The organism is Pseudomonas sp. B2M1-30 (assembly GCF_025447575.1).
In the GTDB taxonomy this organism is placed as follows: Bacteria; Pseudomonadota; Gammaproteobacteria; order Pseudomonadales; family Pseudomonadaceae; genus Aquipseudomonas; species Aquipseudomonas botevensis.
On the sequence record NZ_JAOEJT010000011.1, the window covers coordinates 173015 to 227885 of the forward strand.

The following is a 54871-nucleotide window of genomic DNA, read 5'->3' on the forward strand; positions in this document are numbered from 1 at the left end:
TGTTCCTCTATAGCTCGGTGTACTTCCTGCTGGTGTTCTTCATTTCGCTCTATCCGGGCCGTCTGCTGGACACCGTGGGGCGTTTCCTCGCGCCGCTGAAGATCATTGCCCTGGCGGTACTCGGCATCGCCGCGTTCGCGCTGCCGGCCGGTGATATCGGTGTCGCAACGCCTGAGTACGTCGCTGCGCCGTTCTCCCAGGGCTTCATCAATGGTTACCTGACCATGGATACCCTGGGCGCACTGGTGTTCGGCATCGTCATCGTCAACGCGATCCGCTCCCGTGGCGTCGAGTCACCGGCGCTGATTACCCGCTACGCGATCATTGCCGGTCTGATTGCCGGTGTCGGTCTGGCGCTGGTGTATGTCAGCCTGTTCCGCCTCGGTTCCGGCAGCCATGAAGTCGCGGCCGGCGCCACCAACGGCGCGGCGGTGCTGCATGCTTATGTGCAACACACCTTCGGCTCGTTGGGCAGTGGTTTCCTCGCGGTGCTGATTTCCCTGGCGTGCCTGGTGACGGCGGTCGGTCTGACCTGCGCCTGCGCCGAATACTTCAGCCGCGTGCTGCCGCTGTCCTACAAGACCCTGGTGATCATCCTGGCGGCGTTCTCGCTGCTGGTGTCCAACCTGGGCCTGACCAAGCTGATCGCGTTCTCGATTCCGGTCCTGACCGCGATCTACCCGCCATGCATCGTTCTGGTGGCTCTGAGCTTCTGCAAGGACTTCTGGCATGAACAAGGCCGCATCATCGGCCCGGTGATGCTGGTGTCGTTCCTGTTCGGCACCATCGACGCCCTCAAAGGCGCCGGTCTGGCCGACTGGATGCCGTCGCAACTGGCACACCTGCCACTGAGCGAGCAGGGCCTGGCGTGGCTGGTGCCGTCGGTCATGACCCTGGCGGTCGCCTTCGTGTGCGATCGTCTGCTGGGCAAGCGCAGCGAAGCCCTGGCGTAACGAACGCTGACCGACCTGCCAAAAGCGGGTCTGGAGCGATTAAACAGAAATGCCCCGTATCAATCGATGCGGGGCATTTTTTATGGGCGTGAGGCAGTGTCTTTTTCCCTGAGCTAACGTCGAAGGGGTGCCGAAATCTTCATCACAAGGAATTGCATGTCGTTCATCCAAGCCAACCTGATCCACTTGCTCGCCGCTGTCTGGTTTGTCATCTGCTGGGGCGGTTACACCCGTTATGCCACCTGGAAGGGCCGCGACACGGCTTGCCTGGCCAGTGTGCTGCATTTGTACCGAGAAGACTGGATGCGCCGCATGCTGCTGCGGGACAACCGCATCGCCGACGCCAGCGTGATCGGCAATCTTGAACGTAATGCCTCGTTCTTCGCGTCCAGCACTTTGATCATTCTTGCCGGCATTCTCACCGTCCTCGGCGCATCCGAGCGCGCGGTGTCGTTGCTGGCGGACATTCCGATGGTGCAGCAGGCCTCCCAAGGCATGTCGGAAATCAAGCTGCTGTGCCTGGCGCTGGTGTTCGTCTACGCCTTCTTCACGTTCAGTTGGTGCATGCGCCAGTACAACTTCGCGGCCATTCTGGTCGGTTCGGCGCCGATGATCGGTGAGCGGCAAGTCTCCGAACAGGAGCGCAAGGCGTTCGCTTCGCGGGCCGCAAGGGTGATTTCGATGGCGGCCAATCAGTTCAACTTCGGCCTGCGTTCCTATTACTTCGGCATGAGCATGCTGGCGTGGTTCGTCAGCCCGTGGCTGTTCATGTTGATGAGCGCCGGCGTGGTGCTGGTTTTGTATCGCCGGGAGTTTCATTCCGATGTTCTGGATGTAATGGTCTATACCCCTACAGAGGCGCCGTTGCCCGAAGCGAACAAAGAGGCTGCTTGATGAGTATTCCGTTCTGGTGTGTGTTTATCAGTGCATTGTTGATTTACATCGCGCGTATGCCGGTGGCTCGAGCGATGAAGGAGCAGGGTGGTTACAACAACCATTTGCCGCGTCAGCAGCAGGCGCAATTGACCGGGTTTGGCGCCCGGGCGCTGGCCGCACATCAGAACAGCATCGAAGCGTTCATTCTGTTTGCGGTCGGTGTGCTGATGGCGCACACCACACAGACGGCGGGGTGGTTGATCGATACTCTGGCAATCATCTTTGTGATTGCGCGAATCATCTACTTGTTGTGTTACTGGGCTGATCTGGCCTGGCAGCGCAGCCTGGTCTGGCTGGTCGGGTTAGTGTGCAGCTTGTTACTGATGATTAGTCCGACTTTTAGAACCTTAGTGCTCTAATGGCGTATCACCGAAAATTGACAGGCAAAAGAAAACCCGCACTTGGCGGGTTTTCTTTTATTGCAGCGAGAAGCGACTTATTGCTTCTTGGCGGCTTCTTCTTGCGCGGCAGCGTTCGATTCGGCCTGATCTTTGGCGGCTTCGGCGTTTTCTTTCGCCGCGTCGTTCACTTTATCCTGAGCCTCATTCATTTTCTGCTGAGCTTGTTCAGCATGTTGGTTGGCATCTTGAGCTTTGTCCTCGGATTTTTTATCGCAGGCGGCGAGACCGAGGGAAGCGGTCAACATCAAGGCAATAGCTAAAGTCTTACGCATGGGGTGTTTCTCCTTATGGAAAATAACTACTGGCCTTAAGAGCGCGACGCCAAGGGTTAAGTTCCTCATTTCTCACAGATATATAAGTTTGTTTTGCAATGGAACTTTTGCTGTTCTCTCCACTACCGCAAACAGCGACTAATACGAGTAATCATCAAATGGCCGAAAACCCCATTTTTGAGCGTGCGATACGATTTCTTTCGGCGTTGCGTCATTGTCAGGTGCTGGGTTTGCGCGTCCACAGCGCCAGCAATGACGGGTTGACCGTAGTCCTGCCGTACAGCGCAAAAATCGTTGGCAATCCGCAGACCGGTGTCATCCACGGTGGCGCCCTGACGTCGCTGATGGATACCGCTTGTGGCATGTCGACCCTGTGCGTTCTGCCGGAATTCGAGGTTTGCCCGACCCTCGACCTGCGCATCGACTACATGCACGCCGCCGAGCCGCACAAGGATGTGTTCGGTTTCGCGCAATGCTATCGGGTCACCACCGACGTGATCTTCGCCCGTGGCTTTGCCTACCAGGACGACCCCGAACGCCCGATCGCCCATGCGGTCGGCACGTTCATGCGCATGGGCAAGGGACTCAAGGGCACCAAGGGGTTTGGCGGCGTGATCAAGGGAGATGGCCAATGAGTGACGATCTCAAGCAGCAACTGCAAGCCGCGCACGAGAAGGGTGATTACGCGCCGCTGCTGGCGCTGATCCCCTACGCCGGGCTGATTGGCGTCGAGTGTTCGCGGGTCGGTGATGATTTGCTGTTCAAGCTGCCGGCGAACAAGGACAACATTGGTAACCCGATATTGCCGGCGATCCATGGCGGGGTGATCGCCGGGTTCATGGAACTGGCCGCCGCCCTCCATCTGCTGATCTTCACCGGCGCGCCGGGCGTACCGAAGATCATCGATTTCTCCCTGGATTACCTGCGTGCCGGGCAGTTTCGCGACACCTGGGCCAAGTGCCAAGTGTGCCGTCAGGGGCGGCGGGTGGCGAACGTCGCGATCACGGCCTGGCAGACCACCGAAGGCGAGCCTATTGCCACTGCCCGCGCGCACTTCAAAATCGATGAGCCCTTGAAATCCTGAACACCGCCCCCAACTCAGATGACAACCCGCCGCAGACCATCTGGGTCGCGGCCAATGCCATCTGATTGGAGTTTGATGACCATGAGTGTGGAAACTCAAAAGGAAACCCTGGGCTTCCAGACCGAGGTGAAGCAACTGCTGCACCTCATGATCCATTCGCTGTATTCCAACAAGGAAATCTTCCTTCGCGAATTGATCTCCAACGCCTCTGACGCCGTCGACAAGCTGCGCTTCGAAGCCCTGGCCAAGCCTGAGTTGCTCGAAGGTGGCGCTGAACTGAAAATCCGTGTGAGCTTCGACAAGGACGCCAAGACCGTCACCCTCGAAGACAACGGTATCGGCATGAACCGCGACGATGTGATCACCCACCTGGGGACCATCGCCAAATCCGGCACTGCCGACTTCATGAAAAACCTGTCCGGCGATCAGAAGAAGGATTCGCACCTGATCGGTCAGTTCGGCGTAGGTTTCTACTCCGCGTTCATTGTCGCCGACAAGGTTGACGTCTACAGCCGTCGTGCCGGCGCCGCTGCCAGCGAAGGCGTGCACTGGTCGTCGAAAGGCGAGGGCGAGTTTGAGGTCGCCACCATCGACAAGGCCGAGCGCGGTACGCGCATCGTCCTGCACCTGAAGTCCGGCGAAGACGAATTCGCCGATGGCTGGCGCCTGCGCAATATCGTCAAGAAGTACTCCGACCACATCGCTCTGCCGATCGAGTTGCCGAAAGAAGCCGCCGCAGCCGAGGGCGAAGAGCAACCAGCCGTTGAGTGGGAAACCGTCAACCGCGCCAGCGCCCTGTGGACCCGTCCTCGCACCGACGTGAAGGATGAGGAATACCAGGAGTTCTACAAGCACATCGCCCACGACTTCGAAAACCCGCTGGCCTGGAGCCACAACAAGGTTGAAGGCAAGCTCGAGTACAACTCGTTGCTGTACGTGCCGGCCCGTGCGCCGTTCGATCTGTACCAGCGTGAAGCGCCGAAAGGCCTGAAGCTGTATGTGCAGCGCGTGTTCGTGATGGATCAGGCCGAGTCGTTCCTGCCGCTGTACCTGCGTTTCATCAAGGGTGTGGTCGATTCCAACGACCTGTCGCTGAACGTGTCGCGGGAAATCCTGCAGAAAGACCCGATCATCGACTCGATGAAGTCGGCGCTGACCAAGCGCGTGCTGGACATGCTGGAAAAACTGGCGAAGAACGAGCCTGAGCAATACAAGGGCTTCTGGAAGAACTTCGGTCAGGTCATGAAAGAAGGCCCGGCGGAAGATTTCGCCAACAAGGAAAAGATCGCCGGTCTGCTGCGTTTCGCATCGACCAATGGCACCGACGACGAGCAGATCGTCGGTCTGGCCGACTACCTGGCTCGCGCCAAGGAAGGTCAGGACAAAATTTACTACCTCACCGGCGAAACCTACGCGCAGGTCAAGAACAGTCCGCACCTGGAAGTCTTCCGCAAGAAAGGCATCGAAGTGCTGCTGCTGACCGACCGCATCGACGAGTGGCTGATGAGCTACCTCAGCGAGTTCGACGGCAAGAGCTTCGTCGACGTGGCCCGTGGTGACCTCGATCTGGGCAACCTGGACTCGGAAGAGGACAAGAAGGCCGCAGAAGAAGTCGCCAAGTCCAAGGAAGCGCTGGTCGAGCGTCTGAAAACCGCGCTGGGCGAGTCCGTGGCGGAAGTCCGGGTTTCCCATCGTCTGACCGATTCGCCGGCAATTCTGGCGATCGGCGAGCAGGATCTGGGTCTGCAGATGCGCCAGATTCTCGAGGCGAGCGGGCAGAAGGTGCCGGATTCGAAGCCGATCTTCGAATTCAACCCGAGCCATCCGTTGATCGAGAAGCTCGACAACGAGTCCAGCGAAGAGCGTTTCGGCGAACTGTCGCACATCCTTTTCGACCAGGCGGCCCTGGCGGCCGGCGACAGCTTGAAGGATCCGGCGGCCTATGTGCGCCGCCTGAACAAGCTGCTGGTTGAACTGTCCGCTTGATCACGTTGTAGAAAAACCCGCTTCGGCGGGTTTTTTCATTCTGGTATTGAACAATTCAGGAGTCAGAAATGAGCCAAGTCACTGTACGTTCGGTGGTCTATCAGATTGATGGCCAGCCATATGAAGGCCGTTTGGCGTTCGACGCCGATCACAAAGGTGCTCGACCAGGGCTGCTGATGGCACCGAACTGGATGGGTGTCAGTGCCGGCGCGGAAGATATTGCCAAGTCGGTGGCGGCCAAGGGCTATGTGGTGTTGATTGCCGACATCTATGGTCAAGCGGTACGGCCACAGAATGCCGATCAGGCTGGTGCGGCAATGATGCCGCTGAAGAATGACCGGGCCTTGTTGCGCAAGCGGATGCAGGCTTCGTTCGAGCAGTTGCAGGCGCAAGGAGAAGCGGCGGTCGATATGTCGAAACTGGCGGTATTCGGTTTCTGCTTCGGCGGTTGCTGTGCGCTGGATCTGGCCCGTACCGGTGCGCCGGTGAAAGCGGCGGTGTCGTTCCATGGCACGCTGGATTCACCGAACCCGGCGGATGCGAAGAATATCAAGGGCTCGGTGCTGGTACTGCATGGCGCTTCCGACCCGCTGGTGCCAAAAGAGCAACTGCCGGCATTCGAAGAGGAAATGAATGCGGCGGGCGTGGATTGGCAATTGCTGAGCTACGGCGGCGCGGTGCATTCGTTCACTGATCCGCATGCCAATGTGCCGGGCAAGATGATGTACGACGCGAAGACGGCGGCGCGGGCATTCAAATCGATGCATGACTTGCTGGACGAGGTGTTCAAGGGCTGATGGCCCTGAAGCCAAGGTAAAAGCCCCTCACCCTGACCCTCTCCCGGAGGGAGAGGGGACTGACCATGGGTTGCTCGGGAACTGCGTTGACCTGAGAATCCATTATCGAATGGGTCTTTCAGGTCGATAGATGGCGCAAGACACTTCGGTCGGCTCCCTCTCCCTCCGGGGGGAGGGTAGCGGTTTAACGGGGTAGCTCGATGCGCTCGACTTCCCCCGGCACCGTCGGCCAATCCCCGGCCGCCCATTTTCGCCGCGCCTCATCGATCGCCGCCGGATCGCTCGCGACAAAATTCCAGTTGATCCGCCGTGGCCCGTCCAGTGGCGCGCCGCCGAACAGTACGGCATGCGTATCGCTGTCGGCAAACAGCGTCATCTCTTCCCCGGCAGGCAATACCACCAGTGCATGGGGCTCCACCGTCTCGCCGTTCAGTTGCACGTCGCCGCTCAACACATACAACGCCCGTTCCTCATGTTCGGTGGGGATCAGCAGGGTGGTCGCGGTCTGCATCTTCAATTCTGCGTACAGCGTGGGAGAAAGCACCGGCACCGGCGATTCCAGGCAAAAGCCTGACCCGGCAATCATCCGGATCTGCACGCCGAGGTTATCGCTGACCGGCAAGGTCGCGGCCGGGTGATGGCTGTAATGCCCGGGGCCTTGCTCGTGATCTTTTGGCGAGGCCAGCCAGATCTGCAAGCCATGCATCGTAAAGCTGCGCTCCCACAAGGCTTCGGGTGTGCGCTCGACATGGGCGATGGCGCTGCCGGCGGTCATCCAGCTGACGTCGCCGGCATTGACCACCTGATCCGAACCCAGGCTGTCCTTGTGCTGGATCTGTCCTTCAAACAAATAGGTGAGGGTCGACAGACCTATGTGCGGATGCTGTCGGATGTTCATGCCTTTGCCCGTCGGATAAACCGTTTCGAGCATGTGGTCGAAAAACACGAAAGGCCCGACATTGCGGCATTTGGCTGACGGCAGAGGGCGCAGGATCGGCTGGCCTTCGACGTCTTCGGCGCGCGGGCGGATGATCAGGGGTTGGCTGTCCATGGGGTATTCCAGGCGGGGCGGGTGATGCGCGGAGCATAACCCGCCAGAGGCGTCGTGGTGATTACTGGCTGTCGAAGCCTTGTGGGGCGTGGGTTTCGATGGTGACTTCGCTGGTGGTCATCAGTTTGTGAATCGGGCAACGGTCGGCAACGCGCAGCAACTCCTCGCGCTGGGCGTCGGTGAGCACGCCTTTGAGGGTCAGTGTGACGTGCAGGGCGTATTTGCCTTTCTGTTCCTGGCTGTTGTCGCGTTTGACCTCGACGCCCACGCCGGTCAGCGGGATGTCTTTCTTCTTCGCGTAGATCTTCAGGGTCAGGGCCTTGCAGGCACCGAGCGCGGCGTCGAAGTAATCGTGCGGCTCGGGTGCCGAGCCTTCGCCGCCGGCGGCAAGCGGCGCGTCGGCAAACAATTCGTGGTCATCGATTTGTACGGTGTGACGATAGCCTTCAGCGGAGACGGTATTGACGGTAACGGTCATGGGAACCTCACAAGCAGTAGGAAAAGTCATTCGATCAAAAAAGACCTTGCAGTTATAGAGCATTCCCACAGAGGCGCGTTCCACTTTCCTGCAAGGACGAATCCTGATGGTCAGGTAGGGTCTAGCCTATGCCTGTCTGCCGGAGATTAATTGTGTCGGTGTTTCGTCTGACGTTATCGATCTTGCCGCGATCAGTGCCCAAGTCCGAGAAAACGACGCTGAATCGTTAATGCCGAGGGTTCGAAGTAGTAAGGCCTTTTGATATCACCTTTTGGTCTTACGCATTTTTTCTCAGGGCCGATACCTTCTAAAGCAACCAGCTGCAGGGTTGATGCAGCGCTTTTGGAAGGAACCAGAGCAATGAGCATCCGTAGTCTCAATATTGCCCCTCGTGCCGGCATGGGGTTCGGCCTGCTGGCGCTGATGGTGTTTGCCCTCGGCGCGTTCGCCCTGTTGCAGATGTCCAACATGCGCGCGCAGTCCGATGAGGTCGACAACAACTGGCTGCCCAGCGTGATGGCGGTCGGTGAAATGAGTCAGGACATGCTGCGGCTGCGAGCGCTGACCATGCGTCTGTTGCTCAATCGCGATCAGCAAGCCCTCGATCAGAACGTTGCCAAGCTCAACGAACTGCGTGGTGTGCTGAGCGAGGCGCAGCAGCGCTACGATGTGTTGATCGTGCTGCCCGAGGAGCGTGCGCTGTTTGATCGCTTCAAGGTTGCCGAGCATAAGTATCTGGAGCTTCAGGCGCAGGTCATGGTCTTGTCCGCGCAGGGCAAGGTTGATGAGGCAGCGGCGATTCTCAATGGGCAGATGAACCCGCTGGCCGATGAGATCGCGGTCACCATGCGCGAACTGGTGGAACTGAACAAGCACAACGCCAACCTTGCCACTGAAGCGGCGCGGCTGGTGTTCATCAATTCTCGGGTGTGGGTCGGGGTGATGATCGGCCTTACCGCGCTGATCACCATTGGCCTGGCGCTGCTGCTGACTCGCAGCATCGTGGTGCCGCTGGCGCAATCGCTGGGGGTCGCCGAGGTGGTGGCGGGCGGCGACCTGACCGGCGATATCCGCATCATCGGCACGGATGAGCCGGCGCGACTGCTGCATGCGCTCAAGAGCATGCAACACAGCCTGCGCGACACCATCCGGCGGATCTCCGAATCCTCCAGCCAGTTGGCCTCGGCTTCCGAAGAGCTGAGTTGCGTCACCGAAGACGCTACGCGCGGGCTGCATCAGCAGAGCCTGGAGATCGAGCAGGCGGCCACGGCGGTGAACCAGATGACGGCGGCCGTGGAGGAAGTGGCGAGCAACGCCGTGGCGACCTCCGAGGCGTCGCGCGAGTCGGATCGCATTGCCCAGCATGGTCGCGAGCAGGTGCAGCAGACGGTGTCGTCCATCGAGTTGCTGGCCGACGATGTCACCGCCAATGCGAGCCAGGTCGAGGATCTGGCGCAAAAGGTCTACGGTATCAGCAAAGTGCTGGAGGTGATTCGCTCGATTGCCGAGCAGACCAATCTGCTGGCGTTGAACGCGGCGATCGAGGCTGCCCGTGCCGGTGATGCCGGGCGCGGTTTTGCGGTGGTGGCCGATGAGGTTCGGGCGTTGGCTCATCGCACCCAGCAATCGACCCGGGAAATCGAGCAGATGATCGGCGGCATCCAGCAGGGCACCGATTCGGCGGTCAGCTCGATGCAGCAAAGCAACGTCCGCGCGCGGTCTACTCTGGAGTTGGCGAAAGCCGCCGGGGTGGCGCTGGAGGAAATTGCCTCGGCGTTTACCTTGATCAACGAACGCAACCTGGTGATCGCCAGCGCCTCGGAAGAACAGGCGGCGGTGGCGCGGGAAGTTGACCGCAATCTGATGAATATCCGTGATCTGGCCATGCAGACCTCGGCCGGGGCCAATCAGACCAGTGCAGCGAGCCAGGAGCTGTCGCGGCTGGCGGTGGATTTGAACAGTATGGTGGCGAAGTTTTCGGTGTGAGTCGGGAGCCTGCCTAAACAAAACACGTAGAACCTGCGTCGAACCGCAGACGAAAAAAAGCCCCGCAAATGCGGGGCTTCTCGATATCGCAGCAGATCAACTGCCTTTAACGGTTTTCCCGTTGACCGTGCCGTCCAGGAGCATGATGTTGTACTCCTTGCCGTCGGTTTCGACCTGTTGCAGGCGCACCAGCAGGTAATCCCAATCCTTGGCGAACCACAGGACGGTGATGCGTTTGCTTTGTGTCGGATCGCGCACGCGCTCGACCTTGATCGCTTCGATCTGGCCAGCCTTGGTTTCAACTTTCTCCGAGCCCAGTACACGGAAGTCATAGGTATCGACTTCGCCGCCATCAACGACCTGATAGCTCATGGTCTTCTTGCCGGCCGCCACGTCATGCTGCAGCGCGAGCTGGTAGGTGGACTTGTCGACCATGCCGCGATTCAGCGGGACCTTCACCGCATCGCCACGGTCGGTGCCGGTGACCATTTTGCTGTTCCAGTCGAAATCCAGATCCGCCTTTTTCGCCTTGCCCAGGCCGCCACGTTCGAAGTGGTAGGACTGCGGCAGCAAGGTGTCCTTGTCGAGGGTCAGGGTGCTTTCCTCGGACAGGCTGGCGATCATCATCGAGGCTTTGAAGCTGAGTTTCCAGACGCCGTTGGCTTCCTTGGTCAGGCTGCGCGAGGCGGTGCCGCTCATGGGCAACTGCTTCCAGTCGGCGGTGTAGCTGGCGGAGAACGGTTGAAGATCTGCCGCCTGCGCGAAAGGCAGGGCAAGCAGAGCGCAAGCGAAGAGCAGGGCGCGACGCATAATATCTCCTAGTTTCGAATCAAGTGGCCGCTGGCCGCGAGTAACTGGCCATCCAGTAAAGCACCTTGTTCGCCGAGGATCAGCCGTCCTTCGGCAAACCAGCGTACGGCCAGCGGGTAGATCAGGTGTTCCTGAACGTGAACCCGTTGCGCCAGACTCTGCGGCGAATCGTGCAACTCTACCGGTATTACTGCCTGTACGACCAGTGGTCCGCCATCGAGTTCCTCGGTGACGAAGTGTACGGAGCAGCCGTGCTCGGCGTCGCCGGCCTCCAGCGCGCGCTGATGAGTGTGTAACCCTTTGTATTTGGGCAGCAGCGACGGGTGGATGTTAAGCAGGCGACCCTGGTAGTGGCGAACGAAGTCAGCGCTGAGGATGCGCATGAACCCGGCCAGGACCACGAGTTTGGGATGGAATTCGTCGATCAGTTCGATCAGTGCGGCATCGAAGGCCTCGCGACCTTCGAATGCCTTGTGATCCAGCGAGCGGGTGGCGATACCCGCCTCGCTGGCGCGTTGCAGGCCGTAGGCGTCGGCGCGGTTGGAAATCACCGCAGCGATGCGAACCGGGCTGTCGCCGGTCCGCGTGCTGTCGATCAGGGCCTGCAAGTTACTGCCGGTGCCGGACAGCAGCACCACGACATCACAGGTATTTGGCATCAGTGAGCCTTGAGGTTTTTCAGCTCGACCTGCGCAGCGCCTTCGGCGGCTGCTGCGATCTGGCCGATGACCCAAGGCTGCTCGCCGGCATCACGCAAGGTGTTCAGCGCGGTTTCGACGTGTTCCTGAGCCACGCAGATCACCATGCCCACGCCGCAGTTCAGTACGCGGTGCATCTCGGTTTCGTCGACGTTGCCTTTCTCTTGCAGCCAGTCGAACACGGCCGGACGGTTCCAGCTGGCGACGTCAACCACGGCTTGAGCGCCTTTTGGCAGCACGCGCGGGATGTTGTCCAGCAGACCGCCACCGGTGATGTGGGCCATGGCCTTGACCGCGCCGGTGTCCTTGATCAGCTTGAGCAGCGGCTTCACGTAGATACGGGTCGGGGCCATCAGCAGTTCGGTCAGCGGCTTGCCGTCGAGCTGAACGGTTTCGATGTCGGCGCCGGACACTTCGATGATCTTGCGGATCAGCGAGTAGCCGTTGGAGTGCGGGCCGGAGGATGGCAGGGCGATCAGGGCATCACCGGTGGCAACCTTGGAGCCGTCGATGATTTCCGCTTTTTCCACGACGCCGACGCAGAAGCCGGCCAGGTCGTAGTCTTCGCCTTCGTACATGCCAGGCATTTCAGCGGTTTCGCCGCCGACCAGCGAGCAGCCAGCCAGTTCGCAGCCTGCACCGATGCCGGTGACCACGGTGGCGGCCACGTCGACGTTCAGTTTGCCGGTGGCGTAGTAGTCGAGGAAGAACAGCGGTTCGGCGCCGCACACCACCAGATCGTTGACGCACATGGCGACCAGGTCCTGGCCGATGCTGTCGTGCTTGTTCAGGTTCAGCGCCAGGCGCAGCTTGGTGCCGACGCCGTCAGTGCCGGAAACCAGCACTGGCTGCTTGTAGCCGGCCGGGATTTCGCAGAGGGCGCCGAAACCGCCCAGGCCGCCCATGACTTCCGGGCGCGCAGTGCGCTTGGCGACGCTCTTGATGCGTTCGACCAATGCTTCACCGGCGTCGATGTCTACACCGGCGTCCTTGTAGCTCAGGGAGGGTTGCTTGCTCATGATCCAGGCCTTTAGGGGAGGGGATTCAGGGGTAACGACCGAGTCCAGCGGGGACGCCGGAACCGACGGGGGCGATTGCCTCACGCGAGTTTCGAGGTGCCCGGCTGTTGCCGGTCTGCGAAGGCGCGCGATTTTATCAGGCTTGAGGGGCAGCGGCCATCCTCACGCCGACGGGCAGGGGCATATCGCCGGAATTTTTTTGCAATTGTCGCTGTAGGTGACATCACGGGTGCCTGTATAAGGAAGCCGTCTATCTTTAGGAAGAGCAAAAACTTACCGCCCGCGTGTGAATGTTTTGCAATGGCCTGTGGTCACAGGCTTGCTCAACCGGTTCACGCGGCCTGTTCCAGCCGCTCTTGTCGACGGGAATTCTCCATGCGTTTTTGTAAATTGCTGTTTGTGGGTTGTTTGTCGCTGGCAAGTCTTGCCAGTCACGCGGAAAACCTCAAAGGTCTGTATCAAGTGCGGCAACCGGTCACGGGCCAGGCGCCGGAAGAGCGTGACCGAGCCACGCAAGCGGCGCTGGACACCCTGGTGCTGCGTCTGACCGGCGACCCGAAAGCTCCGCAAAACCCTGGGCTGGCGGCGATTCGCAAGGATCCGCAGCAGATCATCAGCCAGTACGGCTTTGATGCCGGGCCGCCGGAAGTGCTGAAAGTCGATTTCGATCCGGGCACCACCGAGCAGGCCTTGCGCCGCGCCGGACTGGCGTTGTGGGGCGGCAATCGGCCGTCGATCCTGAGCTGGTGGCTGAACGATTCCGCCGAGGGCTCAAGCCTGGTCGGCGACGGCCAGGCCAGCGCGGCAGCGTTGCGCCGAGCTGCCCAGCACCGTGGGTTGCCACTGCACTTGCCGCTGGCAGATCTGAGCGAACAGTTGGTGGCCACTGCGCCGACCCTGGAAGGCACCGATCCGGCGCCGTTGCGGGCGGCTTCCGAGCGCTACAACGCTGACGCCTTGCTGACGGTGCATGCCCGTGAAGAGAGCGGCCAGTGGCAGGCCAAGTGGCATCTGTGGCTGGGGGATCAAAAGGAGGCCGGCAGCGTGCAGGGCGCCGATCAGGCGGCGGTCGCCGATGCGGTGATGCTCGCGGTTGCCGAGCGTCTGGCGCCACGGTTTGTCGCCAAGCCCGGCGCATCGGGGCAGCAGACCCTGGAAGTGCAGGGCATGAATCTGGAGCATTACGCGGCACTGTTGCGCATGCTCGAACCGTTTGGTGTGCGTGTGCAAAGCGTCGATGGCGACCGGATCGTGTATCGGGTCAACGGCAGCGCCGACCAGTTGCGGGCGCAGCTGTCGCTGGCGAAATTGCAGGAGTTGCCGGCCGAGACGCCGGCGCCGGCTGCTGCGCCGGAACCTGTGGCTCCCGGAGCCGCACCGGTGGTTACACCGGCCCCGACACCTGCGGCGCCGGCATTGCGGTTTCGCTGGTAGGTTTTTCTTTCTTATATAGAAGCTATGGAGTGGTAAATGGCCGATACGCGGCGTTGGTTCTGGCTCGGTGGGGTGCTCCTGCTTTGCGCGTTTGTGTGGTTGCTGCACCCGATCCTCATGCCGTTTCTGGTGGCGCTGCTGCTCGCCTATCTGTTCGACCCGCTGGTGGATCGTCTGGAAAGGCTTGGCCTGTCGCGAACCTGGGGCGTGATCACGGTGTTTGCGCTGTTTACGCTGATTGTCACCACGTTGCTGCTGGTGCTGGTGCCGATGCTCGCCAAGCAGCTTTTGCGTCTGTACGAGCTTGCCCCGCAAATGCTCGACTGGCTGCAACACACCGCATTGCCGTGGGCGCAGTCGAAGCTGGGGCTGTCGGATGGTTTCTGGAAGTTCGACAAGGTCAAGGCGGCGATCAGCGAACATATGGGGCAGACCACTGATATCGTCGGCGTGGTGCTGAGCCAGGCGACCGCTTCGAGCCTTGCGCTGATCGGCTGGCTGGCGAATCTGGTGCTGATCCCGGTGGTGAGTTTCTACCTGCTGCGTGACTGGGATCTGATGATGGCCAAGATCCGCAGCCTGTTGCCCCGTGACCGCGAGGAGCGCGTGGTGGCACTGGCCGGTGAGTGTCATGAAGTGCTGGGGGCGTTTGTGCGCGGGCAATTGCTGGTGATGCTGGCGCTTGGGGTGATTTACGCGGCGGGCCTGATGATCGTCGGGCTGGAACTGGGGTTGTTGATCGGCCTGATTGCGGGTTTGGCGGCCATCGTGCCGTACATGGGGTTTGTGATCGGGATCGGGGCGGCGCTGATTGCCGGGTTGTTCCAGTTCGGTGGCGAGTTGTATCCGATGATCGGGATCGTCGCGGTGTTCATGGTCGGCCAGGCGCTGGAAGGCATGGTGCTGACGCCATTGCTGGTCGGCGACCGGATCGGTCTGCATCCGGTGGCGGTGATCTTCGCGATTCTGGCCGGTGGCGAGCTGTTCGGCTTTACCGGTGTGTTGCTGGCGTTGCCGGTGGCGGCGGTGATCATGGTGCTGGTGCGTCATGTCCACGATCTGTACAAGGATTCCGACATCTATAGCGGTGTGGATGAGCCCGAGTTGTAGGTATCGCAGGCGGGCGGTTCGGTTATTCCACCGAATTGGCCCGCCTCGTGCAGGCGGTTCGGGTGTCGTGGTGTCAGAGAAACCGTCATAAAACCAGCAGGTTAACGCAAACCTTTGATTTTGCTTGGAGTCTGTCGCATTGTGCGCTCCGCCTCACGGGTATAAACTTCGCACACTTTACACAGAGGCCACTAACGGTTCCCTGAGAACCGTCCAGTCAGCATGGAACCAATTCAGCTGCCCCTAGGTGTGCGTCTGCGTGACGACGCCACCTTTATCAATTACTACCCAGGCGCCAATGCCGCTGCACTCGGCTATGTCGAGCGTCTCTGCGAAGCCGACGCCGGTTGGACCGAAAGCCTTATTTATCTGTGGGGCAAGCATGGGGTGGGGCGTACGCATCTGTTGCAGGCCGCATGTCTGCGTTTCGAGCAGATGGGTGAGCCGGCGGTATATCTGCCGCTGGCCGAGCTGATGGATCGCGGCATCGAAATTCTCGACAACCTCGAACAGTACGAACTGGTCTGCCTGGACGACCTGCAAGCCGTGGCGGGCAAGGCGGATTGGGAAGAGGCGCTGTTTCACCTGTTCAATCGTCTGCGCGACAGCGGTCGGCGCTTGCTGATTGCCGCGTCTACCTCGCCTCGTGAACTGCCGGTGAAACTCGCTGACTTGAAATCGCGCCTGACCCTGGCGCTGATTTTCCAGATGCGTCCGCTTTCCGATGAGGACAAGCTGCGCGCCCTGCAACTGCGCGCATCCCGTCGCGGCCTGCACCTGACCGACGAGGTCGGGCATTTTATTTTGACCCGTGGCACTCGCAGCATGAGTGCGCTTTTTGACCTGCTGGAACAGCTCGATCAGGCCTCTTTGCAGGCTCAACGCAAGCTGACCATTCCCTTTCTGAAAGAAACCCTGGGCTGGTGAAAGCGCTTTAATACGCGGCTTTCAGCACGATCCGGCATATTTCAGGCGCCAGAAAATGCGCTTTCCCGTGGTTCCCACAGGCTGCGTCTCGATTCAAATAGGCTTAAGCGCTTAGATGTAAACGAGAAACTGGAAAGTCACAAAAAGATCGATTGAATTTGCAAATGAGGCTGATAGCGGGCATAGTCTCGGCTTCTTTACAACTATCAGCCACGGTCGTGCCCATGCTAAAGCGCTTCGCACCCCTCGTGCCTCTCGCACTCGTCACCCTGTTGTTCGGTTGCGCTGCTCATTCACCTGTTAATCAAGAGCAGCAACAACAGTTTAAAAATTCCGCTACCGCCCAGTCCTCCGTTATTTATCAGGAAGAGCTGGACACCGAGAAGGAACTTGCCGAATTCAACGGCAAGAAGCCTTACGAGCTTCCGGTTCTGGCCGACAGCATCCTCGAACGCGGCATGTCTCTGATCGGTACTCGTTACCGTTTCGGCGGTACGTCTGAAGCCGGTTTCGATTGCAGCGGTTTCATCGGCTACCTGTTCCGCGAAGAAGCCGGCATGAACCTGCCGCGCTCGACCCGCGAAATGATCAACGTGGACGCTCCGCTGGTATCGCGCAGCAACCTCGAGCCGGGCGATCTGCTGTTCTTCGCCACCAATGGTCGTCGCGGCCGTGTCAGTCACGCCGGGATCTACCTGGGCGACAACCAGTTCATCCACTCCAGCAGTCGTCGCAGCGGCGGTGTTCGCATCGATAGCCTGGGTGACAGCTACTGGAGCAAGACCTTCATCGAAGCCAAGCGCGCTTTGGCGAACGCTCCGACCGTGGTCACCGCCCGCAAGTAATCCTTCCGCTGTCGCTGCATTCGTGGCGACAAACGGGCTTCGGCGATCAGTAGACACAAACTTTACAAGGTGAAGTTAAAGTCTTACTTGAAGTTTGCCGCGTAGCCGCTAGAATCCAGATCTATATTGATGGCAAACCGCCTGCGTCCCAACGCAGGCGGTTTTGTTTTCTGTCGAATCGGCAGTAAAAGCCGCAGCCAGATCAGGATGTTCTGCATATGACGATGTCGGCCCGCCTCGCCCTGATGTTCTTCGCAGCGCTGCTCAGCGCCTGCGCCAGCCGTACTCCGCCGCCCGCGCCTGTGGTTCGCGCCCCGATCGTGTTCGGCCCCTCCCAAGCCTTTTCGCCTGCTGCCGAAGACGTGCTGTTCCGCGCGCTCGGCCTGGTCGGCACACCTTATCGCTGGGGCGGCAACACGCCTGACTCGGGTTTCGATTGCAGTGGCCTGATCGGTTTTGTCTACCGCGATGCGGCGGGCATCAGCCTGCCACGCTCGACCCGCGAGATGATCGTCATGCAGGCACCGAATGTCGGCAAGGAAGGCTTGCAGACCGGCGACCTGATCTTCTTCGCCACCAATGGCGGTTCGCAGGTCAGCCATGCGGGGATTTACGTCGGGGAAGGGCGCTTCGTTCATGCGCCGGCCACGGGCGGGACGGTGAAGCTGGACAGCCTCTCCAAGGCTTACTGGCAGAAGGCGTATCTGAGCGCCAAGCGAGTCCTGCAGCCGGAGCATCTGGCGCATAACCCTTAATACAAATTTCGAAAACAAATGTGGGAGCAAGGTTGCTCCCACATTTTGTTTGTGTCGGCGTTACTTACTGGCCGACACCCGCCACACCTTGTTCCCCACATCATCCGCCACCAGCAAGCCACCTTGCTGGTCGATCACGACGCCCACCGGGCGGCCCAGGGCGTTTTCGTCCTTGTCGAGGAAACCGGTCAGCACATCCACCGGTTTCCCGTTCGGCTTGCCGCCGGCGAAGGGCACGAAAATCACTTTGTAGCCACTGTGCGGCTTGCGGTTCCACGAGCCGTGCTGGCCAATGAAGGCGCCTTCCTTGAATTGCGCCGGAAGGCGATTGCCCTCGGCGAAGGTCAAGCCCAGAGATGCCGTGTGCGGGCCGACGGCATAGTCTGGGGCGATGGCCTTGGCGACCAGGTCCGGATTCTGAGGCTCCACACGCAAGTCGACGTGTTGTCCGTAGTAACTGAACGGCCAGCCGTAGAAGGCGCCATCCTTGACCGACGTGATGTAGTCCGGCACCAGGTCGCTGCCGATTTCGTCACGCTCGTTGACCGCCGTCCACAGCGCGCCGCTTTGCGGTTCCCAGGCCAGGCCGTTGGGGTTGCGGATGCCCGAGGCGAAGATCCGGTGATTGCCGGTGGCGCGGTCGACTTCCCAGATTGCGGCGCGACCTTCTTCCTGATCCAGGCCGTTTTCGCCGACGTTGCTGTTTGAGCCCACCGTCACATAGAGCTTGCTGCCGTCCTTGCTGGCGATGACGTTTTTCGTCCAGTGATGATTCAGCGTGCCGCCCGGAAGGTCGGTGACCTTGATCGGCTGCGTCTTGATTTCAGTGGCGCCGGATTCGTAGTGGAAGCGCAGCAGGCGGTCGGTATCGGCGACGTACAGATCGTTGCCGACCAGAGTCATGCCGAACGGCGAGTTGAGGTTTTGCAGAAATACCGTGCGGGTCTCGGCGACGCCGTCGTGATCGGCATCGCGCAGCAGGGTGATGCGGTTGGGGCTGGGCACGCCGGCACCCGCGCGTCCCATGACTTTTTTCATCACCCAGCCACGAATGCCCTTGCTGTCATCCGGTTTGGGCGGTGCGTTGGTTTCCGCCACCAGTACATCGCCGTTGGGCAGCACATACAACCAGCGCGGATGATCGAGGTTATCGGCAAACGCAGCCACCTGGGTGCCTGCGGCGGCTGTCGGTTTACCACCCGCCGGCCAGCCGGTCGCCGGGGCGATGTTCACCGTCGGGATCAGGGTCTTGTTCGGTTCGGGCAGTTTGGGTGATGGGCCGGTGCCGTCGGACACTTGCAGGCTGGACGACTCGCCGCACGCGGCAAGTCCGCCGGCGAAGGCGATGATGAAAACGAGCTGGGGCTTGCGCATTACTGATCTTCCCTATGAATGCATTCTTAATCATAGAGAAGGGCGCAAGCCCGATGGTTCAACCGGTCAGCCGCGCGCTTCCTTGAACAGCACGGCGATGCCCGGATGATAATTGCCGGCATCGCTGTGCAATTTGCGGTACGCGTAGGGGAAATACCAGGCGACGGCGCAGGTGTGTTCCTTTTGCAGGTCGTCGACCATGTCTTGCAGCTCTTCGGGGCTGGCGCTGTGTTGGGCCTTTTGCGGCGCGACGAACAGGCAGCCGAGCTTCAGGTCGCTGGCATAGCTGATGCGCTTGGCGTCGCTGGTGATCTCGGCCAAAGCCTGGCTGAGGTTGAGGTTGTTCACTCGCGGCCAGCGCTGCGTCGCCTGAATGAAGGCGCGATCCTCGGCGCCGGCGATGAACAGGTCGGTGCGGGCATTGCGCTCGCCTTCCTCGTTCTGTTTGCGGGTGGCGGTGTCGCGCAGTGTCACCAGCTCAGCCATCCACGCGGCAGCGGACAACAGGCCGAGGTTGGCTTTTTCATCGTGCCAGTACGGCGTGTCGTTGTCGCCGCGCACGGTGTTGTAGCGGTCGATACAGTCAAACCAGCGTTCCAGCACCGGGCGCAGGAATTCCAGGCGCGGGTTGCTGATGATCATGCCTTGCATGGGGCTCACCTTGTTCTTGTCTGATGTGAGGGTGTGGCTCTTTGATATCACTTGTCTCAGTGTGGCACAAGATTGGCGCCAGATAATTGATCGACGGCAGTTATTCGCTCGGCGGCGTCCTCTTCAATTGACGCTCCACCCCCAACCCTCTAACCTTCGCGGCTTGTTTCAGGTGCTCTGTGACCGATGTCGACAGAGTGAAACAGGGAAGCCGGTGAGGGTTGTCTTCAGGCGAAGAACGACTCCGATCCCGGCGCTGCCCCCGCAACGGTAAATGAGTGAAGACTGCGCCTTGTGCCACTGCGTCCGACAGCGATGCGGGAAGGCGCGCAGTCCGGCCGACGCCGCTCATGAGCCCGGAGACCGGCCTGATCCATCCAGCGGCATCACGGTGGGCGATGCCAGGCTTGTTGCCGTCTATTCTTGTGCCTGCCCGCCGTTATCCAGCCTCAACGGAGAGCTCCCCCATGACCGATTCCCCCGAACGTGACGAACGTCATCTGGCGCGCATGCAGCGCAAAAAAGCCGTGATCGACGAGCGCATTGCCAATTCGCCCAACGAATGCGGCCTGCTGCTGGTGCTGACCGGCAACGGCAAGGGCAAGAGCAGCTCGGCGTTCGGCATGCTCGCGCGCGCCATGGGCCACGGCATGCAGTGCGGCGTGGTGCAGTTCATCAAGGGCCGCAACAGCACCGGCGAAGAATTGTTTTTCCGCCGCTTCCCCGAGCAAGTGCGTTTTCATGTGATGGGCGAGGGCTTCACCTGGGAAACCCAGGATCGCCAGCGTGACATCGCCGCCGCCGAAGCGGCCTGGGAAGTGTCCCGGCAGATGCTGCGCGATCCGGCCATTGGCCTGGTGGTGCTCGATGAACTGAACATTGCCCTCAAGCACGGTTACCTCGACCTCGATCAGGTGCTCAGCGATTTGCAGGCCCGACCGCCGATGCAGCACGTTGTCGTGACGGGCCGCGCCGCCAAGCCGGAAATGATTGAGCTGGCCGACACCGTCACCGAGATGGGCATGATCAAGCACGCCTTCCAGGCGGGTATCAAAGCGCAGAAAGGCGTCGAACTTTGAAGTCACCACGTCACTGCCCGGCGGTGTTGATCGCCGCGCCGGCCTCCGGCCAGGGCAAGACCACCGTCACCGCCGCGCTGGCCCGTTTGCACCGCAATCAGGGGTGCAAGGTTCGTGTGTTCAAATGCGGCCCGGACTTTCTCGACCCGATGATCCTTGAGCGCGCCAGCGGTGCGCCGGTCTATCAACTGGACATGTGGATGGTCGGCGAGCAGGAAAGTCGCCGCCTGTTGTGGGAAGCTGCCGGCGAGGCCGATCTGATCCTGATCGAAGGCGTGATGGGACTGTTCGACGGCACGCCGTCGAGCGCCGATCTGGCGCGGCATTTCGGCGTGCCGGTATTGGGCGTGATCGACGGCACTGCCATGGCCCAGACCTTTGGCGCGCTGGCTCTTGGTTTGGCGCGCTACCAGCCGGACTTGCCGTTTGCCGGCGTGCTTGCCAATCGCGTCGGCACCTTGCGCCATGCGCAGTTGCTCGAAGGCAGCCTCACCGAAGGCTTGCGCTGGTACGGCGCGTTGTCCCGGGAAACCGGAATCGAACTGCCGAGCCGCCATCTCGGCCTGGTGCAGGCCAGCGAACTCAATGACCTCGACCTGCGCCTCGACGCGGCGGCCGAAGCACTCGCCAGCAGTTGCGAGGTAGCGCTGCCACCGGCGGTCGAATTCGCTGCACCTGAGATGCAGGTCACCGAACCCTTGCTCGAAGGCGTACGAATCGCTGTTGCGCGGGATGAAGCGTTTGCCTTCACCTACGGCGCGAGCCTTGATCTGCTGCGGGCGATGGGCGCCGAGTTGCGCTTTTTCTCACCGATCCGTGACACGCAATTGCCCGAGGCGGACAGCCTGTACCTGCCCGGCGGTTATCCGGAGTTGCACCACGTCGCGCTGGCGCAGAACACGGCGATGCTCGACGCGATCCGTGCGCATCACGCCGCCGGCAAGCCGTTGCTCGCCGAATGTGGCGGCATGTTGTATCTGCTCGATGCGCTGACCGATGTCGACGGCGTCCGCGCTGAGCTGGTCGGTCTGTTGCGCGGTGAGGCGGTGATGCAGAAACGCCTGGCGGCGCTGGCCCTGCAATCGGTCGAGTTGCCGGAAGGTGAGCTGCGCGGTCACACCTACCACCATTCCCTGACCACCACCGAACTGACCCCGATCGCCCGAGGCCACAGCCCCAACGGCGGGCGCGGAGCCGAAGCGGTTTATCGGGACGGGCGGATGACGGCGTCCTACGTGCATTTCTACTTCCCGTCCAATCCGGTGGCGATTGCCGCGTTGCTGGCGCCTGATCCTGAGGCCGCTCCCGTATTTGAAACCGTGATGGCAGCGGACTCGCTCGCGAAGGGGCTATGACAGACAACGCCTTCTCCGAAGACGAGCGCGAAGCCGTCTACCGCGCCATCGCCGAACGTCGCGACATGCGCCACTTCAGCGGCGGCACGGTCGAACCCGAACTGCTGCGCCGCTTGCTCGAAGCCGCGCACCAGGCGCCGAGTGTCGGCCTCATGCAGCCGTGGCGCTTCATTCGTATCAGTGACCGTGCGCTGCGTGGCCAGATTCAAAGCCTTGTGGAAGAAGAGCGGGTGCGTACCGCCGAGGCCCTTGGCGAGCGCAGTGACGAGTTCATGAGGCTCAAGGTCGAAGGCATCAACGACTGCGCCGAAGTGCTGGTCGCGGCGCTGATGGATGATCGCGAGCGACATATTTTCGGGCGCCGCACGCTGCCGGAAATGGACATGGCCTCGCTGTCCTGCGCGATCCAGAACCTGTGGCTGGCGGCGCGTGCCGAAGGTATGGGGATGGGCTGGGTGTCGCTGTTCGAGCCGCAGGCGCTGGCCGATCTGTTGAAACTGCCAGCCGGGGCCAAGCCGTTGGCGGTGTTGTGCCTGGGACCGGTCAAGGCATTCTATCCGGCGCCGATGCTGGTGCTCGAAGGGTGGGCGCGGGCGCGTCCGCTCAATGAGTTGCTGTATGAAAATTTCTGGGGAGTGAGTCAATGAGTGTGGCGTTGTTGAGTGTCGCCGCAGTCGCGCTGGATGCGTTGCTGGGTGAACCGAAACGCTGGCATCCGCTGGTGGCGTTCGGCAATTTCGCCGGGCGCATCGAACAACGTTTCAACGCCGGTGGGCGTGGCTGGCGTAGCCATGGCGTGACCGCCTGGGTGATTGCGGTGCTGCCGCTGACCTTGCTCGCCACGGCGCTGTCCTGGGCGCCCTATGTCGGCTGGCTGGTCGAGATTCTGGCGCTGTATTGCGCCCTTGGCATGCGCAGTCTCGGCGAGCATGTCGCGACCGTGGCCCAGGCGCTGCGTGGCGATGATCTGGAAGAGGCGCGCAAGCGCGTGGGCTATCTGGTCAGTCGCCAGACCAGCGAACTGGACAGCACTGCCGTCGCCCGCGCGGCCACTGAATCGGTGCTGGAAAACGGCAGCGATGCAGTGTTCGCCGCACTGTTCTGGTTTGTCGTGGCCGGCGCGCCGGGCGTGGTGCTCTATCGCTTGAGCAACACCCTCGACGCGATGTGGGGTTATCGCAACGAACGCTTCGAGCGCTTCGGCTGGGCGGCGGCGAAAATCGACGATGTCCTCAACTACATTCCTGCGCGACTGGTGGCGTTGACCTACGCGTTGCTGGGCAAAACCCGGCTCGCCTTGAAATGCTGGCGCAGCCAGGGACCGAAATGGGACAGCCCGAACGCAGGTCCGGTGATGGCTGCCGGTGCTGGCGCGCTAGGCGTGGAGCTGGGCGGCCCGGCGATTTATCACGGCGAACTGCATGACCGTCCACAACTCGGCGAGGGCGCGCCGGCGGACGCCGATTCCATTGATCGCGGCTGGCAATTGGTGCAGCGCGGCGTATGGTTATGGCTGCTGATTCTCTGCGTGGGGGCTGAATTCTATGCTTGAGCACGGTGGCCGGCTGCGCAAGGCGGCGCTGGAGTACGGCATCGCCGAACAGGACTGGCTCGACCTTTCCAGCGGCCTGGCGCCGTGGCCGTTCCCGGTTCCGGAGATTCCGTTGCGGGCCTGGGCGCGGTTGCCGGAAACCGATGACGGCCTGGAGCAGGCCGCGTGCGATTACTACGGCGCCTCCCAGGTTCTGCCGGTGGCCGGTTCGCAGATGGCTATTCAGTTGTTGCCGCGTTTGCGCCGGGCCGGCAAGGTCGGCGTGCTGTCGCCGTGTTACGCCGAACATGCTGAAGCCTGGCGCCGCAGTGGCTACATCGTGCGCGAGGTCCTGGAGCAGGAAGTCGATTTCTTCATCGACAATCTCGACGTGCTGGTGGTGGTCAATCCGAACAATCCCACCGGCCTGAGCCTGACCCCGGCGCGGCTGCTCGACTGGCATGCGCGGCTGGCCCAGCGCGGCGGCTGGCTGGTGGTCGATGAAGCGTTCATGGACAACACGCCGCATCTGAGCCTGGCCGCCCATGCCCATCAGGTCGGCCTCATCGTATTGCGTTCGTTTGGCAAGTTTTTCGGTCTGGCCGGTGTGCGGCTGGGGTTCGTGCTGGCCGAGCGCAAGTTGCTCAGGCTGCTGGCCGAACAGGTCGGGCCTTGGGCCGTGAGCGGACCGACCCGGGTACTCGGCCAGGTCTGCCTGCAAGACACCGAAGGCCATACCCGACAACGCATCCGCAGCGACGAGGCCAGCGAGCGTCTGGCGCTGCTGCTCGAACGCCATGGCTTCAAGCCGCAGGGCGGCTGTGCGCTGTTTCAATGGCTGATCACCGAACACGCCGCCGCCATGCACGACTTCATGGCACGACGCGGCATTCTCCTGCGCATCTTCGTGCATAACAGCAGCCTGCGTTTCGGCTTGCCGGCCGATGCGGCGCAAGAGGCGCGCCTCGAACTGGCCCTGCAAGCGTTCGCCAAGGATTGCCTGATGGAACATCCAGCATGACCACTCTGATGGTGCAAGGCACCACCTCCGATGCCGGTAAAAGCACGCTGGTGACCGCGCTGTGTCGCTGGGCGACCCGCCAGGGCGTCGCCGTGGTGCCCTTCAAGCCGCAAAACATGGCGCTCAACAGCGCCGTGACCGCTGATGGCGGTGAAATCGGCCGGGCGCAGGCGGTGCAGGCACAAGCTTCGCTTCTCGAACCGCACACTGACATGAACCCGGTGCTGCTCAAGCCCAACAGCGACACTGGCGCCCAGGTCATCATCCACGGTCGTGCCGTCACCAGCATGAACGCGGTGGCCTATCACGACTACAAAGCCATCGCGATGCAGGCGGTATTGGCCTCCCACGAACGACTCCGCGCGGCCTATCCGCTGGTGATGGTCGAGGGCGCGGGCTCGCCGGCAGAAATCAATCTGCGTGCCGGCGACATTGCCAACATGGGCTTCGCCGAAGCGGTGGATTGTCCGGTGCTGCTGATCGCCGACATTAATCGCGGCGGCGTGTTCGCTCATCTGGTCGGCACGCTGGAGCTGCTGTCGCCGAGCGAGCAGGCGCGGGTCAAAGGCTTCATCATCAACCGTTTTCGTGGCGACATCGCTTTGCTGCAGCCGGGGCTCGACTGGCTGGAGCAGCGCACCGGCAAACCGGTGGTCGGCGTGCTGCCGTATGTGATGGACCTGCACCTGGAGGCCGAGGACGGCATCGACCAGCGGCAGACCGACAAGGCCGAACAAGTATTGAAAGTGGTGGTGCCGGTGCTGCCGCGCATCAGCAACCACACCGATTTCGATCCGCTGCGCCTGCATCCGCAGGTGGATCTGCAATTCATCGGCCCCGGCCAGGCGATTCCGCCGGCCGACCTGATCATCCTGCCCGGCTCGAAAAGCGTGCGCAGCGACCTCGCCTACTTGCGCGCCAATGGTTGGGAAACCGCCATCCGCCGCCATTTGCGTTATGGCGGCAAGTTGCTGGGGATTTGCGGTGGCCTGCAAATGCTCGGCGAGCAGGTACACGATCCACTGGGTCTGGAAGGCGCGCCGGGTTCGAGTGCCGGGTTGGGCTTGCTGGCGTTTGCCACGCAGATTGAAGCCGAGAAGCAATTGCGCAACGTGCGCGGGCGGCTGGCGCTGGAAGACGCCGAGGTCAGTGGCTACGAGATTCACGCCGGGGTCACCACCGGGCCGGCCCTGGAGCACGCCGCCGTGCATCTGGACGACGGACGTTGTGATGGCGCGCAGAGTCTCGACGGGCAGATTTTCGGCACCTATCTACATGGCTTGTTCGAATTCCCGGCGGCCAGCGCGGCGTTGTTGCGCTGGGCGGGGTTGAGCGATGTGCAGACGGTGGATTACCACGGATTGCGCGAGCGGGATATCGAGCGGCTGGCGGATCTGGTGGAGAAGCATCTGGATACCGGGTTGTTGCGTCAGCTCTGTGGGATTTGAATTGCGTTTAGCATCTCACTGCCTATTTTTCAGGATGTCCTCATGCTGCAACTGATCCTCGGCGGCGCCCGCTCCGGCAAAAGTCGCCTGGCCGAAAAACTCGCCAGCGACAGCGCGCTGGCCGTGACCTACATCGCCACCAGCCAACCGCTGGACGGTGAAATGAATGAGCGCGTGGCCCATCACCGCGCCCGGCGTCCGGCCGAATGGGCGTTGATCGAAGAGCCCCTCGAACTGGCCCGAGTGCTGCGGCAGAACGCCAGCGCCGAGCGTTGCCTGCTGGTGGATTGCCTGACCCTGTGGCTGACCAATCTGCTGATGCTCGACGATGCCGAGCGCCTTGCCGCCGAGCGTGAAGCTCTGTTGGACTGCCTGGCCGGGTTGCCGGGTGAAATCATTTTTGTCAGCAACGAGACCGGAATGGGTGTCGTGCCGCTGGGCGAATTGACTCGCCGCTACGTCGATGAAGCCGGTTGGCTGCATCAAGCTCTGGCCGAGCGTTTTCAGCGCGTTGTCCTGACCGTCGCCGGCCTGCCCCTGACTCTGAAAGGACCTGCGTTATGACCCAAGCGTGGTGGTTGAACCCCTGCAAACCCGTGAACAGTGACGCCGTTGCAAACGCCGCCGCGCGACAACAGCAATTGACCAAACCGGCCGGCTCTCTCGGGAGACTGGAGACGGTCGCGGTGCAATTGGCCGGGTTGCAGGGCCAGCTCAAGCCGCGGCTGGACCAGCTGTGGATTGCGATTTTCGCTGGCGATCACGGCGTAGTAGCCGAAGGTGTGTCGGCGTTTCCCCAGGAAGTCACCGGGCAGATGCTGCTGAATTTTGTCAGCGGTGGCGCGGCGATCAGCGTGCTGGCCCGGCAACTCGGCGCGCAGCTTGAAGTGGTGGATCTGGGCACCGTGACCCCGACGCTGAGCCTGCCGGGTGTGCGTCACCTGTACATCGGCGCCGGCACGGCGAATTTCGTTCAGGGCTCGGCGATGACCCGGGCGCAGGGTGAACTGGCCTTGCAGGCCGGTCGTGACAGTGTATTGCGGGCGCAAGCGGCCGGCGCGCAATTGTTCATCGGCGGCGAAATGGGCATCGGCAACACCACCGCCGCCAGTGCGCTCGCCTGTGCCTTGCTCGATTGCCCGGTGGCGCATCTGACCGGTCCGGGCACCGGCCTGAATGCCGAAGGCGTCAGCCACAAGGCGCAGGTGATCGAACGCGCGCTGGCCCTGCACGCGGCGCAGCGTGGCGATGCGTTGCAGACCCTGTTCAACCTCGGCGGTTTCGAGATCGCGGCGCTGGTCGGTGCGTATCTGGCCTGCGCCCAGGAAGGCATCGCGGTGTTGGTGGACGGTTTTATCTGTACGGTCGCCGCGCTGGTGGCGGTGCGTCTGAATCCGCAATGTCGCGAGTGGCTGCTGTTCGGGCATCGGGGCGCCGAGCCGGGCCATCGCCATGTGCTGGAAACGCTGAAGGCCGAACCGCTGCTGGAGCTCGGTCTGCGTCTGGGCGAGGGCAGTGGTGCGGCGCTGGCCGTGCCGTTGTTGCGTCTGGCCTGCGACCTGCACGGGCAGATGGCGACATTCGCCGAAGCAGCGGTGGCGGATCGTCCGGCATGACATTGCGCCTGGATTTGCTGCGTCACGGTGAAACCGAACTGGGTGGCGGCTTGCGCGGCAGTCTCGACGACGCGCTGACTGAAAACGGCTGGGCGCAGATGCGCGCGGCGGTACTCGAACAGGGGCCGTGGGATCGTCTGGTCAGTTCGCCGTTGCAACGTTGCGCGCGGTTTGCCGAACAGCTCGGCGCGCAGCTGGGTGTGCCGGTGACTCACGACAAACAACTGCAAGAACTGCATTTTGGCGCCTGGGAAGGGCAAAGCGCAGCGGCGCTGATGAACACCGACGCCGAGGCGCTGGGGTTGTTCTGGGCGGACCCTTACGCGTTCACGCCGCCCCAGGGCGAGCCGGTGGCCGATTTCTCCGCTCGCGTGCTGGACGCGATTGAGCGACTGCATTCGGCCTATGCCGGTGAGCGTGTGCTGTTGATCAGTCACGGCGGGGTCATGCGTTTGTTGCTGGCGCGGGCTCGGGGGTTGCCGCGTGAGCAATTGCTCAACGTCGAGGTCGGCCATGGCGGACTGTTTTCGCTGATCGTCGAAGCCGATGGTTCGCTCAAGGAGATCGGCTGAGATGCTGCCGCTGTGGATCGCCCTGCAATTTCTCAGCAGTCTGCCGATTCGTCTGCCGGGGATGCCCGAGCCTGAGCAACTCGGGCGCTCGCTGCTGTTTTATCCGCTGGTGGGATTGCTGTTCGGCGTGATCCTCTGGGGCGCGAACCTGGCGCTGTCCGGTGCGCCATTGCTGCTGCATGGGGCGCTGTTGCTGACGTTGTGGGTGCTGCTCAGCGGCGCGCTGCACCTGGATGGGCTGGCGGACAGCGCCGATGCCTGGCTCGGCGGTTTTGGCGACCGCGAGCGCACGCTGACGATCATGAAAGATCCGCGCAGCGGGCCGATCGCGGTGGTGACGCTGGGGTTGGTGTTGTTGCTCAAATTCACTGCGTTGCTGGCGTTGATCGAACAGCAACAAGGTCTGACGCTGATTATCGTGCCGCTGATCGGGCGTGCGGCGCTGCTCGGATTGTTCCTGACCACACCTTACGTGCGGGCCGGTGGGTTGGGCCAGGCGCTGGCCGATCATCTGCCGCGCAAGGCCGGCTGGCAGGTGTTGGTGGTCAGTGCGCTGGGGTGTCTGGTGATTGCCGGGTTCAATGGCGCAGTGGCTTTGCTGGTGGCGGTCGGCGGATTTGTCTGGTTGCGGCAGGTGATGTTGCGGCGACTGGGCGGAACGACGGGCGACACGGCGGGGGCATTGCTGGAATTGCTGGAGATGGCGGTGCTGGTTGGCTTGGCGTTGGTCTGAGCGATTACCGGTGAATGATCCGGCGCCTTCGCGGGCACTCAAGATGTCACTGAACAAATTCATCTGTAACTTGATTTAACACAGTCGCGGGTATATACACGCATCATGCTTCCTTCTCAGTGTTTATGCACCAACCTGCGTCGCGCCGCTCGTGGCGTCAGCAGGCATTACGACGGCGCCCTCGATGGCTTCGGGATCAACGTTGCCCAGTATTCTTTGCTGTGCAACCTGCAGCGTCTGGATCAACCGAGCATTTCCGAACTGGCCGAGGCGATGGGCCTGGATCGCAGTACCCTGGGGCGCAACCTGCGGGTGCTGGAGGGAGAAGGGCTGGTGACGCTGGCCGAGGGTGCGGACATGCGCAACCGCATCGTCCGGCTCACCGAAACCGGAACCCAACGCCTGGCGGCTGCCCTGCCGGCCTGGGAAGCGGCGCAGCAGCGGTTGATCGACCGCCTGGGCGCCGAGAAGCGTGAAACCTTGCTGAAACTGTTGGATGAACTGGCTTGACGCCAGTTTTTCCGGATTTAAGCGGGTATATACCCGCGACGGAGAATAACAATGAGTTCGATGTGGCGTACGTGCGGTTGGGTGTTGCTGGGGAGTGCGCTGATTCTGGCGTTGTCGTTGGGCGTGCGGCACGGCTTCGGGCTATTTCTGTCGCCGATGAGCGCGCAGTTCGGCTGGGGGCGTGAGGTTTTCGCCTTCGCCATTGCCTTGCAGAACCTGATCTGGGGCCTGGCGCAGCCGTTCACTGGTGCGTTGGCCGACCGCTTCGGCGCGGCCAGGGTGGTGTTGATCGGTGGTGTGCTGTACGCCCTCGGTCTGGTGTTCATGGGGCTGTCCGATTCGGCACTGACGTTGTCCCTGAGCGCCGGTTTGCTGATCGGCATCGGCCTGTCCGGCACCTCTTTCTCGGTGATCCTCGGCGTGGTCGGTCGCGCCGTACCGCCGGAGAAACGCAGCATGGGCATGGGCATTGCCAGCGCTGCCGGCTCGTTTGGCCAGTTCGCCATGCTGCCCGGCACGCTCGGGTTGATCGGCTGGCTGGGCTGGTCGGCGGCGTTGCTGGTGCTGGGTCTGCTGGTGGCGATGATCGTGCCGCTGGTGAGCATGCTCAAGGACAAACCGCTGCCGGCGCTCGGTCACGAGCAGACCCTGTCCGAAGCCCTGCGTGAGGCCTGCTCGCATTCCGGGTTCTGGCTGCTGGCGTTCGGCTTCTTCGTCTGTGGTTTTCAGGTGGTGTTCATCGGCGTGCATCTGCCGGCGTACCTGGTCGATCAGCACTTGCCCGCCACGGTCGGCACCACCGTGCTGGCGTTGATCGGGCTGTTCAACATCTTCGGCACTTACACCGCCGGATGGCTCGGCGGGCGGATGTCCAAGCCGCGCCTGCTGACCGCGCTGTACCTGCTGCGGGCGGTGGTGATTGCGCTGTTCCTGTGGCTGCCGGTGACCACCACGTCGGCCTACCTGTTCGGCATGGCCATGGGTTTCCTGTGGCTGTCGACGGTGCCGTTGACCAACGGTACGGTGGCGACCTTGTTTGGCGTGCGCAACCTGTCCATGCTCGGCGGTATCGTGTTTCTGTTCCATCAGCTCGGCTCGTTCCTCGGCGGCTGGCTGGGCGGAGTGGTGTATGACCGTACCGGGAGTTATGACTTGATCTGGCAAGTGGCGATTCTGCTGAGCCTGTTGGCGGCCGCGTTGAACTGGCCGGTGCGCGAGCGTCCGGTCGAGCGCCTGCAAACCCGTGCGAGCGCCGCGTGAATCGCCTTTGGCCACAGATCGCCCTCACCGCACTTGGCGCTGCCTTGCTGGCGCTGGTGTGGTGGGGCTGGCATCAGGGCGGGCTTGCGATGATGCAGTTGGGGCTTGGTTCCTGTTAGGGGCCGTTTGCCGGAACGCCGCTTGCTAGATGGTCGGCATGGCGAGTAACGTCAAGGTCTGACGACTTTCAAGGATGCCCGACATGCTGAAGCGCTGGTGTGCTGTTCCCGCGTTGCTGATGGCGTTGACCGGACTGGCCCAGGCCGCCGACTGTCCGGAGCTGCTGCAAGGCTCGTTGCCCAAATTGCGCGCTAAGGAATCCATCGACCTCTGCCAGCGTTACGCTGACAAGCCGCTGGTGGTGATCAACACCGCCAGCTTCTGTGGTTTCGCCCCGCAGTTCGAAGGCCTGGAGGCGCTCAATCAGCGCTACAAGGCGCAAGGGCTGGAAATGCTCGGCGTGCCGTCGAATGACTTCAAGCAAGAGTCCAAGGACAGCGCGGAGACCGCCAAGGTCTGCTACGCCAACTACGGCGTGACGTTCACCATGACCGAGCCGCAGAAAGTCCGTGGCGACGGCGCCACCCACCTGTTCCAGGTGCTGGCCGCCCAGAGCAGCGCGCCGAAGTGGAATTTCTACAAATACGTGGTCGATCGCCAGGGCAAGTTGATCGCCAACTTCTCCAGCCTAACCAAACCCGACGATCCGGAATTTGTGGCGGCGATTGAAAAGGCGATTGCCTCAAACCCCCTGGCTGAATGAGCTGTCTTGCGCACTAAATGGCAGGCATGAAAAAGCCCCGCGTCCACAAGGACAGCGGGGCTTTTTGTGGGCGAGGGATTAGCCTCGCCGTGCAGCATCAGAAGCGGTAGGTCGCGCCGACACCGAAACCGTTCGCCGAGTTTTCATACTTGGCGTCGTAGCTCTGGCCACGATCGTTTTCGTTGCGAATCTTGACCGACTCTTCCTTCAGGTACGAGTAGGCAACATCGATGGTCAGGTCGTCGGTCGGGCTCCAGCCGGCACCGATGCTGAAGATGGTCCGGTCGCCGGTAGGAATGCGTGGCGAACGGTCGACGTTGTTGGTCGGCGACTGGTCAAAGGTCAGACCGGTACGCAGTACCCATTCCTTGTTCAACTGGTACGACGTACCCACGGCGTAGGCCCACGAGTCGTGCCAGTTCTGGTCTTCGGTGATTTCGCCGAACTGACCGGCCAGCAGAGGCTGCACACCAGAGTTCTTGACGGTGATCTTCTCCAGCTGGCTCCAGCGGGTCCAGGTAGTACCGGCGTAGACGTTCCACTGATCGTTGATGGCCTGGGTCACCGAGAAGTCCACGGATTCAGGTGTGGTGATCTTCAGCGACGCGTCGTACTTCTGGCTTGCGCCCAGACCGACGGCAGCGAGTGCGCCGTAGTTGACCTTGGTGTTGCCTTCGAGCTTATAGTCGACTTTCGAGTGATAGGTCAGACCCAGGCGAGTGGTGTCGGTGGCCTGCACCAGCACGCCGATGTTGTAGCCCAGTGCGGTGTCGTCACCCTTGATCTTGACCTTGCCGTCCGGCAGCGCCTGAGTGATCGACAGGTTGGATTCCAGCGAACCGTCGATGCGGTTGATGGTCGGGCCAAAGCCGATCGACACGACGTCGTTGAACTTGTAGCTGACAGTCGGCTGGAAGGTGATGACCTGCACTTCGGATTTGCTGCCGAAGTAACGGCCGGCAAAGCCGTTTTCATAATCGGTAATCAGGCCGAACGGCACGTATACGCCGAGGCCGAATGCCCAATGCTCATCGATCGGTTTGACGTAGAAGCCCATAGGTACGGAGGTGAAGGGCACCATGTCGCCTTTGTTGCTGCCGCCGTTCGGGCTGGAGCTGGCGTCGCTGATATCGGTCTTGGCATCGAGGAATGCAACACCGCCAGTGACCTGTTCGCGGGTGAGGCGCGACATGCCGGCAGGGTTGCCGTAAACAGTGCTTGCGTCGTCGGCAGAAGAAGATCGCCCGGCGTACCCAGTTCCCATCCCGCTGATGCTGTGTTCGTTGATGGCAAAGCCAGCTGCGAAGATCTGGGTGGATGCCATGGTAACGGCGAGGCTAAGGGTGGTTTTGAGCATGACTTTTTTCATTATTAGAACTCCTGGTGATCACCGGGGCGAAAATTACCAACATTTTCGTCCGGGCGCTATAGTCCGTATGGCTTGAGTTAGAGCGGTTTTGTAGGACAATCCGACCAGATTCGCGACCTGTTGGCCGATCTTGCGAAACCGGTGGGTCAGCATGCGACCTGATTCAGCGGTGAAACACAGGTCTGCCAGGCGTAGGTGAAGTCGCGCAGACGACCCTGGGGCTGGAAGGTCTGGCGCCAGATTCGGGCCATCCCCAGCAGATCGTCGGGGTCGGGGAGGGTGGGGTTCTGTTCTTCCACCAGCAACCAGGCAATGGCCGTGGCGTAGCGCAGGTTGACGGTCAGTTCCAGGTGCGGGCCGCTGAGGAATGCATGCTGGCTGGCCAGGCCTCGCACCAGGCTGGCACGCTCCGGGTCCAGCGCCAGGTAGTGATCCCACAAGGCCTGATGGCGATGTTCGGCGATCCGGTACAGGCCGTGGCCACGGCGATCGTGCAGGGCGGAACCCAGGGCTGACTGGCTGGCGGCAATGCCCAGCAGCAGGGATTCGGCGGTTGCGCAGTGACGTCCCAGGTACAGCAGCGTCGGACGGATCACATAGCGGCACAGTTCGCTGGCAGCGATACCCATAAAACCCTCGAAACGCGAAGTGGGCGACGGGCCTGAAGGGGGTGCTTGGCAGCAGTGAATCGACTCAGGCCCGCCGGAAGCGGATCACGCCGCTTGAGTTGAAGTGTAGTGTCATATTCGCGACGTAAAGGCCTGTTTTTAAAATATTTCCGGGCGGCAGTTATAACCGTTATACCGGAAGGTGCTTAAGCGTGACCGGCAAAAAGGGAAATATCGGGCAATAAAAAGCCCCGCGTTTCAAGCGGGGCTCGTACTTTTGCGGCCATTTCAGCTGCTCAGGCGATCAATGCCTGACGGGTGCGATCGATCACGGCCTGCAGCGGTTCGGCGCTGGAGTATTGATCGGGGTACAGACGCTCGCTGTGGCGGGCGATCCCGTGTTCATTGACCACGGTGAAGCTGAAGCAGCCTTTGCGAGCGGCCATGATGAGGCAGTTCATTGGAGCAAAAGCGTTGGTGAGGGTGCGAATGGCATCCTGAGTCTGGATTTGAGTAGACATAGTTATTAGGTGTTCCTACAAATGACACGGTTAAGAACCGTGCAACGTTAAAACGTTCCAGTAACGTCGACCACCGTTGGTCGAACGAAGAACCCGACTGGAACAAAGCAGCCAGTTGAAGCGCTGATAAGTTGGCGCGCTTGGGCTGGCAGGTAGGTACTTAGGAGGACAGGCAGCACATCGAGGGCAGAGGTTCTGGCCCGGGGTGAAGATCCTGATCAATCTGCAGGTTGGTTCGGTCAGAGTAAGTGTTCTTCGCAACACCCTTCGCAATCATTCGAAGGCAGTGTTGACGCAAGATTTACCTGGAAACCATCGAGGGGTCGTTCCCGCTGTTGTCGGTGAGGGCTTCTGTGACAGAAGGCTGACCGTGGGGATGTATGCGACCGGAATTGACTTTCAGCTTGGTACTAACGGCGCGGATACTAACGGAACCTGACAGCGAACGCAAACGGCAATGCAAAAAATCTCGAATCGCTGGATCGACCTCGCTCTGGACGCGGCCGGCGCCCTGTCATGGATCGAGATCCGACCGTTGGTCGTCCGCCCAATCCGCATGGAGACGCAGACCGCGAGCGGTTATCCCCAACCTCAGCGTCAAAAACGACCCGAAAAGGCGCATCGATATAACTGCGTAACAGGTACTTGTGCACATTAGTTGCGCAGACTGTAACGGCGCTGTCATGTCGAACCTGACCCCGGTCGCTGCCTGTATCAAAAGTTTAAGTCAATGAAAAACATCGCTTTTTTTAACTGGTGAAAAAATCGTCAGTTTGACTGCGAGCCCCATTCCATAAGGCTTTGCGCGGGTTGGAAGGCGGTTGTCCACTGAGTTATCCACAGCTTCTGTGGATTGTCCCTAGCGCTTGCTCTAGCACGGGCGTGCCGGGTTTTTTTCGACTTTACCTGAGCGAAAAAAAGAGTAGAGTGGCGCGCCTTCCGATTTGCCCTACAGTGCTTTATGAAGTTTCGCTCAGTATCAGACGCTGTTACCTCGCAACCTCCTGGTGTTACCGCTCCCAAACGATTTTCCGTACGCGTGGCCGAATGGCTACTGGACAGTCCGCGTCTGGGCACCAACCAAAATGCCAAGCATCTGGCCGGCCGCCTGCTCAAGCAACCGGCCCGGGAAGGTGTGGTCGCCGCGCAAAGCCGTCTCGGTCAATTGATGTGTCGAGAATGCGGTAATGCCCGGGATCGTCGCATCGGCCAGGATCTGCTGCGCCAGGCCGCCCGTGCCGGCGATCGTCGCGCGCAACAGGAACTCGGCCTGATCGAAGACTGAGCTGTCCAAGGCCTGACGCCTTGGTTAACCTTCAGGTTTTATCGGATCGGCAGGAATCTCTATGGCGATGGACTTGACCAGCATCTTGCTCGGTCTGGCAGGTGCGGCGCTGCCGTTGCTGGTGCTGGCCTGGCAGTTGCAGCGCCGGGCTGGCAACGCACAGGCTGACGTCGCGCTGCTGGAGGAACGCCTGGCCATGGCACAAATGGCCCAGGACGGTCTCAACGCTCAACTTGAAGCCAGCCGCGATGAAGTCGCCGATCTCGGCCAGGCCAATGCCGCCAAACAGGCTGATCTCGCTGCGTTGCGCCGCGAAGTCGAACTGCTGCAAATCGAGCGCGACGACGCCCGTGATGCCGCCCACGCGTGGAATCTCGAACGCGCCAACAAGGAAGCCGAACTGCGGCGCCTGGACGCCCAAGCGGCCTCGTTGAATGCCGAGCTGCGCGAGCAACAGGAAAGCCACCAGCAACGCCTCAACGACCTGCAAGGCTCCCGTGATGAGTTGCGCGCACAATTCGCTGAGCTGGCGGGGAAGATTTTCGACGAGCGCGAGCAGCGTTTCGCCGAGACCAGCCAGCAGCGCCTCGGCCAGTTGCTCGACCCGTTGAAAGAGCGCATCCAGTCCTTCGAAAAGCGCGTCGAGGAAAGCTATCAGGCCGAAGCCCGCGAGCGTTTCTCCCTGGCCAAAGAGCTGGAGCGGCTGCAGCAATTGAACCTGCGCCTGAGCGACGAAGCCACCAACCTGACCCGCGCCCTCAAGGGCCAGAAGACCCAGGGCAACTGGGGCGAACTGATTCTGGAGCGGGTGCTGGAGCATGCCGGCCTGGAGAAGGGCCGCGAGTATCAGACGCAGGTCAACCTCAAAGGCCCGGACGGCGAGCGTTTCCAGCCGGACGTGATCATTTACCTGCCAGGCGACAAGCAAGTGGTGGTCGATTCCAAGGTCAGCCTCACGGCCTATCAGCAATTCGTTGCCGCCGACGACGATGCGCTGGGCCAGATTGCGATGAAACAACATGTGCTGTCCCTGCGCAGCCACGTCAAAGGCCTGGCCGGCAAGGACTACAAGCGCCTGGAAGGCTTGCACAGCCTGGATTTCGTCTTGCTGTTCGTGCCGATAGAAGCGGCGTTTTCCGCCGCGCTGCAAGCCGAACCGACGCTGTTTCAGGAAGCCTTCGACCGCAACATTGTGATCGTCAGCCCGACCACGCTGCTGGCGACCCTGCGGGTGATCGACAGTCTGTGGAAGCAGGAACGTCAGAGCCAGAATGCCCGGGAAATCGCCGAGCGCGCCGGGTGGCTGTACGACAAGTTCGTGCTGTTCATTCAGGATCTGGACGAGGTCGGCAATCGCCTGCAGCAATTGGACAAAGCCTACAGCTCGGCGCGAAACAAACTGACAGAAGGGCGGGGCAACCTTGTCAGTCGCAGCGAGCAGCTCAAATTGCTGGGCGCACGGGCGAGCAAAAGCCTGCCGGCGGATTTGCTGGAGCGGGCGATGACCGACGCCGACGGATTGGTTGAGTTGCCTGAGTAGCCGCCAGCAACCTCATTCCCACAAGAACACCAGGGTTCAATGTGGGAGCGGGCTTGCGCGCGAAGGCGTCTTTGAATACCGGCACAACTCTCAAAGCTGCAAATATCGGCTCAACAACGCCCGCAACGCCGCCGGTTTCACTGGTTTGCCCAGATAGTCCAGCCCCGCCGCATGCACCTGCGCCACGGTTTCCGGATGACCGTCGGCGCTGATCACCACCCCCGGCACCGGTTCACCCAGACGAGTGCGCAACCACGCCATCAGATCGGTGCCGGTTTCGCCGTGATCGAGGTGGTAATCCACCAGCGCCAGTTGCGGACGCATGCCATCGTCGAGCAGCGCCTCGCATTCCTCGCGATTGCGCGCCGTCCACACCTGACAGCCCCAACGGGTCAGCAGGCTGTTCATGCCGATCAGAATGCTGTCCTCGTTGTCGATGCACAGCACCTGCGCGCCGCCGAGCAACTTGCCATTGACCTCGGTCGCCGCGCTCGGCTGCACAGTCTGCGCGCGGGCCAGCGGCACACTGACACTGAATACGCTGCCGTGTCCCGGCCATGAGCGCACGCGCAGGGTGTGGCCCAATACCCGGCACAAGCCGTCGGCAATCGCCAGACCCAGCCCCAGGCCTTTTTCGGCGTGGGTCTGATGGCTGTCGAGGCGTTTGAATTCCTCGAAAATCACCTTCTGTTTATCTTCCGGAATGCCCGGCCCGCGATCCCACACCTCCAGCGAGACTTCGCCGTGGCGCCGACGGATGCCCAGCAGAACCGGCCCTTTGGCGTAGCGGAAGGCGTTGGTGAGGAAGTTCTGCAGAATCCGCCGCAGCAACTTGATGTCACTGTCGACGCGTAACTGGCTGCCGCGCACGCGGAAGCTCAAGCCCTGTTCCTGCGCCAGCGCCTTGAATTCGGCGCCGAGAATATCGAACAGCTCATTGACCGCGAACGGCTTGCAATCCGGGTTGATCTTGCCGTTTTCCAGGCGGGAAATGTCCAGCAGATCGCTGATCAGATCCTCGGCCGAGCGCAGCGAGCTATCGAGATGCTGCACCAGTTTCTGTGCCTCGCCGCTCAAACCGTCGTCCTGATGAGAGAGCGCGGCGGAGAACAGCCGCGCGGCGTTCAGCGGTTGCATCAGGTCGTGGCTGACCGCGGCCAGAAAGCGGGTTTTCGACTGGTTCGCCGCTTCGGCATTGCCCTTGGCTTCGGTCAGCGCGACGTTGAGTTGCGACAACTCGTGGGTACGTTCGCTGACGCGCTGTTCCAGCCCTTCATTGGCCTCGGTCAGGGCCTGTTCGGCTTCGCGGAACGCGGTGATGTCGGTGAAACTCATGACGAAGCCACCGCCGGGCATCGGGTTGCCGATCAGCTCGATCACCCGGCCATTGGGGAACAGCCGTTCAGAGGTGTGGGCACGGCCCTGACGCATCCAGTGCAGGCGTCGGGCGACGTGCACTTCCGCTTCACCGGGGCCGCAGAGGCCGCGTTCGGCGTTGTGGCGAATGATGTCGGCAATCGGCCGGCCGACGCTGATCAGGCCATCCGGGTAATTGAACAGTTCCAGATAACGACGGTTCCAGGCCACCAGCCGCAAAGACTGGTCGACCACGCTGATGCCCTGGGTGATGTTTTCGATGGCGCCCTGCAGCAGGGCGCGGTTGAACTGCAGCACCTCCGACGCCTCGTCGGCGATCCGGACGACGTCCTCCAACTGCATTTCCCGACCTTCGATGGCGGCTTTTACTACAGCTCGTGTCGACGAAGCGCCGAGGACACCGGCCAGCAAACGTTCGGTGTGGGCGATCCATTCGCCATCGGCGTTCTGGTTCGGGTTGAAGCCCTTACCCTGGCGATAGGCGAAACGGATGAAGCTCTGCCGCGCGCGTTCTTCACCGACAAACCGTGCGGCCAGTTGCAGCAGGTCGTCGATCTGCACCGCCAGCATCGAACGTGCGCTGGGCCGCGCGCTGATTTCCTGGCCGATGAAACGCCCGGCCTGCCAGTGCTCCGAGACGCGGGTGCGGGACAACACCGAAACCCAGGCGAACAAGGTGAAGTTGCCCGCCAGCGACAGCACCACGCCCTGGGTCAGCGGGGTGATCGGCAGGTTCAGCGGGTTGCTGTGCAGCCAGGCGAGCCCGGGGAAGCCGTCCAGCGACCAGCCGAGGCTGCGGGCGGCAATCGGCAGGATCAAGGTGTAGAACCACAGGAACGTGCCGGCGGCGAGGCCGGCGAACACACCGCGTCGGTTGGCCTGTTTCCAGTACAGCGCACCGAGCATCGCCGGGGCCAGTTGGGTCACTGCCGCGAAGGCGATCTGGCCGATGGTGGCCAGGCTCGCCGTCGAACCGAGCAAACGGTAGGCGACGTAAGCGAGCAACAGAATCGCCACGATGCTGACCCGGCGCACCGAGAGCATCCACTGGCGGAACACCTCGAACGGGCGCTCGGCGTTGTTGCGGCGCAACAGCCACGGCAACAGCATGTCGTTGGAAACCATGGTCGACAGTGCCACGCTGGCGACGATCACCATGCCGGTGGCCGCCGATGCACCGCCAATGAAGGCCAGCATCGCCAGCGCCGGATGGGCCTGGGCCAGCGGCAGGCTGATGACGAACGAGTCGGGAAGCACCGAGCCTGGCAGCATCATCTGACCGGCAAGGGCGATCGGGACGACAAACAGCGCCGCCAGGGCGAGGTAGGCCGGAAACACCCACTTCGCCAGACGCAGGTCCTGCGGATCGATGTTCTCCACCACGGTGACGTGGAATTGCCGGGGCAGGCAGATGATCGCCATCATCGCCACCCCGGTCTGCACCACCATCGACGGCCAGTTGATGGTTTCCTTCCAGTATTCCTCCAGGCGCGGCGCGAGCATCGCTTGATTGAACAGGTCGTCGAAGCCGTCATACAAGCCGTAGGTGACGAATGCTCCGACGGCGAGAAAGGCAAACAGCTTCACCAGCGACTCAAAGGCAATCGCCAGCACCATGCCTCGGTGGTGTTCGGTGGCGTCGAGATTGCGCGTGCCGAAAACGATGGTGAACAGCGCCAGCACCAGCGACACGATCAGCGCCGTGTCCTGGGCGCGGGTGCCCATGGCATCGGCGCCGGCACCGATCAGCAGGTTCACCCCGAGCACGATGCCTTTGAGTTGCAGGGCGATGTACGGCAGGACGCCGACCAGGCAAATCAGCGCGACCACCACCGCCAGGGTTTGCGATTTGCCGTAACGGGCGGCAATGAAGTCGGCGATGGAGGTGATGTTCTCCTGCTTGCTGATCATCACCATTTTTTGCAGGACCCACGGCGCGCCCAGCAGCAACAGGATCGGCCCAAGGTAGATCGGCAGGAAGGACCAGAGTTGTTCGGCCGCCTGGCCCACCGCGCCGAAGAACGTCCAGCTGGTGCAGTAGACCGCCAGCGACAGGCTGTACACCCACGCGCGCATCCGTGGCGGCAGGGGTGTGCTGCGACGGTCGCCGTAGAAGGCGATGGCGAACATGATGGCCATATAGGCCAGGGCGACGACGGCAATCAGCCCGGTGGACAACGACATGGAGCACTCCCGACAAAATACGACCGGACTTGCGCCCGGTCAGACAGTCTCGCATGCGCAGGGCGGTTAGTCAGTGTCGACCAAGGTCGTGGCGTGGCGGGGTGTCGCAGGTGCGGAACCGGGTGGTTCTCTGGCGTCAGTCCTGTTTCAACGCGATGTCGATCAACCGGTGCAGTTCCTCGATCTCCAGCGGCGTCGCCGCGAACAAAATGCGGAAGACTGTTGGTGACACCACCAGATTGATCAGGTGATCCACCGTCGGCGGCGACTGATCGGGGAAGCGGTCAACGATGGTCTGCAACTGGTCGGCAATGATCGCGATGCAGAATCCCGGTGTCGCGCTGGCCTGCACATCGCGCATGACATTGCGCCCGGGCTCGGAGCTCATTTCGTCCAGATACTGTTCGGCCCAGGCGCGGATATCGCCGCGCAGGCTGCCGGTTTCTAGCGGGTCGCTTTCAGGACGCAAGCGGGCGAGGGCGACATCGGCGAGCAGGGCGGCCAGGTCGCCCCAGCGCCGGTAAATGGTCGACGGTGTGACCCCGGCGCGAGCGGCGATTTGCGGGACGGTCACGCTCGAGCGCTCCTGCTCTTCGAGGAGTGCGCGCACGGCGTTGTGAATGGATTCCTGCACCCGGGCGCTACGCCCGCCCGGACGGCTGCTTTCTTTAATAGTCATGGGCCAGACCTTAACACAAAGAATTTGCTTTAAGCGCAAGCCGAGCGCACACTCGGCAAAAGCAAAAAATTAGCTTTTGTGGAGAGTGCCCATGACCAGCCTTGCTTCCAACCGCTCCAGCCTGTGGTTTCTGGCGATCACTTTGTTGAGTTTTCTCGCCGCTTCCACGGCGCCAACGCCGTTGTATCACCTGTATCAGGATCAACTGCACTTTTCGGCGGCCGTGCTGACCCTGATCTTCGGCGTCTACGCCCTCAGTCTGCTGGCCGCGCTGCTGACGGTCGGCTCACTGTCGGATCATCTGGGCCGCAAACCGGTGATTTTCACCGCCGTGGTGCTGAATGCACTGGCGATGTTGCTGTTCATCTATGCCGACAGCGTGAGCTGGTTGATCGGCGCGCGGGTGTTGCAAGGCTTTGCCACCGGCATGGCCACCGCTGTGTTGAGCGCAACCCTGCTCGACACCGATCGCCAGCAGGGGCCGCTGGTCAACAGCGTGGCGCCGCTGCTGGGCATGGCGCTGGGTGCGATGGGTTGTGGGGTGCTGGCGGAATTCGCTCCGGCGCCGCTGCAATTGACCTATTGGTTGCTGCTCGCGCTGTTTGTGGTGCAGGCGCTGTACGTCTGGCGGCTGCCGGAAAGCGTCACGCCGCAAGCCGGCGCCTGGGCTTCGCTGCGACCGACCCTGCATGTCCCGGTGCAAGCTCGCTCGACCCTGTGGCGCGTGCTGCCGCTGAACACCGCGACCTGGGCGCTCGGTGGTTTTTACGCATCGCTGGCGCCGTCATTGGTGCGCAGCGCGACCGGTTCGACTTCCAATCTGATTGGCGGCGCCACCGTAGCGGCATTGACCGTGACCGGCGCGCTGATGATTTTCACCCTGCGCAATCGCCTGGCGTCTCGAGCGCTGCAACTGGGGGCGAGCCTGTTGCCGGCCGGTATCGTCTTGACTCTGCTGGGCGTACACAGCGCCAGCCTGTCGCTGTTTTTCTTCGGTACGCTGGTGGCCGGTTGTGGTTTCGGCTCCGGGTTTCTCGGTGCGGTACGCAGCCTAGTGCCGCTGGCGTTGCCCCATGAGCGCGCCGGGCTGATGTCGGCGTTTTACGTGCTGAGTTACCTGGCGTTCTGCCTGCCGGCGCTGCTGGCCGGGCACTTCACTCACAGCCTGGGGCTGCTCGCCACTACCGATGTCTACGGCGTGGTGCTGATCGTTCTGGCCGTTGGCGCGTTGCTGATGAGTTTTCGCGCGACAGCTGCCAAGACGTGCAGCGCTCCATAAGCCTGGCGGATTCGGTTAGTCTGGCTGGCTCTGCTTCTCAAGGATCGATCCATGAAGATTATCCGCAGCAAGACCTTCACCGCCGAGCGTGCCTGGGGCGCGCTCGACATTGCCAACATGAACGGCATCACCACGCGCCTGCACTGGACCGATCAGCCGTACAAATGGCACGTCAACGACGGCGAGGAAGTGTTCGTCGTGCTCGATGGCCGCGTGCAGATGCGCTATCGCGAAAACGGTGAAGAGCAGCAGACGCTGCTGGAAGTCGGCGACATCTTTTATGCCTCGGTCGGCACCGAGCATGTCGCCCATCCGCAAGGCGCGGCGCGGATACTGGTGATCGAGACGCAAGGCAGCGTCTGACTGCATATCTGTAAAACAGATAACAGTTAGAGAAATTACCCGTTATATAGATATTCGATTCAAATCTACCATGGACTCAACCTCAACGGAGGACAGGAGTTCATGATGATTTGCACCCACACCGCCAAGCCAGGCTACAAGCCCTTCAATCACCTTCAACATCCCCGTGAAGTGATCCGCCAGTTCACCCCGAACTGGTTTGCCGCGACCATGGGCACCGGTGTGCTGGCCCTGGCGCTGGCGCAATTGCCGGTCGCCATTCCCGGTCTGCACGCCGTGGCCGAAGGGTTGTGGCTGTTCAACATTCTGTTGTTCACGCTGTTTACCGCAGCCTACACCGCGCGCTGGATTCTGTTTTTCGACGAGGCGCGGCGGATTTTCGGGCATTCCACGGTCTCGATGTTCTTCGGCACCATCCCCATGGGGCTGGCGACGATCATCAACGGGTTGCTGGTGTTCGGCCTGCCACGCTGGGGCGACGGCATGATTCAACTCGCCGAGGTCCTTTGGTGGCTGGACGTGGCGATGTCGCTGGCCTGCGGCGTGCTGATTCCCTACATGATGTTCACTCGCCAGGAACACAGCATCGATCAGATGACCGCTGTCTGGTTGCTGCCAGTGGTGGCGGCGGAAGTGGCGGCGGCCAGCGGTGGTCTGCTCGCACCGCATCTGGCCGATGCGCACGCGCAGATGGTGGTGCTGGTGACCAGTTACGTACTTTGGGCCTTTTCCGTGCCGGTAGCGTTCAGCATCCTGACCATTCTGATGCTGCGCATGGCCCTGCATAAACTGCCTCATGAAAACATGGCCGCGTCGAGCTGGCTGGCCCTCGGTCCGATCGGCACCGGCGCTCTGGGCATGCTGGTGCTGGGTGCTGATGCACCGGCGATCTTTGCCGCCAACGGCTTGCCGGGCATCGGTGAAATCGCCTCGGGCCTGGGGCTGATCGCCGGTATTACGCTGTGGGGCTTCGGCCTGTGGTGGATGCTGACTGCGCTGCTGATCACCGCGCGTTACCTGCGTGACGGCATCCCGTTCAATCTTGGCTGGTGGGGTTTTACTTTCCCGTTGGGCGTGTATTCGCTGACCACCCTGAAGCTCGCCAGCACCCTGAATCTGAGCTTTTTCAGCGTGACCGGTTGTGTGTTGGTGGCGTTGCTGGCGGCGATGTGGCTGATTGTCGGCAAGCGCACGCTGCAAGGGGCATGGCGCGGCGAGTTGTTTGTTTCACCGTGTATTGCAGGTTTGAAGAAATAACCTGAAAAGATTAGGTAAGGTGTGGCCTGGATCGCGGTTCGAGATTCCAATAACAACAATCCAGGCCTCTCTCTACCTTCGCAAAATCAGGGACACACGGAAGATGAGTCACCCCTCACAGTTCAACCTGCTTCGCACCCGGCGTTTCCTGCCGTTCTTCATCACGCAGTCGCTTGGCGCGTTCAATGACAACGTGTTCAAGCAGTCGCTGATCCTCGCGATTCTTTATCGCCTGACCATCGAGGGCGACCGCTCGATCTGGGTCAACCTGTGTGCGTTGCTGTTTATCCTGCCGTTCTTCCTGTTTTCGGCGCTGGCCGGGCAGTTCGGGGAAAAGTACGCCAAGGACGCGTTGATCCGTGTGATCAAACTCGCGGAAATCGCCATCATGGCTGTGGGATCGGTCGGTTTCCTGTTCGATCACCTGTCGCTGATGCTGGTGGCCCTGTTCGCCATGGGCACGCACTCGGCGCTGTTCGGGCCGGTGAAGTATTCGATCCTGCCGCAAGCCTTGCACGAGGACGAACTGGTCGGCGGCAACGGGCTGGTCGAGATGGGCACGTTCCTGGCGATCCTGGCCGGCACCATCGGCGCCGGGGTCATGATGTCGTCGGCGCATTACGCGCCGGTGGTGTCGAGTGCGATTGTCGGCATCGCGGTATTGGGTTATCTGGCAAGCCGCAGCATTCCCCGTGCCGCTGCTGCGTCACCGCAAATGCGCCTGAACTGGAACATCTTCAGCCAGTCCTGGGCCACGTTGAAGCTGGGTCTGGGGCAGACGCCGGCGGTGTCGCGCTCGATTGTCGGCAACTCGTGGTTCTGGTTCGTCGGGGCGATTTATCTGACGCAGATCCCGGCCTACGCCAAGGAGTGGATGCACGGTGACGAAACCGTGGTCACCCTGATTCTCACCGTGTTCTCGGTGGGTATCGCCCTCGGTTCGATGCTTTGCGAGCGGCTCTCGGGACGCAAGGTCGAGATCGGCCTGGTGCCATTTGGCTCGTTCGGTCTGACCGTGTTCGGCCTGCTGCTGTGGTGGCACTCCGGTGGAATTCCTGAAAGCGTCACCGGCCATAGCTGGATTGAAGTGCTGACGTTCGGTCATGCCTGGGCGGTGTTGATCGATGTGCTCGGCCTAGGGGTTTTCGGTGGCTTCTATATCGTGCCGCTGTACGCCTTGATCCAGTCGCGCACCGCCGAGAACGAGCGGGCGCGGGTGATTGCCGCCAACAATATTCTCAACGCGCTGTTCATGGTGGTTTCGGCCATCGTGACCATCGTTCTGCTGAGCATCGCCAAGCTGTCGATTCCGCAGCTGTTCCTCGTGGTGTCGCTGCTGAACATCGGCGTCAACGCCTACATCTTCAAGATCGTCCCCGAGTTCAGCATGCGTTTCATGATCTGGCTGCTCAGCCATTCCATGTACCGCGTCGAGCACCGCAATCTGGAGGCGATCCCCGATGAAGGCGCGGCGTTGCTGGTGTGCAACCACGTTTCGTTCGTCGATGCCTTGCTGATTGGCGGCGCGGTGCGTCGGCCGATTCGCTTTGTCATGTACTACAAGATCTACAACCTGCCGATACTGAACTTTATCTTCCGCACGGCGGGGACGATTCCGATTGCCGGACGCCAGGAAGACATCCAGATCTACGAAAAGGCCTTCACCCGGATCGCTCAATATCTGAAGGACGGCGAACTGGTGTGCATCTTCCCGGAAGGCAAATTGACCGCCGACGGCGAGATCAACGAGTTTAAGGGCGGATTGACGCGGATTCTCGAAGAGACGCCGGTGCCGGTGATTCCGCTGGCGTTGCAGGGTTTGTGGGGGAGTTTCTTCAGTCGCGATCCGAACAAGGGCTTGTTCCGACGCTTGTGGTCGCGGGTGACGCTGGTGGCGGGTTCGGCGGTGGCTGTCGAGGCGGCGGAGCCGGCGAAGTTGCAGGGCCTGGTTGGGGAGTTGCGCGGGACCGTTCGGTAGTCGGTGACGATCCTTCGCGGGCAAGCCCGCTCTTACAATGGGAGCGGGCTTGTCGGGGAGGGGTCAGGCGGCGCTGACTTTCAGTCCGATCAAACCGGTCACGATCAGCGCGACGCTGGCCAGGCGAATCAATGCCATCGATTCGCCAAACAGCATGATCCCGGCTATCACCGTGCCCACGGCACCGACCCCGGTCCAGATGGCGTAAGCCGTGCCCAAAGGCAATTCCTTCATCGCCAGCCCCAGCAGGCCAAGGCTGATCGCCATGGCTGCGACGGTGAGGGCGGTGGGGAGTGGGCGGCTGAAGCCATCGGTGTATTTCAGGCCGACGGCCCAGCCGACTTCGAAGAGACCGGCAAAAAACAGAATGATCCAGGACATGAAAGACCTCCATCAATGACGGGGTCGTCCCCAGGATAATGACTCGATCGAGCCGCAGGGTCGTCCCCGCGTGGCGCCCATACTACCGAAAAATCATCCCGGGGACGTTGCGGGCTCAGTCGGCAACCCGTTGCGCCAGCTCCTCGCGATCCTGCTTTTCACTCATGCGCCGGAAGTACGTCGAGAGCAGTGCGCCGGAAATGTTGTGCCAGACACTGAACAGCGCGCTCGGCACCGCCGCCAGCGGCGAGAAGTGCGCGCTCGCCAGCGCGGCGCCGAGCCCGGAGTTCTGCATGCCGACTTCCAGTGCCAGCGATTTGCGTTGCGCCAATGGCAACCCGAACAGGCGCCCTGTGAAGTAGCCCAGCAAGTAGCCGAAGCTGTTGTGCAACATCACCACGGCCATGATCAGCAGGCCGGACTCGGCGATTTTCGCCTGGCTGGCGGCAACCACGGCCGCCACGATAATCACGATGCTGATCACCGATACCAGCGGCAACACGTCCACCGCATGCCGGACCTTGTCGCCCAGCAGTCGCTGTGCGACCACGCCAAGGATGATCGGCAGCAGCACCACTTGCAGGATCGACCAGAACAGCTCCATGAACGACACCGGCAACCAGGCCGAAGCCAGCAGCCAGATCAGCGCCGGGGTCAGCAGCGGAGCGAGGAGGGTGGTGACGGCGGCGATGGCCACCGACAGCGCGAGGTCGCCCCGGGCCAGCCAGGTCATGACGTTCGAGGAGGTGCCGCTCGGGCAGCAGCCGACCAGAATCACCCCGACGGCAATTTCCGGTGGCAGATGGAACACCTGGCAGAGCAGCCAGGCCATGCCGGGCATGATCACGAAATGTGCAACCACGCCCAGCGCCACACGCCACGGGTGGCGCGCGACGGCGGCGAAGTCGTCGAGTTTGAGGGTCAGGCCCATGCCGAACATCACCAGGCCGAGCAATGGCACGATGGCGCCCTTGAGGCCGAGGAACCACGCCGGTTGCAGGAACGCAATCACGGCGAAAATCAGAACCCAGTAAGCGAAGGTGTTGCCGACAAAGCGGCTCAGTGCTGCCAGTGCGCGCATGGCCTGATCCTTATTATTGGTCACGCTAAAAAACAAAGTGGGAGCGGGTTTGCCCGCAAAAGCGTCAGGTCTGCCAATACGTTAAATGACACACCGCCTTCGCCAGCAATCCCGCTCCCACTGTCGGACTTCACAAGGGGTTAGATCCCCTGCGGAATTTCTTCACCGCCCAACGCCTCGATCAGCGCTGGCAGGAAATCGCCGAAGGTCAGCATCATCAGGGTGAAGCTGGCGTCCAGTTGGCCGAGGGCCTCGTCGCCGCCGTCCTGTTCCGCCTGATCCTGCAGCAGGTCTTCGAACTTCAGACGCTTGACGGTCATTTTGTCGTCGAGCATGAACGACAGCTTGTCCTGCCAGGCCAGCGACAGTTGCGTGACCACTTTGCCGGTGCTCAGGTGCAGTTGGATTTCTTCGCTGGTCAGGTCCTGACGCTTGCAGCGCACGATTCCGCCGTCTTCGTGGGTATCGCGCAGTTCGCATTCGTCGAGGACGAAGAAGTCCGGTGCGGCTTGCTGGGTGGTGACCCACTCGGTCATCACGGCGGTCGGCGCGGTTTTCACGGTCAGCGGACGAACCGGCAAGGTGCCGATCACTTCACGCAGGGTGGACAGCAGGTCTTCGGCGCGTTTCGGGCTGGCGGAGTTGACCAGGATCAGGCCCTGTTTCGGCGCGATGGCGGCGAAGGTCGACGAGCGACGGATAAAGGCGCGCGGCAGGAAGGCCTGGATGATTTCATCCTTGATCTGATCGCGTTCCTTCTTATAGACCTTGCGCATCTGCTCGGCTTCGATCTCTTCGACCTTTTCCTTGACCGCGTCGCGCACGACGCTGCCCGGCAGAATGCGTTCTTCTTTACGGGCGGACACCAGCAGGAAATCCCCGCTGACGTGTACCAGTGGAGCATCTTCGCCCTTGCCGAACGGCGCGACGAAACCGTAAGTGGTCAACTCCTGGCTTGCACACGGACGCGCCAGTTTGGTGGCCAGTGCAGCTTCCAGCGCCTCGGCATCGACAGGCAGGTCTTGGGTCAGGCGATAGATCAGCAGGTTTTTGAACCACATGGGGTGAGTCTCTCCTTTATACAAAGGGGGGCATTATTGTCCTCGCCGTGTCATAGGCCAACCCTTCTCTAACCCTTTGGAAGGCCTGAGAAAATTAATTAAAAAAGTGCTTGCCAGAGGTTGGGTCGCTCCGTAGAATGCGCGCCACACCGAAGCGAAGGGTGATTAGCTCAGCTGGGAGAGCGTCTGCCTTACAAGCAGAATGTCGGCGGTTCGATCCCGTCATCACCCACCATTCGTTTCAAGTGTTTAGCGCAGCGGTAGTTCAGTCGGTTAGAATACCGGCCTGTCACGCCGGGGGTCGCGGGTTCGAGTCCCGTCCGCTGCGCCATATTCGGTAACCTGGACCACTGAACGCCAGGTCACCATGGAAAACCCGCTGAGGCGGGTTTTTTTCTGTCTCAAGTTTGTACGTTGTTCCGCGGGACGTGTCATTTCACCGGTTTTCAGATTTTTTTGAAAAAAACTTCAATTAAATCAACACTTTACGAAAACTTGTGGCATAATGCGCCCCGTAACGAAGCGAAGGGTGATTAGCTCAGCTGGGAGAGCGTCTGCCTTACAAGCAGAATGTCGGCGGTTCGATCCCGTCATCACCCACCATTCGTTTCAAGTGTTTAGCGCAGCGGTAGTTCAGTCGGTTAGAATACCGGCCTGTCACGCCGGGGGTCGCGGGTTCGAGTCCCGTCCGCTGCGCCATATTCGGTAACCTGGACCACTGAACGCCAGGTCACCCCAGAAAGCCCGCCCAGTGCGGGCTTTTTGCTGTCTGGCGATTGGCTTTTGCCTGGCCGGGCATGAAAAAAGCGACCATCCGGTCGCTTTTTTCGTTTCTGCCGCGGTCACTGGCTGGCGTTACGGCTATGCCGGTAATCGCTTACGGCTTCATATACTGCCTTACGCAGTCGGTTGATCCCGCCGATGGGGCGATGGGCTTCGATGCCGAACCACGGATTGAACGACAGGTTGTCGCATTGCAGGTTCAGCGCCGGGGTGTCGAAGTCCTGCGGTGGCAGGGTGATGCGCGCCACGGTTTCGAACGCGGCATCCTGCTCGCGCCACTCGATGCTGGTGTCTTCGATGGGCATGAATTTGTGCGCATCCTGGCGTTGGATCTGCAACACGAAACACGCCGGTACGCGGTCGGTGGACAATTGCTGGGTCAAGGCGCTGCGCAGGAAGTTCGGCAGATCCTGATTCTGCTTGGGCAGCGCATAGGCCGGGCAGTTGCCCGGATCTGGCGCTACACGGAACTTGGCGTTGGCTTCACCGAACTTGTACGGCGACACCGAAAAGTAAGTCGTCAGCGTCGGGCTGTCCGGGGGCGGGGAGAGCGTCGCCAGGGCGATAAACAGATGGCGCACCTGCCAGGTACGCGGATCCCAGCCCGGGAAAAACGCCATGACCTTTTTTCCGTCCGCCTGCGCCGCCACATTCTGACGATACTCGGCGACATCGCTGACAAAGAAGTTCGGGTGGCTGAACATCACGAAGTCCTGTTCATGCAGACCCTGGCGATCGTCGAGCAGCGATTGGCCCTGCACATCATGCAGTTTGATCGCCATGCCCCGGGCATCGCGCATGCTGTCGAACTGCGGATAGGCGTTGCCGTTGGACAGGCGCATCGTTGCTTGCCAAATCTTCCCTGGTTCGCTGAACACGCCTCGACGCAGCTCCTGAGCCAGATCCGGCAGCACTTGCACCTGGGCTTTCACGCAACCATGGGCCTTGGCATGGGCATCGCGCAGGTAGCGCGTGCTTTCCCGATGTTGATCGACGATGCGCACGGCTGTCTGGATCACATCCTGCGTCATCGCCGCTTCGCCCTCCGGAATCTGTTCCTGCGCCGACACCGGGCCTCTGTGCTGCCAGGCGAACCAGGCCGCCGACAATCCCCAACCGATCAGGCCGATCACCAGCAAAATCAGCAGAGTCTTGCCAAGGAACCGACCTAACCAAGACCAGAAACGCGCGAACATCGATGGCTTCCTGAACGAGTTGATCATCATGGCAGTTGCGCCTCCAGCGGGCCGCCCAGCACTTTCAGGTACTCCAGCAGCGCCCAGCGCTCCTCGGGCTGCAACAGCCGGCCGATGACCCCGTTGCCGCGTTCGCCGGCGCGGAATTCATGGCCGCTGTTGTGGTTGCCAGTTATTCGTGTGTCGAACAGAAAGCCATTGGTGAAGGCTTCGGTGCGATAGCCCAGATGGCGCGGATCGTATTCGAACGTGCCTTTGTAGAAGGTGGTGGCGCGCTCATCCTGCGGTGACAGCAGCTGATAGAGGCTCGGCACCGAGCCGTTGTGCAGAAACGGCGCCGTCGCCCATACGCCGGCCAGCGGACGGGCCTTGTAGGCGACTTTTTCGCGAACACCGATCGGCAGGCCAAAGCCGTCAAGACGGGATTTTTCCTCGGGCGTCTTCACCCCGGCCTCGCGGTAGGCGCGTTCTTCGACAAACGCGGTGACGTAGGCCAGGCCCTTGGCCACCGACAACTGGCTCAGGTCCAGCGGTTCCTTGGGTGTGGGGTGCAACTTCACGTCCATCTGCTCGAGTTCTTTCGGATCCCACTGCAGCGCGGTCAGGTCAAAACGGTGGTTGGCAATGTTATTGGCCGCGCCCGGATCGGTGCCGATGACGTCCACCGGCAACATGTGCAGATGCTGAACCCAGCGTTCGCCCTCCTGGGTTACCCGTGGGACGTGGCAACCGGCGCAGTTTTCGGCAAACAGCGCCCGGCCCTTGGCTGCCAGGGGCTTGTCGACTGTGCCCAGCACATCCTCCGGCCAGGCCGGTGGCTGAAGTTTTTGCAGGGTTTCTTCGATGGTGTGCAGGTCGCGCACGCGGACACTGGACGCATACCGTGCATCGCCTTGCAGCGGCTGACCATTGGCGTCGAAAAAGTTCAGGGTGGCGCCGACGCCCAATGCCTCGCCGATGTTGCGCGCCATCGGCTGCTGGGCCGAGCCGTTCCACTGCACCCAGTCGAACGTCCACATGTCCCACAACTGCGGGTAATCCACCGGGGCGTTCGCCACACGGTAGTTGGCCGGGGAGATGGCGTCACCGAAGGTCGCGTTGGCGATTCGCCCGAAAGCGTCGGTGCGGCCGGGGCCTTCCTCGGTCGGGTAGAGACCGCGATGGGTATCGTTCCAGGCCACCTTGAGGAAGGTGTTCAGCGAAACTTTGAAATCCTTGCGCAGTTGTTCGTGGCGCGCGTCGTACTCATCGCCGAGCACCGTGCGGGCAAAGGACTCGAATTTCCACGGGTTGTAGTAAGTCGATACAAGACTGGCGACCAGCGCCTGTCCGAAACTGCCGCCGCGTAATGTAGGAACACTGGAAGGCAACACATGCTGCGCCGCACCACCGTCAATGCGCACGGCCTGGCCTTTGAAGCGCAATTCGCCGGTGTGGCAGGCGGCGCAAGTGATGTCCAGGTATTGCTCCTGGCTGCCGGGGTTCTGATGACGGGCAAAACCTACCGGCAGATTGCCGGGGTTCTGCGGCGTGGCTTTCTGTTGCGGATCGACCAGAAAGCCGAAGCGTGCGAGGTATTCGGGAGAGGCGAAACGCTGTTTCGAGAATGGCAGCTCCAGGGCCTGGAACCACTCGTAGCGCAAGCCTTTGACCTGGGTGCCTTGCGGCGTGAAGTAGTAGGTCTGGCGCTCGTCATCCGTCCATTGCTTCAGGTAATGCACCTGTTGCACGGGGGTATAGAAGGGTAGTTTGGGATTGGCGACGTAATACAGAACCACCGCGAGGACGAGTCCCAGCAGCACCACGATCAGGGTCAGAGCACGGAATAAGAGGCGCAAGATAAACATCCTTGTCGAGTTATTGCGCTGTTATGCCTGAGGTGGCCGCATGCGGCAAGTGGCCATTACGCCAAGTGTTGTGGGAAGCGGCATCAATCGTTGTCGGAGCAAGATGACAGAAGCTTCATCGTCGGTTTTTCAAAATGCGTTTTAATCCCTGAACTTATCAGCGGTTTCCTGCTCTCATGCCGGTAGCCATTGGTCGTGGCGGCCTGATAAGCTCGCGGCTTTACTCGATTGCCCTTTCGGCGCATGAACAAGGAAATAGCATGAAACAGCATCGGTTGGCGGCGGCGGTTGCCCTGGTTAGCCTGGTCCTCGCGGGTTGCGATTCGCAGACCAGCGTAGAGCTGAAAACCCCGGCGCAAAAAGCTTCCTACGGTATCGGCCTGAACATGGGCAAAAGCCTTGCTCAGGAAGGCATGGATGATCTGGACTCCAAAGCGGTAGCCCAGGGCATCGAAGATGCCGTCGGCAAGAAAGAACAGAAGCTGAAAGACGAAGAACTGGTCGAAGCCTTCGCCGCGCTGCAAAAGCGTGCTGAAGAGCGTATGGCCAAGATGAGCGAAGAGTCGGCAGCCGCCGGCAAGAAATTCCTCGAAGAAAACGGCAAGAAAGCCGGCGTGACCACCACCGCTTCCGGTCTGCAGTACGAAGTGGTCAAGAAAGCCGACGGCCCACAGCCCAAGCCTACCGACGTAGTGACCGTTCACTACACCGGCAAGCTGACCAACGGCACCGTATTCGACAGCTCCGTCGAGCGCGGCAGCCCGATCGATCTGCCGGTCAGCGGTGTGATCCCGGGTTGGGTCGAAGGTCTGCAACTGATGCACGTTGGCGAGAAGTACAAGCTGTACATCCCTAGCGACCTGGCTTACGGCGCACAAAGCCCGAGCCCGGCGATTCCGGCCAACTCGGTTCTGGTTTTCGACCTGGAACTGCTGGCCATCAAGGATCCAGCCAAAGAAGACGCCGCTGCCAAGTAATCGGCACCGGTTTCAACAACAACGCCTCGCTTATGCGGGGCGTTGTTGCATCTGGTCGAAGGCCAGCGTAAACAGAGCGAACCGATGGGCGTCAGGGCAGTCCTAGACTTTGAGGCTGCCCGCACTAGACGCCCCGAGCCGCCAAGTCAATGAAATATTGGGGTTTTTTATGTGAGTAAAAAACGCCCGATCTGAGCGCAGCCCTTATGAAACGGGGCTCTCAGCGCTGAAATGCAGCTCTGTTCACAAGGTTATCCACAATTTGTGTGGATAACATTTCAACGGGAAAAATAGATGAAAGCTCCGTGGAATTTCGCCCGATTCCTTCCCTTGGCCGGACGCCTTCTTGCCCGGGGTCGCTTGCCGACGCTGCTGTTCGCCGTGGCGAGCAAAGGCGCGGCGCAAGGCAATCGACTGGGCAAATTGAAGGATGATCTGCGTTTGCTCCAAGCCTTGTGCCTGGCCTACTGGCGTGGCGAGTACCGGGCGATCAGCCCCAAGGCGATTGTCTCGGTGGTGGCAGGATTGATGTATTTCCTGAGTCCGGTCGATGCGATTCCGGATTTCATTCCCGTTTTCGGCATGCTCGACGACATCGCCGTACTCGCGTGGCTGATGAAAACCCTCGACGATGAGCTCAGCGCATTCCGCATGTGGCGCGATCGACAGTCGCCGGAAAAGCTCAAAGTCGTCGAACGCCTGCCCGATACGCCTGAACAACTTCAACTTCAAGGGCCGAAAAAGTCCTGAATGGCGACAGCCTCTTACACAGATAGATACCCCCCACGACCTTGGCCGCTGTTAGGATTACACTTCTAGGGAAAAGTGCCGACTCGCTAAGTGTTGTTGTCCTACGGGGTAGTCATGGATATTCAGATAATTGCACGCGACGGCGAACCCGAATACGCGGTTCTGCCGTGGGCTCAGTATCAGGCTCTACTGAAAGCAGCAGGCATCAACGAAACACCGTCGCGTCCGGCCGCAGCGCCTGTCGCGGCCACCTCAGACCCGATTCTTCCAGGTCTGGATCAATTACGCAGTTTGCGCGAAGGGAAGGGCATCGCCATCGAGGCGCTGGCCCGCACGGTAGGCATCAGCCCGTCTTACCTGGCCATGATCGAAAGTGGCGAGCGTCAGCCCGACGCCGCGATTCGCCGCAGCCTGGCCTGGGAATTGACGGTGCCAGGGTGGAGGGAACAATCGTGAGCGTACGCATCAGTCGTCAACATTGGGACGGATTGCTGGGGGAGCTTGATCAGGCGCGCAGGCAGCGCCATCTTCTGACTTATCGAGCCTTGCTCGAACGCTTGCAACTGCCGACGCCGGCCATGCAGACCCTGACCGCCGCACTCGAACACCTGGCCGCGCTGGATGCAAAGGCCGAGCAGCCGCTGCGCAGCTCGCTGGTGATCAGTCAGGGGGCCAGTCGTCTGCCACGGACCGGTTTTTTTGAGTGTGTCGAACGCCTGGGGCGGTTTTCCGGGCCATCCGACGGGGTTGCCGCCGCCTCCTGGCACGCCTCGGAAGTGGTGCGGGTATTCGAATACGAATACCCCGAGTCGGCGGAAGCCTGAGTGTTTTTACGACTCAAGGCGCGGGCCGGTTACTGGCTCGCCCGCCGGCTGTTTCACTGGTCGTGGTTTGTCCGTC

General features: G+C 61.2%; 57 protein-coding genes, 4 tRNA genes and 1 riboswitch (2 of these 62 cut by a window edge). Of the genes, 42 read left to right on the top strand and 19 right to left on the bottom strand.

Going from position 1 to position 54871, the window contains the following annotated elements; translation table 11 throughout:
- The 3 genes from brnQ to N8H74_RS21000 form a co-directional block, all read left to right on the top strand.
- Positions 1-953 carry the 3' portion of a branched-chain amino acid transport system II carrier protein gene (gene brnQ, locus N8H74_RS20990; protein ID WP_262149952.1) on the top strand. The gene continues 361 nt to the left of window position 1, outside the view, so only the last 953 of its 1314 coding nucleotides appear in the window; its start codon lies beyond the left edge, outside the window; the stop codon is at positions 951-953.
- A gap of 156 nt (positions 954-1109) precedes the next feature.
- On the top strand, positions 1110-1847 hold the full coding sequence (locus N8H74_RS20995) for a DUF599 family protein (protein ID WP_217832130.1): 738 nt from the start codon (positions 1110-1112) through the stop codon (positions 1845-1847).
- Entirely contained in the window at positions 1847-2248 is a 402-nt protein-coding gene (locus N8H74_RS21000) for an MAPEG family protein (protein WP_217832128.1), read from the top strand. Before N8H74_RS20995 ends, N8H74_RS21000 begins: the two co-directional genes overlap by 1 nt.
- A gap of 77 nt (positions 2249-2325) precedes the next feature.
- Here the strand turns inward: N8H74_RS21000 and N8H74_RS21005 are convergent, their stop codons facing one another.
- Positions 2326-2562: a hypothetical protein gene (locus N8H74_RS21005; protein ID WP_011333123.1), complete on the bottom strand. Its 237-nt coding sequence runs from the start codon at positions 2560-2562 to the stop codon at positions 2326-2328.
- A gap of 158 nt (positions 2563-2720) precedes the next feature.
- Here N8H74_RS21005 and N8H74_RS21010 point away from each other — a divergent pair, with 158 nt between their 5' ends.
- The 4 genes from N8H74_RS21010 to N8H74_RS21025 all read left to right on the top strand — a co-directional run bounded on the left by N8H74_RS21010 (position 2721) and on the right by N8H74_RS21025 (position 6429).
- Complete coding sequence (locus tag N8H74_RS21010; protein WP_262149956.1) at positions 2721-3197, top strand: PaaI family thioesterase; 477 nt, start codon at positions 2721-2723, stop codon at positions 3195-3197.
- Positions 3194-3646 carry a PaaI family thioesterase gene (locus N8H74_RS21015; protein ID WP_217832125.1) on the top strand — a complete coding sequence of 151 codons (453 nt, stop codon included), beginning with the start codon at positions 3194-3196 and terminating at the stop codon, positions 3644-3646. Before N8H74_RS21010 ends, N8H74_RS21015 begins: the two co-directional genes overlap by 4 nt.
- Before the next feature lie 81 nt (positions 3647-3727).
- The gene (htpG, locus tag N8H74_RS21020) at positions 3728-5632 is read left to right on the top strand and encodes a molecular chaperone HtpG (RefSeq protein ID WP_217832123.1); all 1905 of its coding nucleotides are present in this window, start codon (positions 3728-3730) and stop codon (positions 5630-5632) included.
- A gap of 68 nt (positions 5633-5700) precedes the next feature.
- Positions 5701-6429 (top strand): dienelactone hydrolase family protein, encoded by a 729-nt coding sequence (locus N8H74_RS21025; protein WP_217832122.1) that lies wholly within the window; start codon positions 5701-5703, stop codon positions 6427-6429.
- A gap of 184 nt (positions 6430-6613) precedes the next feature.
- On the opposite strand, the gene N8H74_RS21030 is transcribed toward N8H74_RS21025, so the two are convergent.
- The 3 genes from N8H74_RS21030 to N8H74_RS21040 form a co-directional block, all read right to left on the bottom strand.
- Positions 6614-7480: a pirin family protein gene (locus N8H74_RS21030; RefSeq protein WP_262149959.1), complete on the bottom strand. Its 867-nt coding sequence runs from the start codon at positions 7478-7480 to the stop codon at positions 6614-6616.
- A gap of 61 nt (positions 7481-7541) precedes the next feature.
- The gene (locus N8H74_RS21035; RefSeq protein ID WP_217832118.1) at positions 7542-7958 is read right to left on the bottom strand and encodes an OsmC family protein; all 417 of its coding nucleotides are present in this window, start codon (positions 7956-7958) and stop codon (positions 7542-7544) included.
- Between the two features lie 191 nt (positions 7959-8149).
- The gene (locus N8H74_RS21040; protein WP_262149962.1) at positions 8150-8326 is read right to left on the bottom strand and encodes a hypothetical protein; all 177 of its coding nucleotides are present in this window, start codon (positions 8324-8326) and stop codon (positions 8150-8152) included.
- Between N8H74_RS21040 and N8H74_RS21045 the strand changes: the two genes are divergently transcribed.
- Positions 8319-9944: a methyl-accepting chemotaxis protein gene (locus N8H74_RS21045; RefSeq protein ID WP_262149964.1), complete on the top strand. Its 1626-nt coding sequence runs from the start codon at positions 8319-8321 to the stop codon at positions 9942-9944. The genes N8H74_RS21040 and N8H74_RS21045 overlap by 8 nt on opposite strands.
- A 96-nt stretch (positions 9945-10040) precedes the next feature.
- On the opposite strand, the gene N8H74_RS21050 is transcribed toward N8H74_RS21045, so the two are convergent.
- The 3 genes from N8H74_RS21050 to purM are packed head-to-tail and all read right to left on the bottom strand — an operon-like array spanning position 10041 to position 12471.
- Positions 10041-10754, bottom strand: a complete 714-nt coding sequence (locus N8H74_RS21050) for a DUF3108 domain-containing protein (protein ID WP_217832113.1) — start codon at positions 10752-10754, stop codon at positions 10041-10043.
- Between the two features lie 8 nt (positions 10755-10762).
- Positions 10763-11413, bottom strand: a complete 651-nt coding sequence (gene purN, locus N8H74_RS21055) for a phosphoribosylglycinamide formyltransferase (protein ID WP_262149967.1) — start codon at positions 11411-11413, stop codon at positions 10763-10765.
- Positions 11413-12471: a phosphoribosylformylglycinamidine cyclo-ligase gene (gene purM / locus N8H74_RS21060; RefSeq protein ID WP_262149969.1), complete on the bottom strand. Its 1059-nt coding sequence runs from the start codon at positions 12469-12471 to the stop codon at positions 11413-11415. Before purM ends, purN begins: the two co-directional genes overlap by 1 nt.
- Positions 12472-12846: 375 nt before the next feature.
- On the opposite strand from purM, the gene N8H74_RS21065 reads away from it, so the two are divergent.
- From N8H74_RS21065 to N8H74_RS21085, 5 genes are all read left to right on the top strand, one after another.
- Positions 12847-13905: a DUF2066 domain-containing protein gene (locus N8H74_RS21065; protein WP_262149971.1), complete on the top strand. Its 1059-nt coding sequence runs from the start codon at positions 12847-12849 to the stop codon at positions 13903-13905.
- Positions 13906-13941: 36 nt separating this feature from the next.
- On the top strand, positions 13942-15015 hold the full coding sequence (locus N8H74_RS21070) for an AI-2E family transporter (RefSeq protein ID WP_217832106.1): 1074 nt from the start codon (positions 13942-13944) through the stop codon (positions 15013-15015).
- A gap of 222 nt (positions 15016-15237) precedes the next feature.
- Positions 15238-15942 carry a DnaA regulatory inactivator Hda gene (gene hda / locus N8H74_RS21075; protein WP_217832104.1) on the top strand — a complete coding sequence of 235 codons (705 nt, stop codon included), beginning with the start codon at positions 15238-15240 and terminating at the stop codon, positions 15940-15942.
- Between the two features lie 224 nt (positions 15943-16166).
- Positions 16167-16787: an NlpC/P60 family protein gene (locus tag N8H74_RS21080; RefSeq protein ID WP_262149974.1), complete on the top strand. Its 621-nt coding sequence runs from the start codon at positions 16167-16169 to the stop codon at positions 16785-16787.
- A gap of 218 nt (positions 16788-17005) precedes the next feature.
- A complete protein-coding gene (locus tag N8H74_RS21085) occupies positions 17006-17542 on the top strand; it encodes a C40 family peptidase (RefSeq protein WP_217832101.1) in 537 nt (178 codons plus the stop codon).
- A gap of 60 nt (positions 17543-17602) precedes the next feature.
- Here N8H74_RS21085 and N8H74_RS21090 read toward each other — a convergent pair whose 3' ends face one another.
- The gene (locus N8H74_RS21090; protein WP_262149976.1) at positions 17603-18916 is read right to left on the bottom strand and encodes a sorbosone dehydrogenase family protein; all 1314 of its coding nucleotides are present in this window, start codon (positions 18914-18916) and stop codon (positions 17603-17605) included.
- A gap of 66 nt (positions 18917-18982) precedes the next feature.
- Positions 18983-19567 carry a hypothetical protein gene (locus N8H74_RS21095; protein WP_262149978.1) on the bottom strand — a complete coding sequence of 195 codons (585 nt, stop codon included), beginning with the start codon at positions 19565-19567 and terminating at the stop codon, positions 18983-18985.
- 153 nt (positions 19568-19720) lie between these two features.
- A riboswitch (cobalamin riboswitch) is annotated at positions 19721-19954 on the top strand.
- 80 nt (positions 19955-20034) lie between these two features.
- Here N8H74_RS21095 and cobO point away from each other — a divergent pair.
- The 14 genes from cobO to N8H74_RS21165 all read left to right on the top strand — a co-directional run bounded on the left by cobO (position 20035) and on the right by N8H74_RS21165 (position 31455).
- Positions 20035-20646 carry a cob(I)yrinic acid a,c-diamide adenosyltransferase gene (cobO, locus tag N8H74_RS21100; protein ID WP_217832095.1) on the top strand — a complete coding sequence of 204 codons (612 nt, stop codon included), beginning with the start codon at positions 20035-20037 and terminating at the stop codon, positions 20644-20646.
- Positions 20643-22001, top strand: a complete 1359-nt coding sequence (locus N8H74_RS21105) for a cobyrinate a,c-diamide synthase (protein ID WP_262149980.1) — start codon at positions 20643-20645, stop codon at positions 21999-22001. The genes cobO and N8H74_RS21105 overlap by 4 nt, the downstream gene beginning before the upstream one ends.
- On the top strand, positions 21998-22648 hold the full coding sequence (bluB, locus tag N8H74_RS21110) for a 5,6-dimethylbenzimidazole synthase (RefSeq protein ID WP_262149982.1): 651 nt from the start codon (positions 21998-22000) through the stop codon (positions 22646-22648). The genes N8H74_RS21105 and bluB overlap by 4 nt, the downstream gene beginning before the upstream one ends.
- A complete protein-coding gene (gene cbiB / locus N8H74_RS21115; RefSeq protein WP_262149985.1) occupies positions 22645-23553 on the top strand; it encodes an adenosylcobinamide-phosphate synthase CbiB in 909 nt (302 codons plus the stop codon). Before bluB ends, cbiB begins: the two co-directional genes overlap by 4 nt.
- A complete protein-coding gene (gene cobD, locus N8H74_RS21120) occupies positions 23546-24553 on the top strand; it encodes a threonine-phosphate decarboxylase CobD (protein ID WP_262149987.1) in 1008 nt (335 codons plus the stop codon). Before cbiB ends, cobD begins: the two co-directional genes overlap by 8 nt.
- Entirely contained in the window at positions 24550-26001 is a 1452-nt protein-coding gene (locus N8H74_RS21125) for a cobyric acid synthase (RefSeq protein ID WP_262149989.1), read from the top strand. Before cobD ends, N8H74_RS21125 begins: the two co-directional genes overlap by 4 nt.
- A gap of 42 nt (positions 26002-26043) precedes the next feature.
- Positions 26044-26565: a bifunctional adenosylcobinamide kinase/adenosylcobinamide-phosphate guanylyltransferase gene (cobU, locus tag N8H74_RS21130; RefSeq protein WP_262149990.1), complete on the top strand. Its 522-nt coding sequence runs from the start codon at positions 26044-26046 to the stop codon at positions 26563-26565.
- Positions 26562-27617 (top strand): nicotinate-nucleotide--dimethylbenzimidazole phosphoribosyltransferase, encoded by a 1056-nt coding sequence (gene cobT / locus N8H74_RS21135; protein WP_262149991.1) that lies wholly within the window; start codon positions 26562-26564, stop codon positions 27615-27617. The genes cobU and cobT overlap by 4 nt, the downstream gene beginning before the upstream one ends.
- Positions 27614-28189 (top strand): alpha-ribazole phosphatase family protein, encoded by a 576-nt coding sequence (gene cobC, locus N8H74_RS21140; RefSeq protein ID WP_262149993.1) that lies wholly within the window; start codon positions 27614-27616, stop codon positions 28187-28189. Before cobT ends, cobC begins: the two co-directional genes overlap by 4 nt.
- Position 28190: 1 nt before the next feature.
- Complete coding sequence (locus tag N8H74_RS21145; protein ID WP_262149995.1) at positions 28191-28922, top strand: adenosylcobinamide-GDP ribazoletransferase; 732 nt, start codon at positions 28191-28193, stop codon at positions 28920-28922.
- A 105-nt stretch (positions 28923-29027) separates the two neighbouring features.
- Positions 29028-29432: a MarR family transcriptional regulator gene (locus tag N8H74_RS21150; protein ID WP_262149997.1), complete on the top strand. Its 405-nt coding sequence runs from the start codon at positions 29028-29030 to the stop codon at positions 29430-29432.
- A gap of 51 nt (positions 29433-29483) precedes the next feature.
- Positions 29484-30692 carry an MFS transporter gene (locus tag N8H74_RS21155; RefSeq protein WP_217832076.1) on the top strand — a complete coding sequence of 403 codons (1209 nt, stop codon included), beginning with the start codon at positions 29484-29486 and terminating at the stop codon, positions 30690-30692.
- Positions 30689-30811 carry a hypothetical protein gene (locus N8H74_RS21160; protein ID WP_262150000.1) on the top strand — a complete coding sequence of 41 codons (123 nt, stop codon included), beginning with the start codon at positions 30689-30691 and terminating at the stop codon, positions 30809-30811. The genes N8H74_RS21155 and N8H74_RS21160 overlap by 4 nt, the downstream gene beginning before the upstream one ends.
- A gap of 83 nt (positions 30812-30894) precedes the next feature.
- A complete protein-coding gene (locus N8H74_RS21165; protein ID WP_262150002.1) occupies positions 30895-31455 on the top strand; it encodes a glutathione peroxidase in 561 nt (186 codons plus the stop codon).
- A gap of 97 nt (positions 31456-31552) precedes the next feature.
- On the opposite strand, the gene N8H74_RS21170 is transcribed toward N8H74_RS21165, so the two are convergent.
- From N8H74_RS21170 to N8H74_RS21180, 3 genes are all read right to left on the bottom strand, one after another.
- Positions 31553-32824 carry an outer membrane protein transport protein gene (locus tag N8H74_RS21170; RefSeq protein ID WP_217832073.1) on the bottom strand — a complete coding sequence of 424 codons (1272 nt, stop codon included), beginning with the start codon at positions 32822-32824 and terminating at the stop codon, positions 31553-31555.
- Positions 32825-32970: 146 nt separating this feature from the next.
- Positions 32971-33453 carry a hypothetical protein gene (locus tag N8H74_RS21175; RefSeq protein WP_217832071.1) on the bottom strand — a complete coding sequence of 161 codons (483 nt, stop codon included), beginning with the start codon at positions 33451-33453 and terminating at the stop codon, positions 32971-32973.
- 275 nt (positions 33454-33728) lie between these two features.
- The gene (locus tag N8H74_RS21180) at positions 33729-33953 is read right to left on the bottom strand and encodes a hypothetical protein (protein ID WP_007950419.1); all 225 of its coding nucleotides are present in this window, start codon (positions 33951-33953) and stop codon (positions 33729-33731) included.
- A gap of 961 nt (positions 33954-34914) precedes the next feature.
- On the opposite strand from N8H74_RS21180, the gene N8H74_RS21185 reads away from it, so the two are divergent.
- Positions 34915-35238: a sel1 repeat family protein gene (locus tag N8H74_RS21185; RefSeq protein ID WP_217832070.1), complete on the top strand. Its 324-nt coding sequence runs from the start codon at positions 34915-34917 to the stop codon at positions 35236-35238.
- Positions 35239-35413: 175 nt separating this feature from the next.
- Positions 35414-36778, top strand: coding sequence for a DNA recombination protein RmuC (rmuC, locus tag N8H74_RS21190; protein WP_262150033.1), 1365 nt, complete (start codon positions 35414-35416; stop codon positions 36776-36778).
- Positions 36779-36868: 90 nt separating this feature from the next.
- Here the strand turns inward: rmuC and N8H74_RS21195 are convergent, their stop codons facing one another.
- Both N8H74_RS21195 and N8H74_RS21200 read right to left on the bottom strand, forming a co-directional pair.
- The gene (locus tag N8H74_RS21195) at positions 36869-40339 is read right to left on the bottom strand and encodes a hybrid sensor histidine kinase/response regulator (RefSeq protein ID WP_262150006.1); all 3471 of its coding nucleotides are present in this window, start codon (positions 40337-40339) and stop codon (positions 36869-36871) included.
- Positions 40340-40475: 136 nt separating this feature from the next.
- Entirely contained in the window at positions 40476-41018 is a 543-nt protein-coding gene (locus N8H74_RS21200; RefSeq protein ID WP_262150008.1) for a TetR/AcrR family transcriptional regulator, read from the bottom strand.
- A gap of 91 nt (positions 41019-41109) precedes the next feature.
- Here N8H74_RS21200 and N8H74_RS21205 point away from each other — a divergent pair, with 91 nt between their 5' ends.
- The 4 genes from N8H74_RS21205 (at position 41110) to N8H74_RS21220 (ending at position 45895) form a co-directional block, all read left to right on the top strand.
- Positions 41110-42297 (top strand): MFS transporter, encoded by a 1188-nt coding sequence (locus N8H74_RS21205; RefSeq protein ID WP_262150011.1) that lies wholly within the window; start codon positions 41110-41112, stop codon positions 42295-42297.
- A gap of 51 nt (positions 42298-42348) precedes the next feature.
- Positions 42349-42660 (top strand): cupin domain-containing protein, encoded by a 312-nt coding sequence (locus N8H74_RS21210; RefSeq protein ID WP_217832062.1) that lies wholly within the window; start codon positions 42349-42351, stop codon positions 42658-42660.
- Positions 42661-42765: 105 nt separating this feature from the next.
- Positions 42766-43917, top strand: a complete 1152-nt coding sequence (locus tag N8H74_RS21215) for a TDT family transporter (RefSeq protein ID WP_262150014.1) — start codon at positions 42766-42768, stop codon at positions 43915-43917.
- Positions 43918-44020: 103 nt separating this feature from the next.
- Positions 44021-45895: an MFS transporter gene (locus N8H74_RS21220; protein ID WP_262150016.1), complete on the top strand. Its 1875-nt coding sequence runs from the start codon at positions 44021-44023 to the stop codon at positions 45893-45895.
- A 63-nt stretch (positions 45896-45958) separates the two neighbouring features.
- Here N8H74_RS21220 and sugE read toward each other — a convergent pair whose 3' ends face one another.
- The 3 genes from sugE to rdgC form a co-directional block, all read right to left on the bottom strand.
- Complete coding sequence (sugE, locus tag N8H74_RS21225) at positions 45959-46276, bottom strand: quaternary ammonium compound efflux SMR transporter SugE (protein WP_217832057.1); 318 nt, start codon at positions 46274-46276, stop codon at positions 45959-45961.
- 115 nt (positions 46277-46391) lie between these two features.
- Positions 46392-47357 carry a bile acid:sodium symporter family protein gene (locus N8H74_RS21230; protein ID WP_217832056.1) on the bottom strand — a complete coding sequence of 322 codons (966 nt, stop codon included), beginning with the start codon at positions 47355-47357 and terminating at the stop codon, positions 46392-46394.
- A gap of 140 nt (positions 47358-47497) precedes the next feature.
- Positions 47498-48418 (bottom strand): recombination-associated protein RdgC, encoded by a 921-nt coding sequence (rdgC, locus tag N8H74_RS21235; RefSeq protein WP_217832055.1) that lies wholly within the window; start codon positions 48416-48418, stop codon positions 47498-47500.
- 159 nt (positions 48419-48577) lie between these two features.
- On the opposite strand from rdgC, the gene N8H74_RS21240 reads away from it, so the two are divergent.
- From N8H74_RS21240 to N8H74_RS21255, 4 genes are all read left to right on the top strand, one after another.
- Positions 48578-48653: transfer RNA gene (locus N8H74_RS21240), tRNA-Val, on the top strand.
- 19 nt (positions 48654-48672) lie between these two features.
- A tRNA-Asp gene (locus tag N8H74_RS21245) sits at positions 48673-48749 on the top strand.
- Between the two features lie 196 nt (positions 48750-48945).
- A tRNA-Val gene (locus tag N8H74_RS21250) sits at positions 48946-49021 on the top strand.
- A gap of 19 nt (positions 49022-49040) precedes the next feature.
- Positions 49041-49117 (top strand) — tRNA-Asp (locus tag N8H74_RS21255).
- Between the two features lie 143 nt (positions 49118-49260).
- Here N8H74_RS21255 and N8H74_RS21260 read toward each other — a convergent pair.
- Complete coding sequence (locus N8H74_RS21260; protein WP_262150019.1) at positions 49261-50427, bottom strand: catalase family protein; 1167 nt, start codon at positions 50425-50427, stop codon at positions 49261-49263.
- Entirely contained in the window at positions 50424-52235 is a 1812-nt protein-coding gene (locus N8H74_RS21265) for a cytochrome c (protein ID WP_262150021.1), read from the bottom strand. The genes N8H74_RS21260 and N8H74_RS21265 overlap by 4 nt, the downstream gene beginning before the upstream one ends.
- Before the next feature lie 269 nt (positions 52236-52504).
- On the opposite strand from N8H74_RS21265, the gene N8H74_RS21270 reads away from it, so the two are divergent.
- The 5 genes from N8H74_RS21270 to N8H74_RS21290 all read left to right on the top strand — a co-directional run.
- A complete protein-coding gene (locus tag N8H74_RS21270) occupies positions 52505-53221 on the top strand; it encodes an FKBP-type peptidyl-prolyl cis-trans isomerase (RefSeq protein WP_007950433.1) in 717 nt (238 codons plus the stop codon).
- 294 nt (positions 53222-53515) lie between these two features.
- Positions 53516-53971, top strand: coding sequence for a YkvA family protein (locus tag N8H74_RS21275; protein WP_262150024.1), 456 nt, complete (start codon positions 53516-53518; stop codon positions 53969-53971).
- Between the two features lie 114 nt (positions 53972-54085).
- Positions 54086-54427 (top strand): helix-turn-helix transcriptional regulator, encoded by a 342-nt coding sequence (locus N8H74_RS21280; RefSeq protein ID WP_217832051.1) that lies wholly within the window; start codon positions 54086-54088, stop codon positions 54425-54427.
- Positions 54424-54795, top strand: a complete 372-nt coding sequence (locus N8H74_RS21285) for a hypothetical protein (RefSeq protein WP_003223109.1) — start codon at positions 54424-54426, stop codon at positions 54793-54795. Before N8H74_RS21280 ends, N8H74_RS21285 begins: the two co-directional genes overlap by 4 nt.
- A protein-coding gene (locus tag N8H74_RS21290) for a sel1 repeat family protein (RefSeq protein WP_262150026.1) crosses the window boundary here: on the top strand, positions 54796-54871 show its start. The gene runs 332 nt beyond the window's last position; only the first 76 of its 408 coding nucleotides appear in the window; the start codon lies at positions 54796-54798; the stop codon falls past the right edge of the window.

Coding starts and splice junctions, on each gene's coding strand:
- N8H74_RS21215 (WP_262150014.1), top strand. CDS start 42,766: ATGATTTGCACCCACACCGCCAAGCCAGGCTACAAGCCCTTCAATCAC.
- N8H74_RS21005 (WP_011333123.1), bottom strand. CDS start 2,562: ATGCGTAAGACTTTAGCTATTGCCTTGATGTTGACCGCTTCCCTCGGT.
- N8H74_RS21025 (WP_217832122.1), top strand. CDS start 5,701: ATGAGCCAAGTCACTGTACGTTCGGTGGTCTATCAGATTGATGGCCAG.
- hda (WP_217832104.1), top strand. CDS start 15,238: ATGGAACCAATTCAGCTGCCCCTAGGTGTGCGTCTGCGTGACGACGCC.
- N8H74_RS21035 (WP_217832118.1), bottom strand. CDS start 7,958: ATGACCGTTACCGTCAATACCGTCTCCGCTGAAGGCTATCGTCACACC.
- N8H74_RS21150 (WP_262149997.1), top strand. CDS start 29,028: ATGCTTCCTTCTCAGTGTTTATGCACCAACCTGCGTCGCGCCGCTCGT.
- N8H74_RS21080 (WP_262149974.1), top strand. CDS start 16,167: ATGCTAAAGCGCTTCGCACCCCTCGTGCCTCTCGCACTCGTCACCCTG.
- cobO (WP_217832095.1), top strand. CDS start 20,035: ATGACCGATTCCCCCGAACGTGACGAACGTCATCTGGCGCGCATGCAG.
- N8H74_RS21045 (WP_262149964.1), top strand. CDS start 8,319: ATGAGCATCCGTAGTCTCAATATTGCCCCTCGTGCCGGCATGGGGTTC.
- N8H74_RS21000 (WP_217832128.1), top strand. CDS start 1,847: ATGAGTATTCCGTTCTGGTGTGTGTTTATCAGTGCATTGTTGATTTAC.
- N8H74_RS21180 (WP_007950419.1), bottom strand. CDS start 33,953: ATGTCTACTCAAATCCAGACTCAGGATGCCATTCGCACCCTCACCAAC.
- sugE (WP_217832057.1), bottom strand. CDS start 46,276: ATGTCCTGGATCATTCTGTTTTTTGCCGGTCTCTTCGAAGTCGGCTGG.
- purM (WP_262149969.1), bottom strand. CDS start 12,471: ATGAGCAAGCAACCCTCCCTGAGCTACAAGGACGCCGGTGTAGACATC.
- N8H74_RS21090 (WP_262149976.1), bottom strand. CDS start 18,916: ATGCGCAAGCCCCAGCTCGTTTTCATCATCGCCTTCGCCGGCGGACTT.
- N8H74_RS21165 (WP_262150002.1), top strand. CDS start 30,895: ATGCTGAAGCGCTGGTGTGCTGTTCCCGCGTTGCTGATGGCGTTGACC.
- N8H74_RS21220 (WP_262150016.1), top strand. CDS start 44,021: ATGAGTCACCCCTCACAGTTCAACCTGCTTCGCACCCGGCGTTTCCTG.
- cobU (WP_262149990.1), top strand. CDS start 26,044: ATGCTGCAACTGATCCTCGGCGGCGCCCGCTCCGGCAAAAGTCGCCTG.
- N8H74_RS21095 (WP_262149978.1), bottom strand. CDS start 19,567: ATGCAAGGCATGATCATCAGCAACCCGCGCCTGGAATTCCTGCGCCCG.
- N8H74_RS21085 (WP_217832101.1), top strand. CDS start 17,006: ATGACGATGTCGGCCCGCCTCGCCCTGATGTTCTTCGCAGCGCTGCTC.
- purN (WP_262149967.1), bottom strand. CDS start 11,413: ATGCCAAATACCTGTGATGTCGTGGTGCTGCTGTCCGGCACCGGCAGT.
- N8H74_RS21155 (WP_217832076.1), top strand. CDS start 29,484: ATGAGTTCGATGTGGCGTACGTGCGGTTGGGTGTTGCTGGGGAGTGCG.
- N8H74_RS21065 (WP_262149971.1), top strand. CDS start 12,847: ATGCGTTTTTGTAAATTGCTGTTTGTGGGTTGTTTGTCGCTGGCAAGT.
- N8H74_RS21205 (WP_262150011.1), top strand. CDS start 41,110: ATGACCAGCCTTGCTTCCAACCGCTCCAGCCTGTGGTTTCTGGCGATC.
- N8H74_RS21015 (WP_217832125.1), top strand. CDS start 3,194: ATGAGTGACGATCTCAAGCAGCAACTGCAAGCCGCGCACGAGAAGGGT.
- bluB (WP_262149982.1), top strand. CDS start 21,998: ATGACAGACAACGCCTTCTCCGAAGACGAGCGCGAAGCCGTCTACCGC.
- N8H74_RS21260 (WP_262150019.1), bottom strand. CDS start 50,427: ATGATGATCAACTCGTTCAGGAAGCCATCGATGTTCGCGCGTTTCTGG.
- N8H74_RS21280 (WP_217832051.1), top strand. CDS start 54,086: ATGGATATTCAGATAATTGCACGCGACGGCGAACCCGAATACGCGGTT.
- cobT (WP_262149991.1), top strand. CDS start 26,562: ATGACCCAAGCGTGGTGGTTGAACCCCTGCAAACCCGTGAACAGTGAC.
- cobC (WP_262149993.1), top strand. CDS start 27,614: ATGACATTGCGCCTGGATTTGCTGCGTCACGGTGAAACCGAACTGGGT.
- N8H74_RS21040 (WP_262149962.1), bottom strand. CDS start 8,326: ATGCTCATTGCTCTGGTTCCTTCCAAAAGCGCTGCATCAACCCTGCAG.
- cobD (WP_262149987.1), top strand. CDS start 23,546: ATGCTTGAGCACGGTGGCCGGCTGCGCAAGGCGGCGCTGGAGTACGGC.
- N8H74_RS21030 (WP_262149959.1), bottom strand. CDS start 7,480: ATGGACAGCCAACCCCTGATCATCCGCCCGCGCGCCGAAGACGTCGAA.
- N8H74_RS21200 (WP_262150008.1), bottom strand. CDS start 41,018: ATGACTATTAAAGAAAGCAGCCGTCCGGGCGGGCGTAGCGCCCGGGTG.
- htpG (WP_217832123.1), top strand. CDS start 3,728: ATGAGTGTGGAAACTCAAAAGGAAACCCTGGGCTTCCAGACCGAGGTG.
- N8H74_RS21145 (WP_262149995.1), top strand. CDS start 28,191: ATGCTGCCGCTGTGGATCGCCCTGCAATTTCTCAGCAGTCTGCCGATT.
- N8H74_RS21125 (WP_262149989.1), top strand. CDS start 24,550: ATGACCACTCTGATGGTGCAAGGCACCACCTCCGATGCCGGTAAAAGC.
- N8H74_RS21170 (WP_217832073.1), bottom strand. CDS start 32,824: ATGAAAAAAGTCATGCTCAAAACCACCCTTAGCCTCGCCGTTACCATG.
- N8H74_RS21230 (WP_217832056.1), bottom strand. CDS start 47,357: ATGCGCGCACTGGCAGCACTGAGCCGCTTTGTCGGCAACACCTTCGCT.
- N8H74_RS21185 (WP_217832070.1), top strand. CDS start 34,915: ATGAAGTTTCGCTCAGTATCAGACGCTGTTACCTCGCAACCTCCTGGT.
- N8H74_RS21070 (WP_217832106.1), top strand. CDS start 13,942: ATGGCCGATACGCGGCGTTGGTTCTGGCTCGGTGGGGTGCTCCTGCTT.
- N8H74_RS21010 (WP_262149956.1), top strand. CDS start 2,721: ATGGCCGAAAACCCCATTTTTGAGCGTGCGATACGATTTCTTTCGGCG.
- cbiB (WP_262149985.1), top strand. CDS start 22,645: ATGAGTGTGGCGTTGTTGAGTGTCGCCGCAGTCGCGCTGGATGCGTTG.
- rdgC (WP_217832055.1), bottom strand. CDS start 48,418: ATGTGGTTCAAAAACCTGCTGATCTATCGCCTGACCCAAGACCTGCCT.
- N8H74_RS20995 (WP_217832130.1), top strand. CDS start 1,110: ATGTCGTTCATCCAAGCCAACCTGATCCACTTGCTCGCCGCTGTCTGG.
- N8H74_RS21270 (WP_007950433.1), top strand. CDS start 52,505: ATGAAACAGCATCGGTTGGCGGCGGCGGTTGCCCTGGTTAGCCTGGTC.
- N8H74_RS21175 (WP_217832071.1), bottom strand. CDS start 33,453: ATGGGTATCGCTGCCAGCGAACTGTGCCGCTATGTGATCCGTCCGACG.
- N8H74_RS21210 (WP_217832062.1), top strand. CDS start 42,349: ATGAAGATTATCCGCAGCAAGACCTTCACCGCCGAGCGTGCCTGGGGC.
- N8H74_RS21275 (WP_262150024.1), top strand. CDS start 53,516: ATGAAAGCTCCGTGGAATTTCGCCCGATTCCTTCCCTTGGCCGGACGC.
- N8H74_RS21050 (WP_217832113.1), bottom strand. CDS start 10,754: ATGCGTCGCGCCCTGCTCTTCGCTTGCGCTCTGCTTGCCCTGCCTTTC.
- N8H74_RS21195 (WP_262150006.1), bottom strand. CDS start 40,339: ATGTCGTTGTCCACCGGGCTGATTGCCGTCGTCGCCCTGGCCTATATG.